Here is a 57,671-nt window from a genome sequence, read left to right as displayed (position 1 = left end):
TCGGCGTTAAGGATTGTATCCTCAATATCTACACGGTCTATTGAAATCATCTCTATTGCTTGTTGATAAGTTTGCGCCAATGACTACTATAACTGCGGTCGACTAATTCTCTCTCTCTTTGTTCCAATGTAACCCCCACAAGGACTACGCTGGCATCGTCGGGGAAATACTTGGCATGAATAAACACGCCTTTCTCCCTGCCCATAGTTCGATTGTACTGAGTCAGTTGGACTGATATGGAATCAAAGACACTGCAACTCTTAAATGATCCCTCCGATACATCTCCTGGCTTAATGGAACGAAACCACTTTGCTCTATTCCTGATTCTCATTGCACTATACATATCTTATATATATAGGAGGGTTTGACATCAGGAATACAATTCACGGATGGAAGACTGTTCTTTCCATTAGTAAGTGATACTCTTTTACTCTTCATACATTTCAGTTTTCAATTATCTAATAATCACATAGCTACATGATTGGGTCCATTCTGAACCGTGGTGCAAAAATATAGTAAAAAGTTTCCACGAAATGAACACTTTTGAAAAATGAATCAGCTGCTACTAAGTTATTAACTCAATCTCCTAAGTTTTTAAACACTTGAATACAAAAATTAACTTCAAATCCTAACAAACAAACTTAGTTTACGTCAAAATTCACACAAAAAAGGTCAAAAATGTAAGTATTTCAAAAAAAATAGTCGAAAAAACGCAAAAAGTGGGTTCATAATTTGGTAGTAACACAGAAAATGTGTACTTTTGCACCCGTCTAAGAGACTAACTAAGTTAGTTAAGTGGACAAAGGGCATAGAGATGCCCACTGAGGCAAGACTTTTTGAAGGAAATTGGCTAATGTGTACACTTGGATAATAAGTAACACATTTCTTTATAACCAGTTGATTTACAAGGTAGGTTTGAATACCGCCGGAATCACATTCAATGGTTTGCGACAAAGGAACGGAGGTTCCGTAGCTCAACTGAATAGAGCATCTGACTACGGATCAGAAGGTTGTGGGTTTGAATCCCGCCGGAATCACAAAAAGCAAGGAATAGCGAGCAAAGTTTTACTTTAGCTCGTTATTTTTTGCTTTTTGTAACCATTAGCCCGTGGCAGGGCTAAGGGTTCGACAAAGATTATCAGAGAAGATAAACTCTGCGAAATGGCATTATAATATGGACTTTCATCTATGCTTAGAGACTTCATCGCAATCGACTTTGAAACGGCCAATCAGGAGCCGTCGAGTGTCTGCTCAGTAGGAGTAATCATGGTGCGTGAAGGGCAGATAGTTGACTCGTTCTACAGTCTGATTCAGCCTGAGCCAAACTACTATAATTATTGGTGTCAGCGGGTGCATGGTATTTCACAAGACGACACAGACGATGCGCCAGTATTTTCCAAAGTATGGCAGCAGTTGGAGGAGCGTATTGTCGAAGTGTATTATTCTGATCAAGAAATTGACGACATAAGATACCAGATTGCCACCATTCCTTTCGTGGCTCACAATGCCCGCTTCGATGAAGGTTGTCTGAAGGCTGTGTTCAAGGTGTACCAGATGGACTATCCTGATTATCGTTTCTACGATACTCTGACTGCTTCCCGTAGACAATTTGGCCAATCACTGCCCAATCACCAGCTTCAAACCGTAGCATCTGCCTGTGGTTATGACCTACAGAACCATCACCATGCCTTGGCCGATGCAGAAGCCTGTGCCGCAATAGCATTATATCTATTGTAAATTTCCTACCTTTGCATCGTTCAGTCCTGGTAGTCCCTGAAGCCATTCAAACTATCATCAGTTCTTTCCCTTATTAATAATATAGATGCCCAGCGCAGCCAGTCCGCCCGCCAGGGCATATTTCGCGTGAAACGTCTCGCCCAGACAGAGACACGACGTGACAGCCCCCACCACCGGAATCAGCGAGTTATAGATGGCCACACGCCCCACAGGATTCACGCTCAGCAGTTTGTTATAGAGTGCGAAGCCAATGGCCGATATGGCGATGAGCAGCAGCAGACACACAATGCCCAGCACGTTGACCTGAGGCAACGAGCCCCCCAGCATCAGCCCAGGCACGATGAGCAGCAATCCGCCAATGGTCAGGCTATAGCCCGTTCCCACAAACACATCCACCCTCCTACTCAGTCCGCGCGTCATCAGGTTCGACAGCGCCCCGCAGATGGCATTCAGGATAATCATGCCGTCGCCAATCCACGTAAACCGTCCACTGTCCGCCCCGCCGATGTTCAGTGCCATGATGCCACCAAAGCCCACGGCACAGCCCACCATCTTTCGCGTGGTCAACTTGTCGCTCTTAAAACAGGCACACGCCAGCAGCACCACCAAGAACGTGCTCAGCGAGTTGAGGATAGCAGCCCTCGACCCCTCGCTGTGCGACATGCCCACATAAAAGAAGAAATAGTGCAGCGTGGTGTTCATCAGCGCAAAGGCCAGCACAAACCACCAGTCGCCCTTCTTGCCCGCACTCATCGGGCGCCCACCAGTGCGCGCCACCGACAGCACAATCAAGCCCGCCATGGCAAACCTGATGCCGGCAAACAGCATCTTGCTGCCCGTCATGTCGGCCGTGATGCCAAAAGCACCGAAGCCCAACTTAATCAGTGGGAAAGCCCATCCCCACGCCATGGCCGCCGTCAGGGCCAGCACCACCACCCATGCGGGTCGCTGAAAGATGCTGCCCTGCCCCGTTTTCGTCTCCAGGCCGTCCTTGTTGCCTTGTATCATTGTCTCTTTTGTTCCGTCAGTCGTTAATAAAGCTCTTTGTCGTCATGTCATAATAGAGCGCCTCCAGTTCCTGCAGTGTCAGTTTCTCCACCGAGTGCTCTATGATGCGAATCAGCTCGTCGCGCCTGTGCTCGTCCGTCTGGTTAAACCTGTTCATGTATGCCATAATCGAAAAATTTCTGCAAAGGTACGAAAATTCCCACTCATTGAGGCATGAGTGGGAAGAAATTAAATGATTTCATTATTATACCGAAATTTGGTATCGTGACTACCAACACTTGGTAGGCAGGCTACCAATGCTTGGTAGTGTGGCTACCAACGCTTGGTAGTATGGCTACCAAGCCTTGGTACTGTGCGTACCAACGCTTGGTACGAGATATGGCATTATCATCTTAAATCATGAAAAAAAATACTTTATCTTTAACAATTGGCTGCGAAGCTACGAAAAATCGAAGAAAATATAGTACCTTTGCAGTCATGAATCAGTATGTAAAGATCTTGCGTTCTGCTTTTGTGGCAGGACTTTGTATTTCTGTGGGCTGTGTGGTGAACCTCCGCGTGGGGGGTGTGGCCGGCGCCTGTCTCTTCTCTTTCGGCTTGTTGGCCGTTCTTCACTATCGGTTGAAACTCTATACGGGCACGGCGGGATTCATTCGCGCCAAGGGCGACTGGACAATGCTCGCGGCGGTGCTGCTGGGCAACATCCTGGGATGCGGCGTGTGCGCCATGGCGTTGAGTTATGCGCAGCCTGACATCCTGCCGCCCGACATGGCTATTGTGGCTTCGCGACTGGAGAAAGGGCCCCTGCCCTGCTTCCTGCTGGCCATTGGCTGCGGCTTTATTATGACCACGGCCGTGCAGTTTGGCCGCGAGGGGCGATTCCTGCCCTTGCTGTTTGGCGTGCCGGTGTTCATCCTGTGTGGCTTTACGCACTCGGTGGCCGACGCCTTTTATTTCATGGCGGTGCCCGAGATGATGGGCCCGGAACTGTTGGCTATCTATGTGGCCGAGGTGGTGGGCAACTTCGTGGGCTGCAATGCTTACAGGTTGCTGGTGGAAAAATCTGTCCCGTTCGTGCATTAATGAACGGGATTTTTTGTATCTTTGCAGGCAAAACATTAATCAATGAAGAAAGCACTCTGTACGATATTCCTGCTGCTGGCCACGATGGTGGCCTGGGCTCAGGCGCCAAAGCACGAGGTGAGGGCTGTGTGGCTGACGACCATCGGCGGCATTGACTGGCCGCACTCGTATCAGCCCGAGGCCCAGAAACGCGAAATGATACGCACGCTGGACCTACTGCAGGCGGCGGGCATCAACACGGTGATTGTGCAGACGCGCGTGAGGGCCACGACAATCTATCCCTCGGACATGGAGCCGTGGGACGGATGCATCACGGGCACGCCGGGCAGGAAGGCACAATACGACCCGCTGCAGCTGTGGATTGACGAGTGTCACCGCAGGGGCATGGAGTGCCACGCATGGGTGGTGACCATCCCGGTGGGCAAATGGAACAAGCTGGGATGCAAGCAGCTGCGACAGAAATATCCGAAGCTGATTAAGAGGATTGGCGAGGATGGCTATATGGACCCTGAACAGAAGGAGACTGGCGACTACTTGGCGCGCATCTGTACGGAGATTGTGAGGGGCTACGACGTGGACGGCATCCACCTGGACTATATCCGCTATCCGGAGACGTGGAAGATCAAGGTTTCGCGGGCGCAGGGACGGGCCTATATCACGGACATTGTGCGCAAGGTGAACCGTGCGGTGAAGAGTCTGAAGCCGTGGGTGAAGCTGACGTGCTCGCCCATTGGCAAGCACGACGACCTGCGACGCTACCGTGCGGGGGGATGGAACGCCCGCACCACGGTGTGTCAGGATGCGCAGGCATGGCTCAGGGAGGGACTGATGGACGGACTCTTCCCGATGATGTATTTCCAGGATAATAACTTCTTTCCCTTTGCCATCGACTGGCAGGAGCAGAGCAACGGGCGCACGGTGGTGCCCGGACTGGGCATTTATTTCCTGGACCCGAAGGAGGGCAAATGGACGATGGACCAGGTGACGCGACAGATGAATGTGGGGCGCGACCTGGGCATGGGGCACTGCTTCTTTCGCACGAAGTTCCTGCTGGACAACGTGAAGGGCATCTACGACTTTACTTGCCGCTTTAACAGCACTGCGGCGCTGGTGCCACCAATGACGTGGGCCGGACAGCAGGCGCCCACGGAGCCCGGGGAACTGACGCTGAAGGGCAACACCCTGGCGTGGCAGGCAGCACGGGACAAGAGCGACGCGCCCTACCTATTATATAATATATATGCGAGCGAGGATTTTCCGGTGGACGTGACGAAGGCGGAAAACCTGATGGCCATGAGGGTGACGAGGACGAGCCTCCTGGTGCCGAACAACGGGCGCATGAACTATGCGGTGACGGCGATGAACCGCTATGGGCAAGAGAGCGCGCCGGCGCAACTGCTGATGAACGCGGGCAGGCGCTATGCCGCTCCCACCATCAGCCGCACGGACGGACGACCCGTGGCGCTGCCCGAGAAGGGGGCAACGCTCGACGCGGAATACGTGATCATCGAGACGATGGACGGACGACAGCTGGAGGTGCAGCCCTACTCCACCCTGCTGAAGGTGGACCACCTGCCCAACGGCATCTATCAACTGCGCTCGCTGGGCCGCAAGGGGCGCAACCACCGCATCGGCTTCTTTAGCATCAAACGCTGACCATACAACATCAAACAATGACATAAAACCCTAAGAAAACAAAATGAACACAATGAATCTTAAGAAGGTGCTCGTACTCGGTTCGGGCGCGCTGAAAATCGGACAGGCTGGCGAATTTGACTACTCTGGCTCGCAGGCCCTGAAAGCCCTGCGCGAAGAGGGTATCAAGAGTGTGTTGGTGAATCCTAACATTGCCACCATCCAGACCTCGGAAGGCATTGCCGACCAAGTGTATTTCCAACCAGTTAACGCGCATTTCGTCACGGAAATCATCAAGAAGGAACGCCCCGACGGCATCCTACTGGCTTTCGGCGGACAAACGGCCTTGAACTGCGGCACGGAGCTCTATCTTAACGGCACGCTGAAGGAGTATGGCGTGAAGGTGCTGGGCACCAGCGTGGAGGCTATCATGGACACCGAGGACCGCGACCGCTTTGTGAAGAAGCTGGACGAGATTAGTCTGAAGACACCGGTGAGCCATGCCGTGGAGAATATGGACGACGCACTGAAGGCTGCCCGCGAGATTGGCTTCCCCATCATGATTCGCTCGGCTTATGCGCTGGGTGGACTGGGTTCGGGCATCTGTCCCGACGAGAAGGCCTTTGTGGAACTGGCCGAGAGCGCCTTCACCTTTGCACCGCAGATTCTGGTGGAAGAGAGTTTGAAGGGCTGGAAGGAGATTGAGTTTGAGTGCATACGCGACGCCAACGACCGTTGCTTCACCGTGGCCTCGATGGAGAACTTCGACCCGCTGGGCATCCACACGGGCGAGAGTATCGTGGTGGCGCCTACGTGTTCGCTGACCGACGAGCAGGTGAAGATGCTGCAGGAGATTACCATCAAGTGTGTGCGCCACCTGGGCATCGTGGGCGAGTGTAACATCCAGTTTGCCTTTAACGCCCAGACCAACGACTATCGCATCATCGAGATCAACGCACGCCTCTCGCGCTCGTCGGCGCTGGCTTCGAAGGCTACGGGCTATCCCCTGGCTTTTGTGGCTGCCAAGATTGCGCTGGGCTACACGCTCGACCAGATTGGCGAGATGGGCACCACGTCGAGTGCGTATGTGGCTCCCTCGCTGGACTATATGATTTGTAAGATTCCTCGCTGGGACCTGACGAAGTTCGCGGGTGTGAGCAGACAGATTGGCTCGTCGATGAAGTCGGTGGGCGAGATTATGTCGATTGGTCGCTCGTTCGAGGAGATGATACAGAAGGGACTGCGCATGATTGGTCAGGGCATGCATGGCTTTGTGGGCAACGACCACACGAAGTTTGACGACCTGGACAACGAACTGGCCAACCCCACCGACCTGCGCATCTTTGCCATCGCCCAGGCCTTGGAGGAGGGCTACACCATTGAGCGCATCGAGGAACTGACGAAGATTGACGTGTGGTTTCTGGAGCGATTGAAGCATATTGTGGACTTGAAGCACGAGTTGCAGAAGTTTGACAAGTTGGAGGACCTCTCGGACGAGCTGCTGCTGGAGGTGAAGCGCTGTGGCTTCTCGGACTTCCAGATTGCGCGCTTTGTGCTGAAGACGAAGTCGACCAACATGGAGAAGGAGAACCTGGAGGTGCGCAAACTGCGCAAGCAGCGCGGCATTGTGCCTTCGGTGAAGCGCATCCCCACGGTGGCATCGGAGCATCCGGAGCTGACAAACTATCTGTACTTTACCTACACGCACGTGCCTGCCTTCGGCGATACGAAGGGCGAGCAGTATAAGGTTGCTCACGACATCACCTATTATAATAACGAGAAGTCGGTGGTGGTACTGGGCTCGGGTGCCTATCGCATTGGCTCGAGCGTGGAGTTCGACTGGTGTTCGGTGAATGCCATCAACACGGCACGCAAGTTGGGCTACAAGAGTATCATGATTAACTATAACCCCGAGACCGTCTCTACCGACTATGACATGTGCGACCGCCTGTACTTCGACGAGCTGAGCCTGGAGCGCGTGCTCGACGTGATGGACCTGGAGCAGCCGCGTGGCGTGATTGTGAGCGTGGGTGGACAGATTCCTAACAACCTGGCTATGAAGCTGCATCGACAGGGTGTGCCCGTGCTGGGCACTTCGCCCGTGGACATCGACCGTGCGGAGAACCGCGACAAGTTCTCGGCCATGCTCGACAAACTGGGTATTGACCAGCCTGCATGGCGCGCGCTGACGAGTTTCGACGACGTGAAGGAGTTTGTTGACAAGGTGGGCTATCCCGTGCTGGTGCGTCCGTCGTACGTGCTCTCGGGTGCTGCGATGAACGTGTGCTACGACGAGGAGGAGCTGCATCGCTTCCTGAACATGGCCACCGAGGTGTCGAAGGAGTTCCCTGTGGTGGTGTCGAAGTTTATGACGGAGACCAAAGAGATTGAGTTTGACGCCGTGGCCGACAAGGGCGAGGTGATTGAATATGCCATCTCGGAGCATGTGGAGTATGCGGGTGTGCACTCGGGCGACGCCACGATGGTGTTCCCTGCCCAGCACATCTATTTCTCGACCATCCGTCAGATTAAGAAAATTGCGCATAAGATTGCTGCCGAGCTGAACATCAGCGGACCATTCAACATCCAGTTCCTGGCGAAGAACCGCGAGGTGAAGGTGATTGAGTGTAACCTGCGTGCCAGTCGTTCGTTCCCCTTCGTGTCGAAGATCCTGAAGCGCAACTTCATCGAGACGGCCACGAAGATTATGCTGGATGCACCCTATCAGAAGCCTGAGAAGAGTGAGTTCGACATCGACCGCATTGGCGTGAAGGCCTCGCAGTTCTCGTTTGCCCGCTTGCAGAATGCCGACCCCGTGTTGGGTGTCGACATGAGCTCAACGGGCGAGGTGGGCTGTCTGGGCGACGACCTGAACGAGGCGCTGCTGAACAGCCTGATTGCCACGGGCTACTCGATTCCGAAGGATGCGGTGCTCATCTCGTCGGGTGGCGCCAAGGGCAAGGTGAGCTTGTTGGAGCCCGCCCAGCAGTTGGCCAAGAAGGGCTACACCATCTATGCCACCGCTGGCACGGCGAAGTTCTTCAACGACAACGGTGTGAAGGCCACTGCCGTGGCATGGCCCGACGAGCCTGGCAAGAACAACGTGATGGACTTGATTTCGCAGCATAAGGTGGGACTGGTGATTAACGTGCCGAAGAACCACACCAGTCGCGAGTTGACCAATGGCTATAAGATTCGTCGCGGTGCCATCGACCACAACATCCCCCTGATGACCAACGTGCGTCTGGCCAAGGCCTTTATCGAGGCCTTCACGGCAATGAGTCTCAACGACATCAAGATTAAGTCTTGGCAGGAGTATAACAACTAATTTCTCCTTGCCACATCATAACGATGGGTGCATCAGCCAATGATGCGCCCATTTTTTGTGTTTGTTAATGATGGTTAATTATTTGCTTAATTCCATTGCGGAACGGAAAAAAGTCCATATCTTTGCGATATCAAAATGATATCAATTTAAACTAACATTAAAATTATTGATTATGGAAACAAAAGAATTAGAGTTCAAAGGAATGGTGTTCAACGGATTCCTGATGTTGTTTGTCAACCTGCTGCTGACAGTTTTTACTATCTTAGGTATCGTGTTCAGCATCATGCTGCTCGACAGTCATAATGGTGGTGGCTGGTCGCTGGGCTTTTTCATCCTGATGGTGTTTTTCACCATCGTGATGTGGTGCGGCCATCTGCAGTTGGAACCCAACGAGGCTCGCGTGGCCACGTGGTTTGGTAAGTATGCCGGCACCTTCTCGCAGACGGGCTTCTACTGGATTAACCCTCTCTATGGCACCAAGAAGGTGAGTCTGCGTGCTCGCAACCTGGACGCCGAGCCTATCAAGGTGAACGACAAGACGGGTAACCCCGTGATGATCGGATTGGTGCTGGTGTGGAAACTCAAGGATACTTATAAGGCGCTGTTCGAGGTGGACACCCAGACCATGGCCAGCATACAGGGTCAGGTGGGCACCGACATGCGCTCGGTGATGAACGCCCTGGAGCGCTTCGTACGTGTGCAGAGTGATGCTGCCTTGCGTCAGGTGGCTGGTCAGTATGCCTACGACGACGAGGATAACAAGAGTCATGAGCTGACCCTGCGTGGTGGTGGCGACGAGATCAACGACCAACTCGAAGAGAAACTGAACGAGCGCCTGGCCCTGGCTGGCATCGAGGTGGTAGAGGCTCGCATCAACTATCTGGCCTATGCGCCCGAGATTGCTGCCGTGATGCTGCGTCGTCAGCAGGCTTCGGCCATCATCACCGCTCGTGAGAAGATTGTGGAGGGTGCTGTGTCGATGGTGAAGATGGCGCTGGACAAGCTGTCGAGCGAGGAGATCGTGGAACTCGACGACGACAAGAAGGCTGCCATGGTTTCTAACCTGCTGGTGGTACTCTGTGGCGACGACTCGGCTCAGCCCGTGGTCAATACTGGTACGCTGAATCACTAAAGAATGAAGAATTGACAATTGAGAATTGATAATTTATGGCTGAAAAGAAATCCACTAAGAGTTTTATCCTACGTGTTGACAGCGACACGATGGACGCGATAGAGGCTTGGGCTGCGGACGAGTTCCGCAGCACCAACGGCCAGCTGCAGTGGATCATTACTGAGGCCCTGCGCAAAGCCAAACGATTACCCAAAAAGAAGAAAAATGAAACTGACGTTAAGAACGAACAACAAGGAGAAGATTAAGGTGTGCAGAACAACCGAGGGCACCATCTTTGAGATAGTGCTGGTGGTGATGCTGGTGGGCATCGGCGCACTCACCGCCATGATGTATGCGGATGCGCCCGAGGTGGTGCCCACGCATTTCGGAGCAACAGGAGAGCCCAACGGATGGGGCTCGAAGTCGAGTGTGCTGATTCCTTGTCTGATCATATCGATAGCCAGCATCTTCCTCATGGTCAGCGCCTATTTCCCCCACAAGATAAACATCCCCGTGGAGGTATCAACGCCGCGTCAATGGGCGCTGGTGGTGCGTCTCGTCAGGGTGATGGCACTCGAGATGGCGCTACTCACGCTGCCCATCGCAACCAGCAGTCTACTGGTGGATCATCACACGTCATGGCCGGAAATGGCTATCATAGGCTTGATGTTCATCACCGTCATCGTCTTCTGCGTATTGATTCACAAGGCGAGATAGTCCGCAAGACAAGCATAAAACAAAAGAGGGCAGCAAGTAGTTTTGCTGCCCTCTTTGTTTGTCTATTAGCTTGATTATGCCTCGCAATTATGCCTCGCAATTATGCCTCGCAATTATGCCTCGCAATTATGCTTCGCTCGCAGGCGTCTCTTTCAACTGCTCGAGCGCACGGCAAAGCTGGTCGGGACATGAGGTGCCCTTGGTGCCGCAACGGATGCCATTGAGGCGGGCAATCACGTCGTCAATCTTCTGGCCTCTCACCAGCTGACTGATGCCCTGTAGGTTGCCATTGCAGCCACCCAGGAAGAACACCTGCTGGATAACGTCATTCTCGTCGGCAGTCACATCAATCATCTGTGAACACGTGCCGTGAGTCTGGTACATAAGATGTTTCGTCTTCATAATTCCTGTGTTTTTTCTTATTGTGAAGGTAAGAAAACGGGTACATCAATCATGATGCACCCGTTTGTAGAATGATATGTCTTCTATGGTTTAGAAGAAGATATAGCGATTATCCTTAATCTCAACCTTGTCGCGGAGTTCCTGCATAGCCATACCAACAGTCTGCTGGAGAGCTGACTGACGGAGAGCAGCCTCAGAAACCTTCTCGTTGAAGGTAACACCCTCGCGCTGAGTACGGTTGATAACCTGGAACACATAAGCACCAGCCTGTCCCTTGACAACGTGCTTGCTGAAAGCACCCTTCTCGGTACCTGCTACGGCACCACTAAGAGCGGGCTCGGGCATCACGATAGAAGGAACATATACAGGAGCGCGGAATGTGATGTGAGAGATGCTGTCAAGGCGGGCACCCTTGGCCTGAGCCTCGGCAACGCTCTTAACACCTGCAAGCTGCTCAGAGAGCTTAGCAAACTTCTTGTCGCGCAGAACCTCCTGCTTCAGCGTTGCCTCAACAGTGCTCTGGGCTAAATATCCCTTAGGAGTGAGCTTGCTGAGACCAACGACCATCAGGCGGTCGTTATCACCACAACGATCGAACACCTTAGAGATGTGGCCTTCCTCGGCCTCGGTGAACAACCACTTAATAGCGTCGTGTGAAGAACGGATGTTGGCAATTGTGTGGTCGGCATTGGTTACCTGACCATCCATCACCACATAACCATAGTCGGCACACTTAGCCTGGAGTCCTTCGATGTTCTGACTCTCGCTTACGAACTGGCTGAACTTATTGTAGGTCTCGTTGTAGGTCTCGTTAGAGAAGTCGATAGCGCGCTTCACGATAGCTACGTTAAACTTCTCAACATTACCCTTGCGCTGAGTGATCTGAAGAATGATGTGACCCTGAGAGAGCTCGAGGTCTTTAACCTCGTTAACGGGAGCCTTGAGCAAAGCAGTATAGATAGCCTTGTTGTCGGCAGTAAGTGTGGGAGCAGATTCGTACTCGTTTGAGGTCATCCAAGTCTTCTCGCCACGCTGGTTGTACTTCTTGGCAATTGAGTCGAAAGCAACACCGGCGCTGATTGACTTCATAATGCTGTCGGCAGTAGCCTTGGCACTCTGCATGCCCATCAATGAAATCATACGGAACTCGATTGAGTCGGCAACATTCTCCTTAGAGAACAGCTTCACAACGTTGAAGGTGTTGTCACGGCTCTCGAAAGGAGCAGTAACCTGACCAGCACCCATCTTGCTGATGCTATCGGCAAGGTCTGAAGGAAGGGCGTTCTTTGACAGGGGCAGACCAAGGTAAGCCACCTGAGACTGAGCCTCGCGAACAACGTCGCTAACAGAAGCGCTATCGCTCTTCAGGGCCTTAGAAGCCTTCTGCATAACTTCCATCAGAGCATCACGGTCCTTCTTAGAAGCAGTAACCTGACATACAACGTACTTGATCTCGGCCAGGTCGGCACGAGTCTTGAACTGCTCTTTCATCTCGTCGTACTTAGCCTTGAGGTCGGCATCGGTCACTTCAATCTCGTTGTCGTTAATGCTAGCGTAAGGCATAGAAGCCATAATCACTTCGCTCTCGATATTCTGGTTGTCGAAAGCAGCCTTTGCAGAAACAGGGTTTGACATAACACAACCTGCCAGCAAAGTCTGATACTTCATCTCAAGAATCTTCTGAGCCAGGATTCTCTCGGCTACAGGCCAGCAACGCTCGAACAGAACAGCCTGCTCAGCAGCCTGAGCATTGGTCTGTGACTGCTGCTTAAGGTACTCGCGATATGCGGACACCTGATTAGCATCGAAAGCACGGGTCTGAGGATTAACGAACTGAGACAACAGAGGTGTCTCGCTGATAGCGGGGTGAGTACCTTCCTTCAGGACGTTAACCACCTCTTCGTCTGTTACAGTAAGACCCAACTTTGCGGCCTGTTCCTCAACGAGCTTATTGTTCACGCATTCGTTCCAAACATAGTCGCGCAGGCTATTCAGCTGATCTTCGTTCAGATTGTCCTGTCCTTGGAGTTTGGCTAACTCCTGATACTCGCCCACGAGACTCTGGAACTCCTGAATCTCAATTTTCTCACCATCGATCACGCCGGCGGTACTGCTGTCCACCTGAGCCTGACCTTTACAAGTGCTAAAGCCATCTTGTGCAATGAAGCCTACAAGACCCAGACCCAGAATAACGACAAGTCCAGGGCCCCAGCTTCTAATTTTTCCAATTGCTGCCATTTTTTAATGATTTTATTGTTTTAATTATTTTTTCGTTAGTTTCAATTTACAGCCCGCAAAGTTACTAAGTTTTCTTGAATTATCGGCATTTTTTCACGAAAAATTGGTGTTTGTATTGACTTTTAGTCTGACCAATTCTATTTTTGTTGCGGTATTTTTTATGATTTTAAACTCCCAACGGTTTATTTTCACAACTTCGTTGAGTTTCGGGAAGCTCTGATACTCGTGAAGGATTAGACCTCCCACCGTCATATACTCATCACTTTCAGGGAGTTCCAAGTCGAATAGTTCATTCACTTTTTCAATCTCCAGACGGGCCGAAAGGAGATACTCGCCATTGTCAAGTTGTTTGGCAATATAGTTGGTTGAGTCATGCTCATCCTCGATATCTCCAAAGATCTCCTCAACAATGTCCTCGAGCGCGATGAGTCCACTGGTGCCACCAAACTCATCCACGACGACACCAAGCGACTTCTTCTGCGCCAAGAACGTCTGCATCATCTTACTGGCAGACATCGTCTCGGGCACGAAGGTCATCGTCTGTAATTTCTCTGTCCAATCCTTTGGATTCTGGAACATCTCAGAGGAATGAATATACCCGACAATATGGTCGATGTCTTCGTGGTAGACAACGATTTTGGAATGGCCACTCTCAATAAACTTCTGCTTGAGTTGCTCGATGCTGCAGGTGTCCTCGATAGCATCGATTTCTGTTCTTGGCACCATACAGTCGCGCACCTTTGTCTCAGAGAAGTCAAGGGCATTCTGAAAGAAGCGCACCTCCTCCTCAATGTCGTCCTCATCCTGAGCATTGTCGATGCTACTTTGTACTAAATAGTCCAGATCCACCTTCGAAAACTCCTTGTCGTCCATGTGTTTGGGAATCTTAACACCAACGACACGAAGTAGTCCCTTAGACAATAGCGTAGCGAAACGGGATATGGGATAAAGAACCACATAACACAACAAGGCCGGAATCGAGAAGATTGAGAGCATGGTGTTGGGGTTGCTCTTGAAGATTGTCTTGGGCAGGAACTCGCCTGTAAAGAGTACTACTGCTGTTGACAACAAAGTGTCGGCAGCCACACGAGCAGCATCGTTGAAAAGCTGATTAAACAAGAGTTGGTCAAAGATCTGAGCAAAGAGAATGCCATAGATGACCAACGCGATGTTGTTACCCACCAGCATCGTGGAAACGAAATTGTTTGGATGCCGGTAGAACAAGGCGATGGCCCGATGAGGAAGATTATTTTTCTCGCGCGACATCTCGGCCAACATACGATTGCTGGCAACGAAGGCTATTTCCATGCCAGAAAAGAAGGCGGAGAAAACCATCGACACAATAAGACCTATAATCTGTGCAGTCATCATGGTGCTGAAATAGTAGTTGTATCTGCGGGTTCAACATCGTCTTCGAAATCCTCAGCGAGGAACGAACCCACGGAATTACTAATACGGTAATGAGTCATCTGCTCGTCACTACGGAAATAGGTACCTTCTATCGTACGCTCTGGCGTCACAAGCTTGGAATAGCAATGAGAATAGAACTCGTGCTTCATGCCATCCCAATATAACTCGTCACTGGTAAACACAAGACCGTCGACATTACGCAGACTGACCCTGCCCCTGAGTTTCCACAGGCGCTCCTGATCATAATACCAAGCCGTGTCTGCCTGAATGTAGGCCTGCACATGAAACTGTTCGTCAAACTGCTCAAAGAAGATGCCTTTCATGAATTCCCATCGCGATGGCTGACGCACGGTATTGACATCCCATTGCTCGGTAACAATACGATATTTGATGACACCCGAGTCACTTATCAAAGTATTAACGCCATAGGTTGTCATCATTGAAACAGAATCCTCGGGATTCACAGCAGGAGCTGTGTGCTCATGGGCTTCACTACAGCCCATAAACAGCAATAGGGCGAACACTACATTCGTCCCTAATAGCCATTTTATATTTTTATTTATTCCCAATGAACTAAGTGATTAGTCGACTTTCCACTTGGCGAACCAACGTTCGTTGAATGTCAAGCCAATATTGATGCGGAAGGTGTTTTCTGTAACCATATTAGTGGCAGAAGAACGAGCCCATTGCACGCCGATATTCAAAGTAGGACGCATGTGTCCCTGACGATTCCAATAGACCGAACCCAGAGGAATGCCAAAGCCTCCACTAAGACTGAACTCTTTGGGGCCTTCCTTTCCATTAATATTATAATAAGGTGTAGCATAACCAGCACCCAAACGATAATGTACACGCTGATACAAGCGACGTCCGGTGGTATTAGGCTGATAGTCGGCACCAATGTTTACCTTGTAACGGTCTCTAAGAAGGCCGCTTCGCAGAGCATAGTTCATTTTACCATCATCTCCCTGGAAATAATCAGGGAAATCGATTTTTCCCCATTGCTGCATCTGGAAATCGGCCCCAACATACAACTTAGAACCATGATTCCAGCCCAAGCCGACACCATAAGTCATGGGCAAGCTCAAACCGTTCTGGATGGTCATTGAGGTTGTATCATTAGTATTTGAAGTGGAGTTATTATTTATCGTATAGCAAGTGGGATTGGCCTTAAGCTCGTGGCCTATGCCCACAATAGCGCCCAAGGTCAGATAATCCTGTTTAGCGATTTTCTGCTTCCATTGAGCACCAAATGTTACATCATAAGTGTTAATCGTGCAGCTATACTCTCTGGACAGCTTGTTTATATTAGAAGTATTGGCACTAGATGAAACAGAACGATTATAGGTGCCCCAAATATACGACACATTAACACCCAAAGACAGGGGTTTTACGATATTCCATCCCAAACCGAAGAAAGCCTGATGCAATCCACCGGAACCTGTATAGGTCTCGGTGATAATGGTTCCTTCCTCTATGTTCAGATTATTGGTTGCGGAATAGTTATAGCCAATGTTCGAGAAAGGCATTAAGCCAAACGCCGCACCTACCTTCGGCAAAAGGCGGAAGGAGCCAACGGCATATTCCACATCGGCATTCTTTGCATTACGCTTGACATTACCCTCCTTAAAACTAGTAATCTGACCGGAAAGACCGACATCAAAAACCATTGTCAACGAGTCAATGGCCGAATAGGAGGCAGGGTTCAAGGTGTTAACCACATCACCGCCTCGATACGACAGTCCAACGCCGTTCATACCACTGTTAAAACCATGCGACTGGTCAGAAAGAACACCTAAACCATATTGGCTATAAGGTGAATTTGTGCCACTCTGGGCATAACCAGAAATGGAAAAGGCAATTGCCAAAGCAACGCTTATGATTTGCTTGTTCATATATTCTTTTTCTTTCAGGGTGCAAAATTATTAAAAAAATTCGAACTAAATGCACTGAAAGTGGAAAATATAGATTAATTTTGCATCGTGAAACAATTTAAAAACATTTTTAGGACTTTTTTTGTTGCTTTTTCTATTCTTTTAACGAGCAACAACGCTATAGCTCAAGACATAGACTTGAGTGAAATGGACAGTGTGGAGATTGGACTCATCACCTGTTCACCTCACGAGGAGATATATAGTCTTTACGGACATACCGCCCTGCGTTATCATGATTTGAAGCGCGGCATTGACGGCATATACAACTGGGGCGTGTTCGATTATACAAAGCCTCACTTCGCCCTACGCTTTGTTTTCGGCTTAACTGACTACGAACTGGGCGTGGCTCCCACCCTGCCCTTTTGCGAGTATTATGAGAATTGGGGCAGCATGGTGACAGAACACATATTGAATCTGACTCGCCAAGAGAAGTTGAACATCAGGAATGCGTTGATTGAAAACTGCAAACCCGAGAACAGGGTTTATCGTTATAACTTCTTTTATGACAACTGCTCTACGCGTCCTCGCAATATCATTGAGCAGAGCATAGAGGGAGAATTGTTTTACCAGCCAAGAGAGGATTATAGTCCCACATACCGCGAAATGCTGCATCAACACAATTCGCACCATGTTTGGACAGCGTTTGGCATCGACTTATTACTGGGCATCAAGGCTGATGCAAAGACCAGTCGCGAGGAACAGGAATTCCTGCCTGACAACCTTCGTTACGATTTCGACCGTGCCTATGTGATGCACGATGGAAAGCGAGAGCCTTTTGTTAAAGAGCGCCGCCTACTTGTGCCTGCAGGAATACAGACAACGGAATCAGATTTTCCCTTGAGACCTTTCGACATCTTCCTGGCTTTAATGGTTCTCACGGCATTTGTTTCGTTCTATGAGATATACAAGAAAACAAAGTTATGGTGGTACGATGCTCTATTAATGGTTCTGACGGGACTACCCGGTCTTGTTTTGCTGTTGATGATCTTCTCAGAGCATCCCACAACAAGTATTAATCTGCAGATTCTACTTCTAAATCCTATTGCCCTACTCTTCGTATGGCCCATTTGGAAGAAACGTAAGACAAAGTGGTTTCTCATCAACTTTATATGCCTGATTATATTCCTTCTTGGCAGTTTCTGGCAAGACTATGCAGAGGGCATGGTATTTTTGGCATTATCTTTGCTATTTAGATGTTTAGATCATTACAATGACAAATAGATACATTTATATCACGCTATTAGCCGTGCTGGGCTTTAACTCAGAAGTCATAGCACAGGAAGAAACCAACGGCGCGCCGCGACTGGTGGTCAGCATCACTATTGACCAACTGAGAAGTGACTTCCTGGAAGCTTTCCAACCGCTTTATACGGACCAAGGATTCCTTCGCCTAATGGCCGATGGTAAAGTTTATACAAATGTATCTTATCCTTTTATTCCTATAGATAGAGCTTCGGCAAGTGCAGCCATCACATCGGGTGTTGCACCTTATTATAATAATATTGCCGGACAGCAATGGCTGAATCGCGAGACACTCAGACCTGTTGGTTGTGTGGACGATGCAAAATATCCTGGCATCAACACCAACGAGACCGCCTCACCCAACAAATTGAGTACATCAACAATTGGCGACGAACTGAAAGTATGTACTGGCGGAAAAGCCATTGTATATGCCATTGCGCCCTTCCGCGACGCAGCTGTACTTTCTGCAGGACATGCGGCAAATGGTGCCTTTTGGATTGACGATGCCAGTGGCAACTGGTGTTCGTCACGCTTTTATTTTAATGCTCTGCCTTCGTGGGCCCAGGCATACAACAGGCTAAATGCGCCAGCAGCAAAGATTGGTCAAACAACATGGGAACCCTACTCGATACTGGCTAGCAATTTCAGCTATTTCATGCAGACGGGTGAGACAAAACCATTTAAGCACCAGTTTGAAGGCACACAACGATACAAGAAATATAAGACTAGCGCCCTAGTCAATAGAGACGTTACAGACATGGCGCTGCAATGCGTAGCCAGCACAGGCATGGGTAATGACAAGATTACGGACTTACTCTGTCTGACATATTATGCGGGCACATACGATCACAAGGCTGTGACAGATTGTCAGTTGGAAGTACAAGACACGTATATCCGACTGAACAAAGAGTTGAGTCGACTCATCGATAAACTGGAAGAAAAACTGAAGCGCAAGGACCTGCTTGTCGTCATCACAAGCACTGGATACAGCAACGAAGAAATGTCTGATTATCAGGCATATAAGATTCCATCAGGTACTTTCTACATGAACAGATCGACAAACCTGATGAACATGTATCTGGGTGCCACCTGGGGACAAGGCGATTACGTGGAGACGGTATATAAAAACCAAATCTTCCTGAACCGCAAGTTGCTGGAGTCGAAGAAAATCAGTATGACTGAGGCCCTAAACCGCAGTCAGGAATTCATGGCTATGATGTCGGGCGTAAGAAACGTCTATACGTCACTACAGCTACTGACCAGCCAGAACGAAATGATTCAGAAGGTGCGCAACGGCTTTAGTCCCGACAACTGCGGCGACATATTCATCGAAACAGCTCCCGGTTGGCGCATTCTGCATGAGGACACACAAGAAAGCGATTTCTCAAAAGCATCATATATACAATTCCCGATAATTTTCTATGGTGCAGGCACAAGTCCTGAACGCATACAAGTGCCCGTTACCATTGATCAGATTGCGCCCACTCTGGCGCGATGCATCCGCATCAGGGCTCCAAATGCGTGCTCGTCGAAACCATTATTCTAACCTAATTGGTAATTATTGGTTGTTTTTTGCTGTTTATTGGCAGAAAATCGTTAACTTTGCACACAATTTTAAAATTTAGAACCCATTCATTAAAAACATATTATGAATTTCAATAGTATATTGAAGGCTCTCTTCGGCGACAAATCATCGCGTGATATGAAGAAGATTCAGCCTTTCGTGGAGATGGTGAAAGCCGTTTCACCCAAAGTAGAAGCACTGGATAATGACGCACTTCGTGCTCGCACTCAAGAGATCCGTCAACAGGTACAAACCGCTGCTAAAGAACAAAAAGAGGAGATTGAGCGCCTGAAGGCTACCATCGAAGAAACGCCATTGGACGAACGAGCCGACATCTTTGCCAAGATTGATAAAAAGGAGAAAGAGGCACTTGAGATTTATGAGAAGGCTCTCGACGAGGTAATGCCTGAGGTATATGCTATCGTCAAGGAGACGGCTCGCCGTTTCGCTCAGAACGAGGAGACCATCGTTACAGCCAACGACTTTGATCGTGAGTTGGCTGCCGATCCTAGAAAAGACTTTATCACGATTGATGGCGACAAAGCTATCTATCACAACCATTGGACAGCAGGTGGTAATGACCTGAAATGGGAAATGGTACACTATGATGTACAGCTTTTCGGTGGCGTTGTTCTTCATCAGGGTAAGATTGCCGAGATGGCCACTGGTGAAGGTAAGACGCTTGTTGCCACACTGCCAGTATTCCTAAACGCTCTTACTGGCAATGGTGTTCATGTGGTGACGGTAAACGACTATTTGGCTAAGCGTGACTCAGAATGGATGGGTCCACTTTATATGTTCCATGGCCTGAGCGTCGACTGTATCGACAAGCATCAGCCTAACTCAGCAGAACGTCGTAAGGCTTATCAAGCAGATATCACTTTTGGTACAAACAATGAGTTTGGTTTTGACTATCTGCGTGATAACATGGCTATCTCGCCTGCCGACTTGGTGCAGCGCGCACACAACTATGCCATCGTCGATGAGGTTGACTCTGTGTTAATTGATGATGCCCGAACACCTCTGATTATCAGCGGACCCGTTCCCAAAGGCGAGGTTCAGATGTTCGAAGAATACCAGCCATTGGTAGAAAAGCTCTATGGCGTTCAGAAGCAATTGGCTACGCAATATCTTGCAGATGCCAAGGTATTGATTACCGAAGGAAACAAGTTGATGGAAGAAGGAAACAAGAAAGACGGTCAGGAGAAACTTGACGCAGGTTTCCTCTCATTGTTCCGCTCGCACAAAGCACTTCCTAAAAACAAGCCACTCATCAAATATCTTTCAGAAGAAGGTATCAAGGCTGGCATGCTCAAGACCGAAGAGCACTATATGGAAAACAACAACCGCAGAATGCCTGAGGCTGTAGAGCCTTTGTATTTTGTCGTTGACGAGAAACTCAACTCATGCGACCTGACTGATAAAGGAACAGCATGGTTGGCAAAACAAGTAAACGACGCTGCCTTGTTTGTCCTTCCCGACATCGCCGGCCAGCTCTCAGCATTGGAAGCAGAGACAGGCCTCACGGACGAAGAACGTCTGAACAAGAAGGACGAGATGATGAACTACTACGCCGTACAGAGCGAGCGCGTGCACACGCTGCAGCAGTTGCTTAAAGCATACACCATGTTCAACAAGGATGATGAATATGTAGTTATTGATGGCGAGGTTAAGATTGTCGATGAACAGACAGGCCGTATCATGGAAGGACGCCGATGGAGCGACGGTCTGCATCAGGCAGTAGAGGCTAAGGAGCATGTAAAGGTGGAGGCCGCCACACAGACCTTTGCTACCATCACCTTGCAGAACTATTTCCGCATGTATCACAAACTGGCAGGTATGACAGGTACCGCTTCGACGGAGGCCGGAGAGTTCTGGGATATCTACAAACTTGATGTGGTGGAGATTCCCACCAACAAGCCTATTGCGCGCAACGACATGGACGACCGTGTGTATAAAACAGCACGCGAGAAATACAAAGCCGTCATCGAGGAAATCGTTAAAATGCGAAAAGCAGGCCGTCCCACGCTGATTGGTACGACAAGCGTCGAGATTTCCGAGTTGCTGAGCCGTATGCTGGATATGTACGTAGATCCCGAAACGGGTAAGCGTGAGGGCATCCCCCATCAGGTCCTGAACGCCAAGTTACACCAGAAAGAGGCCGATATCGTGGCTCTGGCTGGTCAGCAGGACAAGAACGGCATGGGTGCAGTGACCATTGCCACTAACATGGCAGGTCGTGGTACCGATATTAAGCTGTCTCCTGAGGTTAAGGCTGCTGGTGGTCTGGCCATCATTGGTACAGAACGTCATGAAAGCCGTCGTGTAGACCGTCAGCTGCGTGGTCGTGCCGGACGTCAAGGAGACCCAGGTTCTTCTGTATTCTATGTATCACTGGAAGACAAACTGATGCGTCTGTTTGCATCAGAGCGCATTGCCTCTGTGATGGACCGCTTAGGCTTCAAGGAAGGCGAGATGATTGAGAGTCCCATGATTTCTCGAAGCATTGAGCGTGCACAGAAGAAAGTTGAGGAGAACAACTTCGGTATCCGTAAACGTCTGCTGGAGTATGATGATGTTATGAACAAGCAGCGTACTGTTATCTACGAGAAACGTCGTCACGCCTTGATGGGTGAACGTATAGGCATGGATATCGCCAACACCATCTGGGACCGTGTAAGTACCATCATCGAGCGCAATGACTATGAAGGATGCAAGGAAGAGTTTCTGCACCTCTTCGCGATGGAGGTACCTTTCACCGAGAATGAATTCACGACGATGAAGCCCGATGACCTAGCTGAGAAGGCTTTCCAGGCAGCATTAGCCAACTTCAATCGCAAAACGGAGCACATCCGCGAAGTGGCTTGGCCCGTTATCCAGCGTGTATATGAGGAGCAAGGTCAGATGTACGAGCGTATCATGGTTCCCATCACCGATGGTCGCCGTGTTTACAACATTGCATGTAACCTGAAGGAAGCTTACGACACAGAATGTAAGGCTGTCGTTAAGGAGTTCGAGAAGCAGATGTTGCTCCACATCATTGATGAGTCATGGAAGGAAAACCTGCGAGAGCTCGACGATTTGCGTCACTCTGTACAGAATGCCAGCTACGAGCAAAAAGATCCTCTGCTTATCTTTAAGTTGGAGAGTGCCAAGGTATGGGACAACATGATTAACGAGATGAACAACCGTACTATGGCTGTGCTGAACAGAGGACAGATTCCCGAGATGCAGCAAGAGGTTCGTGAAGCAGCTCCAGAGGAGCATACCAACCGTCAGCAATACACAGAAAACAAGCAGAACCTGCAGGATGAACAGCTGGTTGATAATGGACAGCGTGCTGCCGCTCACAACGACACCCGTCCCCAGCAACCTCGCACACCTATCATGAAGGATAAGATGCCTGGACGTAACGATCTCTGTCCCTGTGGTAGTGGAAAGAAATTCAAGAATTGCCACGGAAAAGGATTAGTTTAACTAGGAGGATCTGGCATATATAGTATTCTAGAGTCTTATCTCCCCAAAAAAATCCAGCATTATGATTAAGATTAATAATCTGAAGAAAACATTCGGAGAGACCACAGCCTGTAATATCCCGTCGTTCACAATTAACGACGGTGATATTTTGGGGTTGGTGGGAAACAACGGTGCCGGTAAGACGACACTCTTCCGCATGATACTCGACCTTCTTAAACCAGACGAAGGAAGCGTAGAGATTAATGGCATCAACCCTGCCCAATCTGAGGAATGGAAACATCTAACTGGAGCATTTATCGACGAGGGCTTCCTTATTGATTACCTGACGCCAGAAGAATATTTCTCGTTTATCGGTAAGATTAGCGGTATACCTCAGAAAGAGATGGAAGGGAAGTTCGCACTCTACGAAGCATTGGCTGGCGGAGAGGTCTTTGGACAGAAAAAACTAATTCGCAACTTATCGGCTGGCAACAAGCAGAAGGTTGGCATTATCTCGGCACTTATCAGAGAACCACAGTTGGTTATTCTTGACGAGCCATTCAACTTTCTGGACCCAACGACTCAGAATGTGCTAAAGCGCACCCTGACTCAATATGCAGAAAGAACTCATGCCACCATTATTATAAGTAGTCATAACCTGCAGCACACAATAGACATTTCCAACCGAATTGCTTTGTTAGAGAAAGGCGTTATCATTCGTGACATGACAAACGAAGATGGTAGTGCAAGACAGGAGCTAACTGACTATTTTGGCGAATAAGATTGGTCCATTTTGCAGGTTTTTTCTAAAAAACAGCAAAAAAATTTTCATATCTGATTGAAAATGAGTATCTTTGCAGTCCAAAAAACAAGTACATCAATAAAATCACAAAGAAAAACAACATGACCAAGGCAGAAATAGTCAAGTCAATAGCCATGGAAACTGGCATGAATCCAAAGGAAGTCGCAATCGTTGTAGAGGCTTTCATGGAGGAGGTCCGTATGAGCCTGGCGAACAATAAGGAGAATGTATATTTGCGCGGATTCGGTAGCTTCATCGTTAAGCATCGTGCCCAAAAGACAGCTCGCAACATTTCGAAGAACACCACGCTCGTCATCGAGGAGCACGATATTCCCGCATTCAAGCCCTGCAAGAGTTTTATTGACCGCATGGCTCAGAATCCCAACCCCGCAGCAGCTATTGATGAAGCCGAGATGGTGGATTAATATAGAATCATTAATTTAAGTATTAAATAAACATTTAACAACTATGCCAAACGGAAAGAAAAAGAAGGGTCACAAGATGGCCACACACAAGCGTAAGAAGAGACTGCGCAAGAATCGTCATAAGAGCAAGTAAATTACTGACGAAAGAAAGATGAAAGGAGTGTACCAAACAAAAGAAACAAGTTGTTTGGTGCACCCTTTTAGTAAAAAGCAAAATCAAGTCAACAACATCTATCAAAAACATGACAAGCGAAGTAATCATCGATGTCCAACCAAAGGAGATTTCCATTGCCCTCTTGGAAGACAAGAGTCTAGTGGAATATCAAAATGAGCCTCGAGAGGCCTCTTTTGCTGTGGGCAACATCTATGTGGGCAAGGTGCGCAAGCTCATGCCTGGATTAAACGCTTGCTTCGTAGATGTTGGCTCGGAGAAGGATGCATTTTTGCATTATCTTGACTTAGGACTTCAATTTAGCTCTTTTGAGAAATACCTCAAACAGGTAGCAAGCGATCGCAAGAAACTCTATCCAATCCAGAAAGCTACTTGCCAGCCTATTCTTCCTAAAGAAGGCAGCATTCAGAACGTTCTGAAAGTTGGCCAGGAGATTATGGTGCAAGTTGTCAAAGAGCCAATTAACACAAAAGGCCCTCGCCTAACATGTGAACTTAGTTTCGCGGGCCGATTCATGGTGTTGATTCCCTTTGGCGAAAAGGTTTCTGTATCAAGTAAAATCAAACGAGGCGAAGAGCGCAGTCGTTTAAAACAACTAGTTCAAAGCATGAAGCCAAAGAATTTTGGCGTCATTGTCCGTACTGTAGCTGAAGGCAAGAAAGCAGCAGAACTCGACCAAGAGTTGAAAGTACTGCTAAAGCGATGGGAAGACACCATTACCAAGGTGCAAAAGACTACAGAACGTCCGCAACTAGTATTTGAAGAACAGACACGCGCCGTAGCCCTTCTTCGCGATTTATTCAATCCCACCTACGATGGTATCCACGTCAACGACGCCGAAATCTACAATCAGATTCACGATTACGTCTCACTCATTGCCCCTGAGAAGGCAGACATTGTCAAGTTGTATAAAGGCAATGTTCCTATTTTCGACAATTTCGACGTAACCAAACAAATAAAATCGGGTTTCGGACGTACTGTAAACTACAAACGAGGTGCTTATCTTATTATTGAGCACACGGAAGCAATGCACGTGGTTGATGTCAACAGTGGAACACGAATTAAGAAAGAAAACGGCCAGGAAGCTAATGCCCTAGAGACCAATCTTGGTGCTGCAGATGAGCTAGCACGTCAATTGCGCCTCAGGGATATGGGCGGAATCATTGTTGTTGATTTCATCGACATGAACCTGGCAGAGGATCGCCAGCTACTGTATGAACGTATGTGCGAGAACATGAAGAAGGACCGTGCTCGTCACAACATCTTGCCGTTATCAAAATTCGGACTCATGCAGATTACACGTCAGCGTGTTCGTCCTGCCATGGATGTTGCTGTAGAGGAGAGCTGTCCCACGTGTCATGGCACTGGTAAGATAAAATCAAGCATACTGTTCACAGATCAGTTAGAGAGCAAAATTGATAATCTCGTCAACAAGATTGGCATTAAGCGTTTCTCACTCCATGTTCATCCCTATGTGGCTGCCTTTATTAATCAAGGCGTATTCTCATTAAAACGCCGATGGCAGCTAAAGTACGGGTTAGGCATTCGAGTCATTCCGAGCCAAAAGATGGCATTCTTGCAATACGAGTTTTACGATGTCAATCAACAGTATATTGACATGCAAGAAGAAAACGAAGTAAGCAAATAACCTTTTAAATTGCACAGGATACTGAAATCTAATGTATTCTGTGCATTTTTTATTAGCAACACTTTGTCATTTAGAAAAAAAAATGTATTTTTGCATTAAATACCAAAAAACGAATAAATGAAAAAACTAGTCAAACGAGGAATCACAACTACCCTACTATCTGCTATCGCACTCATCTCGGCTCATGCCCAGGAGCCTCAAGTCGTTACCGACACCCGATATGCACGCGGTGCTACAATGGCTTTCGGTCGAATCAAGTCGTCTTTAGCAAATGGTGGATCCGCCATCACTAAACGCGGTTTCTGCATTGCGGAAAACCCCAATCCAATGATTAGTGATAGCATTAGTACAAAAAATATTACCAACAATGGCGTTATCTATTATTTTGAGAATCTAAAGCCCTCTACCAAATACTACATGCGTGCCTATGCCACTAACAAGGACGGTATCACGGGCTATGGTGACGTCATCAAATTCTACACCCTTCCAAAAGGAAACGTCACCTATTCATATAACAATGGAGGCAGTGCTGCCGAAAACACTCGCATCAACAATGCCCTTACTCAAGCATGCAACCTATTCTGCAACCTGACAAGCATCAAGAAACATTTTGAAGTGGGTTATGGCTCAGGCACCCCTACTGCTGATTGCAATTACAAGGACACACCATGGATGAACGTTGGTTCAAATCAGAGTTACCAGAAGACAGGTACTATCATGCACGAAATGCAGCATGGTCTTGGCGTCATCAGCTACTCCACCCAATGGTGTGGCAGTATTCTTCGTTCCGGCAACGGCACAGGCCAATGGTTAGGCGACCGTGTATCCGCATTTCTTGATTTCTGGGACAACGCAACAGGCTCACGCCTTAATGGCGATACACAACACATGTGGCCTTATGGCATTAATGGTGCCCACGAGGACGATGGTTCATTAAAAACTTACTATGCCAATGCCATGATAGGTCAGGCCTTGGGCGAGGATGGCTTGGAACACCGTTCTGCAACTTTTGCCGATCCCTGCTACACCTTTAATCAGGAGGATACCATCAAGTATTACCTGAAGAGCGAGTCAACAGAGCGTGGCTTCTACGACTCTTATCTTATTCCCACATCCAACGGCATGCTTAAATGGCGAGCCATGACTCCAGAAGCAGCGCTGAACAACGACAGTGTAGCATGGTATATCACCTTTACTCCCGAAAACCAGTACTATCAGTTGCGCAATGCAGCCACAGGCCAATATCTAACCTATTCAAGTGGTTTCAAGACATTGGCACGCACAACCCTCACAGCCAACGAAAATTTCCATCTTATGAAAGGCCGTGTTGACATAGGTACTGGCGAGAATAGCAAGCGCGGTTACTGGATTATCCATCCTACAGGCAATTGGACCCCTTCTTGTTTGCAAGCCAACATTAATGGTAATACAGGAGGAAGCACTTTCAATTTGGCAAACTCTGCCACTAACCAACGATGGCTTATACTCGATGCGCAAGAACTCAAGCAGGTTGAGGAATCATCCATTTCTCTGATTAAAAATCAGTTATCCACATACATCGCCACTGTCAAATCCCTTATTGACGTGCCACATAGCGAAGAAATGGAAGGCACAGATGCAACTTTTAGCAATGCCATCAGTAGCATTGAGCAACGTATGGATCAATCCATCACTACCATGGAACTTGTTGCGCTGTCAACCGAGGCAACCCAAGCAGTTTTCAATTTCCTCTGCCATGTGGCAGCCACAGATATCAATCACCCCTTCGACTTGACATACCTGATTCAGAACGCTGGAATGGATGCAACTGACGGCTGGTCTGTAGCTGCAACTATCAACTTCTCATGCGCAGAGTTCTATGAGAAGACCTTCGATTTCAACCAGACCATCAAGTCACTTCCTGCAGGCCATTATCTTATGCGCGTACAGGGTTATCAGCGTCCTGGCAAATCGGCTGATGCTTACACTGCCTACACCACATCAGGCAATACCAAAGTCACGGCCTACCTCTATGCAGGCACCAGTCAAACGAAATTGAAGCACATCTGTGCCGATGCTCAAAGCAAGAAATTAGGTGGAACAGAAGTTGAAGTAGCAACCAACCTTTACATCCCCAACAACATGGAGGCCGCCAGCAAATATTTCAAGAAAGGTCTCTACGAGAATGAGGTTGCAGGAAAAGTAGCTACCGATGGTGGAAGTTTAAAGATTGGCATCCGCTCTACATCCATGCCCAGCAACTATTGGGCTATATTCGACAACTTCCGTCTGCATTTCTTTGGCAGTACTGATATAACTGCTATCCGGGATATCAATGTTCCCTCAGCAAAAAGTCATCACATCTACAGTCTGGACGGCCGTATTGTCCGCAGCAATGCCACCACGACAGAAGGATTGAGACAAGGAATCTATATTATTGGAGGAAAGAAAGTCATTGTAAAATAACTAATTATGGTTACTCTTAAGATAGTTTTTTGGTGTTGTGTGGCGCTTGTCATTTATACCTATCTAGGTTATGGGGTACTTCTCTATCTCATTCTTAAGGTCAAGCATCTGTTCATACACAAGGAGTTAACTCCTATCCTCCCCCTTAACGAGGAGCTTTTCCCACAAGTTACTTTGATGATTTGTGCCTATAATGAAGCTGACATCATTGAGGAGAAGATGAGGAACATACAGCAGCTAAACTATCCTAAGAGCAAACTATGTGTTATGTGGGTAACCGATGGAAGTAACGACAACTCCAACGAACTCCTTCAAACATATTCCGACATAACCCTTGTATATAGTCCAGAACGCAAGGGTAAGGCAGCAGCCATGCAACATGGTCTGCGTGAGAACAAAGCAGAATACGTGGTATTCACTGATGCTAACACGATGCTCAACGCCGATGCCATCCGCGAGATAGTGCGCCAATTCATGAAGACCAATGTCAGTTGTGTTTCTGGCGAGAAACGTGTTCAGGCACGCCACAAAGGACAAGCCGCTGCCGAGGGAGAAGGCATCTACTGGAAATATGAGAGTACCTTGAAACAGTGGGACAGCGATCTCTATTCCGCCATGGGTGCTGCCGGCGAGCTGTTTGCTGTGCGCATGAGTCACTATCGTGAAGCCCCCAGCAACGCCCTGCTTGATGATTTCATGATGTCTATGCTCATCCTCAAAGACGGACATCGCATTGCTTATACTAGAGACGCTTATGCGATGGAATACGGCTCGGCTAACATTGATGAAGAGTCGAAACGAAAACGCCGCATAGCTGCAGGTGGACTGCAGAGTATTTGGTGGCTTCGTGGTCTGATGAACCCATTTAAGCATCCCAAGGTTGCCTTCCAGTTCGTATCCCATCGTGTACTCCGTTGGAGCATTACCCCCATAGCTCTTGTTGCCCTTGTCCCCCTCAACATCATACTGATGTTCACTTGTTGGCATTGGGGCTATACCCTTGCAGCCATTCTTCAGTTACTGTTCTATTTGGCTGCCTTCCTCGGATATACTTTGGAGCGCGTCGGCCATAGGATAATATTGCTCTACGTGCCTTATTACTTCCTGTTCATGAATCTCAACGTATTCAAAGGAATAAGCTATCTGATGACTCATCATAGCAGTGGAACGTGGGAAAAAGCCCGTCGTGCATAACTTTTTTGTAAAATTCCCGGGAAAATATTCGCCTGTCACATTTTTTTTTATTACTTTTGCAAGCGAAAGTCATTGTTTATCAAGAATGAGTTTGGACGAAAAGAAGATATTAGAACAAAAGTATTCTGAGACAGTTCAAAAACTGGAAATCGCCAATGCACAGTTGAAACAGGCGAACCAGAAATTGAAAGAATACGAGGAGAAGGCGGCTAAAGCAGAAAAAGCCAGCCAGATGAAGTCGTTGTTCTTGGCAAACATGTCCCATGAGATTCGTACTCCCCTCAATGCCATTGAGGGATTTTCTCGTGTGATGGCCGAAACTGACTCTCAGGAAGAGCGTCTAAACTACATGGAGATTATTGAGAGCAATAATAGCCGCCTGCTTAGTTTGGTCAACGAAATCCTTGACCTCTCACGTGTGGAGTCTGGCGAAATTGTCATCAAGAAGAATCCAACCGATCTAAACATGCTGATGAACAGTATCAAACAGCTGTTTAAGTTCCGTTGTCCCGAAACAGTTATTCTCAACTGGAAGAAACCAGAGCTTCCCGCTGTGATGAATACCGATGAGAATCGCCTAACACAGGTTTTCTCAAATCTCATTTCCAATGCATTGAAACACACTCCACGCGGAACTATCTCTTACGGCTATCGACTTATTAACAACACCGAGGAGATTGAATTCTACGTGGCAGACACCGGTTCGGGCATTGATCCAAAGTTTATTGACCACATCTTCGACACATATGCATCGAAGGATGCCGAGCAACAACGTGGATTTGGTCTCGGCTTAGCCCTCTGCCGCATCATTGTCGAAAAGATGGGAGGACATATTGAAGTCAAGTCTACCCTGGGCGAAGGTTCTGTCTTTACCTTTACCATGCCATTCACCGGCAATGTGGGAGGCATGTCTATCAGCAATCGTTCGGCAAACAACATGCGTACCTTGCGTGTTAGCAATCACCCTGACCAAAAAGCCATGAAGACCATTCTCGTGGCCGAAGACGAGGAAAGCAACTTTGAATTGGTACGCATTGTGCTTCAAAAGCGCTACAATTTGCTTCGAGCCCACAATGGTATCGAAGCAGTTACCATGTACGAGGAAGATAAGCCCGACTTGATTCTGATGGATATCCGCATGCCTGAGATGGACGGACTTGATGCTACACGTATTATCAAAGAGGTCAACCAAGATGTACCCATCATTGCCCTCAGTGCCTTTGCATTCCCTGAGAACATTCGCGAAGCCAAAGCTGCCGGTTGCAATGATTTCATGGCAAAGCCCTTCAAGGTCGAGGACCTCATTGAACTCATCAAGCATTACATTGGTTCATAATCATCTATCCTAATGGCAAAAAAAGGCGTCATTAAGTACATTTCATTCATGTTCTTGCTCATCACAACGCTGATAGCAATCTTCACTCTTTTTGGTCTTTTCGGTGGCACGGCCGACCCCGCTAAGGGTACAGCCATGGCAATGCTCGTATACATACTGCCATTTCTTATTGCTGGCAATATCATTACAGCCGTCTGTTGGGCCATTCGTCGTCGCTGGCATTGGATGGCCATCCCCGTGGTCACCCTTCTATGTTGCATTCCCTATCTTGGTACAGTATATCAGTTGGGGGTCTTCCACAACGGCGAGACCGAACGCTCAGGCATCAAGGTTGCCACCTATAACGTAGCACTCTTCGGCCGAGAGACATCTGGCTTCAAAGCCTTGGATATTCTTGCCGAGATGAAGCGCGACAACATCGACATTCTCTGCATGCAAGAATACCTTGACACCAGTGGTGATAAGATAAACTCTAACAGCTACAAGGAGTATTTCCCATATTTCTGCTTCGGTCGAAGCGACATGATTATTTACAGTCGATACCCCATTGCGCGCCACGACGTTATCGACTTCGGGGCTACGAACAATAGTGGTATGTGGGCCGACATTGATATCAATGGCCGAATCGTTCGCGTGTTCAACGTACATTTGGAGACCACAGGTTTCAACGGCGTGCTTCATCGCGCAGCAAAAATGGAGATGAAAGGCCAGTCGGTTGAGGATAATGCCTTGATAAGTGCCATCTATGGCAACTACACACGAGGAATGGCTATCCGTGCACGCCAAGCCGACCTTGTTGCGGAGGAGATACGCCAGTCACAGTATCCGGCTATTGTCTGTGGTGATTTTAACGATGTGCCTTATTCCTATGTCTACAACACCATGCTTGGCGACCTTATTGATGGTTTCAAGGAATGCGGAAAAGGTCTGATGTATACCTATACAGGCAAAAAGATTGTCCGTATAGACTACATCTTCCATGACCAACAGTTTGAAGGCGAGACTTACTATAAGACCGACCTCACCTACTCAGACCACTATCCTGTGTTTATGAAAATACTCTTTTAAATAATAAACATTATCAAGCGAAAAGCGGCATCTGTCATTGACAAATGCCGCTTTTCGCCTTTATTACTGTACTATCTTGAACCTAACCCTAAAAGAACGATTCTGTTCATCCCAATTCGTTCCAAGCATCTCGAAACGTCCTATCTGACTCGTTGAACGCACATGCTTACCAATACACGGACATACATCATAGTCACCAATGCGAACCAATCTGATGGTCTCACTGGCATCCGCAGGCAAACGATCCAGCGCAACACCATCGGGCAGATTGTCACGTGTAACAAACTCATACGTCACTGGTAAATCGTCAGCAATCAACTCGTTCATCCGTCGCTCAATTTCCTTCTCTTCTTGTCTCGACGGCTTATGGTCCAAAATAAAACTCATCTTGCTTTTCTTCCTTTCCACATGGGCGTTACAACTCCTGCCACATCCAAACAGCCTTATCATCGTCTGGTTTAACAAGTGTTCAGCCGTATGTGCTGGTGGAAACTCCTCCTTATTGTGTTCATTAAAAACGTACTCCTCCATCGTATTATGCAGTTTTTATCACGTTCAACAAATCTGGCTGAATCACGCCATTCGTAGCCACGACATTATTACCCTGCGTAAAGTCGTCACTCCCCTCATAGTTTGTCACCATGCCGCCGGCCTCTTTCACAATCAGTGCACCTGCCATGAAGTCCCATTGACCAATATACTTCTCTGCATAACCATCATAGCGACCTGAAGCCACATAACATAATGCCATGGCTGCCGAACCACACATGCGAATACTACCCACCTGACCATAGAAATGGCTTATCAAATGATTAATTATGGGTTTGTAGGCATCACTGTTATAAGGTAACTGCAAACAGAGTAATGCATCCTGAATCTTCTGGTCACTAACTTGCAAGGGTGTTCCATCCATATAGGCTCCACCACCCTTCCAAGCATAATAGCACTCATCGTGGCACACCTCATAAACCACACCTACTAGCACCTCTTTTCCATGTAACAGAGCGATACTAACGGCATAAGGTGCATACTGGTGAATAAAGTTCGTAGTGCCATCCAAAGGATCCACTACCCATATAAAATCTGAGGATTGACGCTCAACAGACGAACTATCGTTTACCTTCGTTGTCCCCTCTTCCGTTATGAATCCCGCCTCGGGCAAAAGTTTTCGAAGAGCGCACACGATTTTCTCCTCCGAGCCTTTGTCAACATACGACACATAGTCGTGTGCATGCTTACGTTCCACATTCTGCAACGAGAATTTTCGCCTTTCTTCTCTGATATAGGCTCCTGCCTGCTTTGCTATCTCACATACTTTTCTCGTCAGCTCTTCCAATTTTATTCGTTCATTCATATTCTCCCCTATTTAAACTTATATACTACAGACCCACGCGCTTCAAGAGGTATGGCTACCTGACAATCACGCATGAAAGCAAGCGAGACGTGCTGACCAGAAAGGAGATCTATAGCTTGATAGCACTTTTCTTGAAGTCCCAGATAATCAAAAGCATGAGACGGAACGGTAAGATTCATCGTCATGGGTACATCGTCGAAGTTGACCACTACAAGCAATACGTCCTTGTCAGCCTTACGCAAGAAGGCATATTGACGATGATACTGACGATTAACATACATCACGTCAAAGGTAAGACCTTGTGAGATAGCTTTCTCATGAAGGGCGATGTCAAGCACCTTATTATAAACTAGTGTTAAGGGCGTAAAACGCATATCCAACGACCAATAATCAAAAATCGTGGTGCGACCATCCCGCCCACTGAATCCCTCAGCATCCATACCACGCTCACCCCATTCCTGACCGAAATAAATCATCAAAGGATTCTGCTGTAGCAAAGCTGAGACCACAAAAGCGGGAATAGCTTTCTCGCCAGCTCCAGCAAAGAAGTCACTAGCAACACGTTGCTCATCGTGATTCTCCAGGAAATAGAGCATATGGTCACGTATATCATCGGTCTGCTGCCAAGCCCATGTGATGGCATCGGTATTACGACGATGACAGATTACATCACGCATGGCATCATACATTCCTACTTTGTCGTAGAGATAATCAAATCCAGAGCTGATATAACGACGATACAACGCAGGATTATACACCTCGCCAATAAAACGGATATCGGGATACTTCTCGCGAACCTTAGCTGTTGCCCAGGCCCAAAACTCCGCTGGTACCATCTCAGCCATATCGCAACGAAATGCATCAACACCCTTAGAAGCCCAGAAAAGCAGAATATGAAGCATTTTCTCCCAAGTATTGGGAACAGGATCAAAGTACCCTATGCCGCCAGCATAATAATCCACGCCATAGTTCAATTTCACGGTCTCATACCAATCATTGCAACCGGGAGCATTGCTAAAACAATCATTGCCTGTAGCCTTGGCTGGCATTTCCGAATAGGGTTCAACCTCTCCATGATAGAGGTCAAAATATGGCATAAACGACTGACCTACACAATAATAAAAATTATTCGTTACAGGATTAAATCCTTCGTCTGTATGATCGTCTTCACCTAGATCACGTACACTTTGTGGCTTACAAATGCTCTTATACTGTCGAGCCACATGATTTGGCACGAAGTCAATAATCATCTTCAAGCCGGCACGATGGGTTCGACTAACAAGTTTCTCGAATTCCTCCATGCGCTTGTCTACATCAACAGCCAAATCTGGATCAATGTCGTAATAGTCTGTAATGGCATAAGGCGAACCTGCCCTACCCTTCACAACTGCAGGATGCTGACGGGGAATGCCGTAACGGGTATAATCGGTCATCGTGGCGTGACGAATGATACCAGTATACCAAATATGAGTCACGCCCAACTCCCTGATTTTCTTCAGGACGCTGGGCGTGAAGTCGTTCAGTTTTCCACATCCGTTTTCCTCTATCGTACCATTAACTTTGGGGTTATTGTTACGATGACCATAAAGACGGGTAAAAATCTGATAGATGATTATTTTATTCAATGCCATGAGCACTTACTTCCTTGTTAATCTTGGCAATCATGCCCTGAAGTGCCTTACCAGGGCCACACTCTGTGAAGTCGTCGGCACCATCAGCAATCATGTTCTGAACACACTGCGTCCAACGTACAGAAGAGGTGAGCTGAGCAATGAGGTTCTTCTTAATCTCAGCAGGTTCGGTATGAGGCTTGCCATCCACGTTCTGATAAACGGGGCACTTAGGAGTCTGGAACTCTGTCTTCTCGATAGCAGCCTGAAGTTCATCCTTAGCGGGCTGCATCAAAGGACTATGGAAAGCGCCGCCCACCTTCAGGGGAAGAGCACGCTTTGCACCTGCTGCCTTCAACTGTTCACAAGCCTCGTTAATGGCATCCACATTGCCAGAAATAACCAACTGGCCTGGGTTGTTGTAGTTTGCGCAAACCACAATATTACCCTCACGATTGATGCCTGCACACACCTCCTCAACCTTCTCATCAGGCAAACCGATGATAGCGGCCATCGTTGAAGGTGCAGCCTCACATGCCTTCTGCATAGCCATGGCACGTGCGTAAACCAATTTCAGGCCATCCTCAAAACTGAGAGCACCAGCAGCCACAAGAGCAGAGAACTCTCCAAGAGAGTGACCTGCGGTCATAGCGGGCTGGAAAGCATCACCCATGCAGATTGCAGAGATAACACTGTGAAGGAATACGGCAGGCTGAGTAACCTTAGTCTGCTTCAAGTCGTCGTCAGTACCGGCGAACATAATATCTGTGATTCTGTAACCGAGAATCTCGTTTGCTTTCTCAAAAAGTTCTTTAGCTGTTGCGTTGTTGTCGTAGAGGTCCTTACCCATTCCTACGAACTGTGCTCCCTGTCCTGGGAATACGAATGCTTTCATTTTTTTCTACTTAATTTATTGATGAATAAATGTTTGCGGGTGCAAAGGTATATAAAAATGAGCGAAGAACCAAATTTTCTTCGCTCATTTCTTGTGTTAGCTCCGTTTTCAGTCTTTTGTGAACACGAAATCATGAAGTGTACACAACGACCTATCCTTGATGTTCGACTTAAAAACGAAGAAGATGGCACGCTTATACTCCAATTTAGACAAATCAGGCAGCACCACACTCATTTCCGTCGGCTCCTGCTTCATGTCGGCCTTCAACTCAATCTTGCCCAAGAGCATACCCTGCGATGCCCAAGGTCTATCGACCATGATCTCTATGGTGCCATCGATGCCCTGTGGTGTCAGGTTCAGCAGAAGTTTTCCGTCCTGGCCAAACAGATGAGTACCATAATCAACATCGCTGAAGTTGAAGTATTTATAACCAACAATCGAGCCGTCTGTATTGTTCACCACATCGTTGGTGTTATTTTTCAGGTCATAGGGTGCGTCGAAATTGCTCTCTGTGCCATAGCCCGAAGCCACATACGAGCCATAGAACGTATTGTTAGGCCATTCGTGGGTGGCAGGCTTCGGGCCCGTATACCAGCAAGCAATGCCAGCCGAGTGACGCTCTAGCGGATTCAATCCATTAGTGGCAAATCCTTCTGAGTTATACTCACCCTCGCTAATTTCCACCTTACCACCGACACCCTCTTCAACCTTCACCTCGATAGGTGCTACCATGGCCTGACGTGCATACTCATCCGTACCTGTCTGACGATGATAGAACACCCACCACTTTCCATTGATTTCGCAGATAGAGCCGTGGGTGTTGCCATCAGGCGTGGCCGATGCAATTACGTTACCTTGTTCGTCCTTCTCACGACCGCGGCCGTCGATAATGGTGCCGCCATAAGTCCAAGGTCCTAAGGGGTGATCACTATAAGCATAGGCCAGCGTGTAATTAGAAGTGGGCAGTCCGAACTCACCTTCCTCCGTAAAGCGACTGTAGATAAACACATACTTATCCTTTATTTTGCGGATGCTTGAAGCCTCAAAGAACTTAAAGCGTCCCTCCTGGTTGCGACCACTGATCATATCCTCCACTATCATGGTGCCAGGCTTAACAGTGGCCATTGTCGTAGGATCAAACTCGGCAGCATAACTGCGTTCGAAACCCCAATAGCCATACACACGGCCATCGTCGTCTACAAACACAGCAGGATCAAACTGCAGTACACCATCCACCAGATTAGGATTCTCCTTGTTCCAGTTACACACCTTGAAAGGTCCGTCTGGTCTGTCACTCTTGGCAATAAGTCCGTTACGAAAACCCGTCTGATCGTTTGGAAAGAGGTAATAGGTCTTCTTGCCGGTCGAATCGGTGACCAACGTCACATCGGGGGCATAAAGGACATCGGCCGTTCCTGCACTATCAAACTTCTCACCGTCGCGATTCTTGTCAACTACAAGAATCACACCATCATAGCGCCACTGCGTCAAATCTTCCACAGGGGCCGACCATACTACCTGGTCACGACCGCAATATTCTGTAATCAAATCGTCGTGCGAACCATATATATATACGCGCTGTTTACCTGGGTTATCAGGGTCATCAAACACATAGGGCTCGCCATCGGGAATATGCTCCCACAGGGGCAAATAAGGATTGCCCACTGTGGTCAACTTTTCTGTGGCATAGTCAGCCATTTTCGTTGCACACGATGTCACCAGCGACAGACACAATGCCGTTGCTGTAGACAAAGAAAGAATTGTTCCTTTTTTCATCTCTTTAATTCTTAGGTTTATCTTGCTTGGCAATTTTTTTTGCAAAGTAACGAAAAAAATTATATTTATCCAACTGTTTTCAATTTTATTTCGTACTTTTGCACATGAATTACACAAAACCTCTTATGGACAAACATAATTTCGTCACCATTGCCGACCTCACTCGTGAGAAGATACTCTACATGATTGAGATGGCACAGGAGTTTGAAAAGCATCCTAACCGCGAACTGCTCAAAGGCAAAGTGGTTGCAACACTGTTCTTTGAGCCTAGTACTAGAACCCGTCTTTCTTTCGAAACAGCAGCCAACAGACTTGGTGCACGTGTCATAGGCTTTGCCGATCCAAAAGTGACCAGTGGCACTAAAGGCGAAACGCTGAAAGATACTATTCTCATGGTATCAAACTACGCCGACGTCATCGTGATGCGTCACTATATCGAGGGCGCTGCACAATACGCATCAGAGGTTGCTCCTGTGCCTATTGTCAATGCTGGCGATGGTGCCCATCAGCATCCCTCACAATGCATGCTCGACCTCTACTCAATTTATAAGACACAGGGGACACTCGAGAATCTAAACATTTATCTGGTAGGCGACTTAAAATATGGCCGTACGGTTCATTCGTTACTCATGGCCATGCGACATTTTAATCCCACATTCCACTTCGTAGCGCCAAAAGAACTAGCCATGCCCAAAGAGTATAAACTATACTGCGACGAGCACGGCATCAAATATCAGGAGCACACGGCCTTCAACGAGAAGGTAATTGCTGATGCCGATATCCTATACATGACACGCGTACAGAAAGAACGCTTCTCTGACCTGATGGAATACGAACGTGTAAAGAACGTATATGTGCTGAACAACGACTTGCTTCGCTCGGCAAAGCCCAACATGAAGATTCTCCATCCATTACCTCGCGTCAACGAAATTGCCTATGAAGTTGACGATAACCCACACGCCTATTATATCCAACAGGCAGGCAATGGCCTCTTTGCCCGTGAAGCAATCTTCTGCGACGTTTTGGGCATCACGCTGGAACAAGTGAAGAACGATAAAACAATCATTGAATAAGAACCACGATATCTACGTATTATGACAATGAATAAGAAGGAAAGATTAGTGGCTGCCATTCAGCATGGCACCGTTATCGACCACATACCCACTGACAAGACTTATCAAGTGGCCTCAATTCTTGGACTGTTCAGTCTGCAAACACCTGTCACCATAGGTTTTAACTACCCATCAAAGAAAGTGGGATGCAAGGGTATTATCAAGGTGTCGGACAAGTTCTTTACCGACGACGAAATCTCTCGCCTGTCAGTGGTGGCTCCCAACGTTATTCTGAGCATCATCCGCGACTATGAAGTGGTTGAGAAGAAAGCTGTGGTGACACCCAATGAGATTCGTGGTATCGTAAAGTGCAACAACCCCAAATGCATCACAAACAACGAGCCAATGCCCACACATTTCCATGTTCAGGATGGCATTCTTACTTGCCACTACTGTGAAAAAGAACAGGAAATCAGTAAGGTAGAATTGGTATAGCCGAGAAGATATATTTAAGAGATGACGACGAAGGTGTCGGCATCCTTCAACACAGGAAACTTTTGACGAAATCGCTGTAATGTCTCCATATCAATGGACGCTACAGCGATTTCTTCTTTCTCTGGCTCACATTGAGCTATTATGTGACCATAGGCATTCAATATCTGTGAATCACCAGAATAAGTACAATTCTTGTCATTCCCTACACAGTTAACACCGACCACATAACACTGATTCTCAAACGCACGCGCCTTTAACAACGTTTTCCAAACATCTCTACGACTCTCAGGCCAATTGGCCACGAAAATCATCGCATCATAATCGTTTTTGTTACGCGAAAAAACAGGAAAACGTAAATCATAACACACTTGCAACAGAAATCGTACGCCTCGCCATTCTATCACCACACGTCTGTCCCCAGGCACATAGTCGTTTGTCTCGCCTGCATAGCTGAATAAATGTCGCTTGTCGTAGTAATCATATGTACCATCAGGCTTCACAAAGAAGAGTCGATTACGAAGCTGTCCATCATCATCGGTTATGGCCACACTGCCCGCTATTGCTGCATCCAGGCAACTAGCTGTGTGTATCATCCACTCAAGGACGTCATAACCGACTGTATTTAAAGTTGTTTTAGGCATGAATCCTGTTGAGAACGTCTCAGCCAGCACATAAAGATCTGCCTTGGGAGCTTTTGCAAGCAAGGCATCTAAATGTTGGAGGTTCCACTGGGACTCGTTCCAACGAATAGCATGTTGTACGATAGCTGTCTTCATCATGGTTGCAAAGATAACATTTTTTATCTGAAAAAACGCTATTTTCTTTTGCATTCCGCGCATTTTACACTATCTTTGCACACAAATTTAATAAATAAGGTGGAACACACCAAAAGAATGAGGTAAAAAGAGTATAGAAATGAATAAGATTGAAACACCTGTTTTGCTACTTACAGGTTATTTGGGCAGCGGCAAAACTACATTACTGAACCGCATACTGAAAAACGAGAAAGGAATAAAATTTGCCGTTATCGTCAATGATATTGGCGAGGTTAACATTGATGCCACTCTGATTCAGCAAGGCGGTGTAGTTAACCAACAAGATGATTCACTGGTAGCTCTGCAGAACGGATGCATCTGCTGTACATTAAAGATGGACTTGGTTAAGCAACTTCAGGACATCATCCAGATGCAACGCTTTGACTATATAGTTATCGAGGCTAGCGGCATCTGTGAACCGGGACCTATCGCGCAGACCATCTGCTCTATTCCCTCAATGGATCCAGAATTAACAAAGAACGGATATCCTAAACTAGATTGCATCACAACAGTGGTCGATGCCCTGCGCATGCGTGATGAATTTGAAGGAGGTGCTTTGCTCACACGCCCTGACATCGGTGAAGAGGATATCGAAAATCTGGTCATCCAACAGATTGAATTCTGCAACATCGTACTGCTGAACAAAGTTGCAGAAGTGAATAAAGAGGAATTGGGACGCATCCGTGCCATTATCCGTACTCTGCAGCCCAAGGCTGAGATTATCGAATGTAATTATGGTGATGTCAACTTCGACAAGATTCTGAACACCAACATGTTCGATTTTGACAGCGTTGCCACTTCTGCCGCCTGGATTCAGGAAGTTGAACGTCATCACGAAGAGGAAGACGACGTTGAAGAGGAAGAACATCATCATCATGACGAACATGAACACCACGACCATGATGACGACGAACATGAGCATCATCACCACCATCACCACCATCATCATCACGACGATGAGGGTGAAGCCGAGGAATATGGCATCAGCACGTTTGTATACTATCGTCGCGGTCCTATGAAGTTAGGTTTGTTTGACGACTTTGTGGCTCGCAAATGGCCTAAAGGAGTAATCCGCGCTAAAGGAATATGCTACTTTGATGATGAGATGGACATGTGCTATCTCTTTGAACAGGCAGGAAAACAAGTAAGCATCCGCCAAGCCGGACAATGGTTTGCCACAATGCCAGAAGATGAATTAGCGCAGATGATGGAACGTGATGCAGCCCTGCGAGCTGACTGGGATGAGAAATATGGTGATCGCATGCAGAAAATCGTTTTCATCGGGCAGCACATGGACAAGGAAGCTATTACCAAGGCACTTGATGACTGCAAAGCTTAAAAGATGAAAGATTGAAAGGTAAAAAGGTAAAATGGTTAAAAATTAAAACCGTACTTACTTTTTTACCTTTTTACTTTTATACTTTTATTTTTTTTAGTAACTTTGCACCCACAAAGTGTAAAAAATACCCGCATTATTTTTATACCAACCAATAAAGACAACAAAAAATGAAAAGAGACAACACCGTTTTTGAGTTGATCGAGAAAGAGCATCAGCGCCAATTAAAAGGCATCGAGCTGATTGCCAGTGAGAACTTTGTGAGCGACCAGGTAATGGAAGCTATGGGCTCGTACCTTACCAACAAGTATGCTGAAGGTTATCCTGGTAAGCGCTACTATGGCGGTTGCCAAGTGGTAGACGAAGTAGAGCAGCTGGCCATCGACCGCGTATGCAAACTCTTTGGTGCCGAGTATGCCAACGTGCAGCCTCACTCTGGCGCACAGGCTAATGCCGCTGTACTGCTGGCAGTACTGCAGCCAGGTGACACCTTCATGGGTCTGAACTTGGCACATGGCGGACACTTGAGCCATGGTTCATTGGTCAACACAAGCGGTATTCTCTATAAGCCCGTAGGTTACAACCTCGACGAAAAGACTGGTCGAGTGGACTACGACGAAATGGAACGTCTGGCATTGGAGCACAAGCCAAAGCTGATTATCGGAGGTGGCTCTGCATATAGTCGCGAATGGGACTACAAGCGCATGCGCGAGATTGCCGACAAAGTTGGTGCATTGCTTATGATTGACATGGCCCACCCCGCAGGCCTCATCGCAGCAGGTTTGCTGGAGAACCCTGTAAAGTATGCCCACATTGTAACCTCTACAACTCACAAGACCCTGCGTGGTCCTCGTGGTGGTATCATTCTGCTGGGTAAAGACTTTGATAATCCTTGGGGGTTGAAAACTCCTAAGGGTGAAATCAAGAAGATGTCCGCATTGCTGAACAGTGCAGTATTCCCTGGACAACAGGGCGGTCCTCTAGAGCACGTTATTGCAGCTAAAGCAGTAGCATTTGGTGAGGCTTTGCAGCCCGAGTTCAAAGAGTGGGCCAAGCAGGTACAGAAGAACGCAAAAGTGCTGGCCGACGAACTTATCAAGCGCGGCTTCACCATTGTTTCAGGCGGAACAGATAACCATTCTATGCTGGTTGACCTTCGCTCTAAGTATCCTGAGCTGACTGGTAAAGTTGCCGAGAACGCACTGGTTGCTGCCGACATCACCGTGAACAAGAACATGGTACCCTTTGACAGCCGTTCAGCTTTCCAGACTTCAGGCATTCGCCTAGGTACTCCCGCTATCACCACCCGTGGTGCTAAGGAAGATCTGATGGTTCAGATTGCGGCATGGATTGAGGAAGTATTGAACGACCCCACCAACGAGGAGGTTATTGCCAGCGTTCGCGCTCGTGTTAACGAAAAGATGAAGGATTATCCTCTCTTTGCATATTAAGAATCACTACTACTGATACTGCACTGGTTGACTCCTGTAGCTCAGGAGCACCAGCGCAGTTTTTTATCGACTAGCCAATAACTCTTACGATGAATCTAAAACGAATTATCTGCGCTACATCATGGTTCATGGCCATGACTGTTATGGTCACTGCACAAACATGGAGCGATGTTACTAACAGATTTATAACTAACCCTGCCTTCAACGACAACAGTAATGCCGGCTGGACATGGGAAAGCAATGCCAGTACGCAGGAAGTCAGAGTAAACTGCATTAGTTTTTATAATGGTGCCTTTGACCTTCATCAGCAACTTAAAGGATTGCCACGAGGCACCTATCGCATCAGCGTACAGGGCTTTTATCGCACTACCGACAACAACAGTGCGTATAATGCATACAAAAACGGAACAGAAGATATTACGGCTTACCTCTATGCCGGCCAGAATACTCAGAAGTTGACGAGTCTTTATAGTGCATCACTTGACTATAATGCAGCAAGTCGCTGCTACACCCCCGACAACATACATTACTATCCCGATGGTAAAGAGGCCTCGCTTGCAGCATTTGCCGAAGGACTGTACGTCAACACGTTGGAGTTTGAAGCCAATGGTGACGTACTAATCGGCGTAAAAACATCCGAGAACAAGAGCAACAACTACTGCGTACTTGACAACTTCAAACTGGAGTACAAGAGTCCTATAGGCCCCGATGGAAAAGCATGGATAGATATTACCAGTGAAGTACTTCAAAATCCCACCTTCGACAATAACAGCCAGGCTGGTTGGCAATGGGAAAGCCAAGCATCTTCACAGGCCGCCAGCGAAGAGTGTATGGAATTTTGGAATGGCACATTCAATATCCATCAAGATGTGAATTATGGTCAGAATGGTAAATATCGACTTTCTGTACAAGCCTTTTATCGTGTTGGCGACAATGATAATGGATATCAAAATTATCAGAACGGCACAGAGGATATTCCTGCCGTGATGTATGCAGGCGATACCCAACAGAAATTAGTAAGTGTTTTCTCGGAGCCATCAGACGAATGGATTGACGGTTCATGGAATGCCAGCTGGAATGGTCCATATTTCCCAGACAGGATGTGGGCTGCACGTGTGTGGTTTGACAATGGGAAATACTGGAATAGCATGGAGTTCGAATCGGATGGAAACTTCCGTATTGGGCTTAAGACGGACAGCTATCAAGGGAATAACTGGTGTATCTTCGATAATTTCAAATTAGAGTATTATGGTGATTGCACAAGAGTTTCCGATATCAGTGTCAATGCAAAAAACACCTCACTGGTAGTTGGAGAGACAACACAGGCCGTAGCAATCGTATCGCCAGCAGATGCCACAATAATCGATGTAGAATGGTTATCGAGTGACGAGAACGTAGCAACAGTAAGCGCAAACGGCCTCATCACGGCTCACAAAGAAGGAACAGCCAAGATTACGGCCAGAGCCATGGACGGATCGGACACTGAAGGCTCTATCGTCATTACTGTGATTCATAATCCTGCCAAGGCAGGTTCATTAATAATCAATGAAGTGATGGCATCCAACATTGACGAAATGATAAGTCCTGCCTTCAACTTTGATGGATGGATGGAACTTTATAATCCAACCGACAAGCCGGTAGAACTTGGTGGCATCAAGTTGAGTAATGGTGAGGGCGAATCATGGACCGTATCCAACGATATGGGTGCCGTTCCTGCCAAGGGCTATTTTACCGTATGGTTTGACAGCAATGACTTGAACCAACATCATGTTCCTTTTAAACTTGATGTAGACGGTGGAACCATTTCACTGAACACATCTACTGGCGCCGTTATTGACCAGTTAACCTACCCCACTTCTTTGGAACGCATTAGCTATGCTCGAAGTTCCGATGGAGCTGGCCAATGGGGATATACAGACACTCCTACGCAAGGCGCCTCAAATAATGGCATCAAGATAATGACGCAGCAGATTTCTGCGCCTGTTGTAGACCAGCCTTCACAACTATTCATGGGTTCAATCAACGTCAACGTGACCATCCCCAGTGGATGTACACTTCGCTATACCACAGACGGAACCCTACCCACACTAAATAATGGCATGACAAGTTACTCTGGACAGTTTCAAGTGAACTACACCAGTGTATTCCGTTTCCGTCTTTATGCCGACGATATGCTGCCATCACGTGTGACTACCCGCTCATATATTGAGCGCGACCGCGACTACTATCTTCCCGTTGTTTCAGTCGTTACCGACCCCACTTTCCTCTATAGCAAAGAGATTGGAGTCATGGAGAAAGGTCCCAATGGACGTCCTGGCAACGGACAAAGCGCGAATTGTAACTGGAACATGAATTGGGAACGCCCTGTGAATTTCTCTTATCTTGACGAAAACGGTGACATGGTTCTCAATCAAGACGTGAACCTTGAGATGTGTGGCGGATGGAGCCGCGCCTTTACCCCACATTCTTTCAAGCTGAAAGGCGACAAAGAGATGGGAGGCGACAAGAACCTACCCTACCCGTTCTTCACACAGAAGCCCTATATCCGTAACCGCACCCTGCAGATTCGTAATGGCGGCAACGACACCAGCTGCCGCTTTAAAGATGCCTCACTAGCCTATCTTGTTCAGACCTCAGGCATCGATGTTGATGTTCAGTCATATCAACCCGTCCATGAATTCATCAATGGCCAGTATATCGGTGTGCTCAACATGCGCGAGCCAAACAACAAACACTATGTCTATGCTAACTATGGCTGGGACGATGATGAGATTGACCAGTGGGAAATGTCGCCAGACTCAGGTTATGTACAGAAATGCGGTACGCCGGAGGCATATGAAGAGTTAGTAGACGAACTCTCGCCCAATGCTGCCGATGCTAACACTTATAAGGAAATATGCAACCTACTCGACATCGACGAGTTTACCAACTATATGGCCATCCAATTCTACTATGGCGGTAGTGACTGGCCTCGTAACAATGTCAAGTGCTTCCGCAATCGCGATAATGGAAAGTTCCGCTTCGTGATGTTCGATGTCGATGCGGCCTTCGACTATGGAACGGATGCTTTCCAGCAGTTCATGTGGAAGGAATGGTGGACATTTGATGAACTCTATCCACGTGGCACAGGTCGCATCCGCGACCATATTCGCCTGGTTACATTGTTCAAGAATCTCATTCAAAACGAGTCCTATCGCCGCAAGTTCATCGACACCTACTGCATCGTGGCCGGTAGTGTCTTTGAATGGGATCGAGTCAATCAGATTCTTCAGAACCTATACAACCGCGTGGAACCCGCAATGAATCTCAATGGAGGTTCTGCCTATAGTTCATATAATAACGTAAGAAACAACCTGAGCGGTCGACTAAACAATGCCATCACAGCCATCAAGAATTATGGTGATTTCGGTCTAAATAATGCTACTCCACGCAGTGTAGCTTTGAAATCTCAGTTGGAAGGGGCTGTCATCACCATCAATGGCATTGAACTGCCCACAGGTTCGTTTAACGGAAAACTCTTCAACACGCCTGTCATCAATGCAACAGCTCCTGCAGGTTATTCGTTCAAGGCGTGGGTAAAAGATGATGGCACCAGCTATTCTAGTCGTGCGGACATTCCCTTGCCCGATAGTGACATCAAACTCACAGCCACCTTCAATCAGTTGAGTGCAACTAGCAAACAAAAACAAGGGATTACTCCCGTTCGCATCAATGAGGTAAGCGGCTCAAACAACAGTCTTGTAGACGAATATTTCAAGAAAGGCGACTGGATTGAGCTTTATAATACCACAGACGAAGCCATCGATGTAGAAGGCATGTATCTCACAGACAACCTTGAGAAGCCCACGAAGTATCAGATTTCGAAAAATGGCACCAACGTTCAGACCATCATTCCTGCTCATGGTTATCTCATTGTATGGTGCGACAATAAACGAGCCACCACAGACCAAGGCCTCCATGCCACGTTCAAGATTGATGGCGACGGAGGTCAGTTGGCCCTCATGGCTGCAGACAAGAGTTGGACAGATACGTTTGTATATCCCGCTCACGATGCTAATACAACCGTTGGTCGCTATCCCGATGGAACGTCTAAGGTTTACACCATGAATGTAGCCACAATAGCACATGCCAATCGCCTGTCGTCGTACATGACAAAGGTAGACCAAACCATTATTAATGGTATTGAGAAACCAGTCATCGCCTCGGCCAATGGTTTGCGAGCTATCTATGGCAACAAACAAGTTATTGTCAAGAGCGAGGAAGACGGACCTGTAATGGTCAGCATATACAATGCTAGTGGCATGCTGGTTGAACAGACCTCTGCCATCATCAAGGGCGGACGTGCCCGTATTGATGTCAGCCACTTGGATACAGGTCTCTACGTGGCTCGTGCCATTAACGAAAGTGGCACCAGCGTTAGTTGCAAGTTTAGAAAATAATATAAAGGAATGAAAAAGATTGTTTTAATGTGTTTCGCTGTCATGATGCTGACAGCATGCTCATCTACAGAAGAAAAGCCCGCAGGCAATGGCAAGGCCGACGGTAAACGTTTTGCCCGCGAGATTCTTGCTGCTTATCAGGAGAACGATGTCGACCGCATGGAAGATGCAGTAGACGAGTTCTATGAATTCTATAAAGACCAGGACCCGAAAGTCACGCGTGACTTCTTTAATTCTTGGTTAGAGGAATTTCATGACATGGCCGCCGACCCCAAGAAAGTGGATGACTTTGAACGGTTTCAGAAGATGACACGCGAAGCGGACAAGGATGAGAAACTCAACGATCTATATGACAAAGTTATGGATTAACAAAGAAAGCGGTCAACAATAATGTTGACCGCTTCTTTGTTTCCTTATCCTTAAAACCTGATGAGTTGCCGCACCTCACTTTCGTCTACCAGCATTATCACTTTGCCAAATACACCTATTGTTATGGGCAACGTTCTGCCATTGATGTCTATCCACCCCACATTTGCCACGGTATAGTCGTTTACCGTCATATGGCTCCGCAGATACATCTGCGCCGTACCAACAGCCACCGCCTCTCCAGTTTCTTTTATCCCATTTAGATTTACTGCTTCTCCCAATTCGGCCAATCCTTCAGCACCTAAGTCCGCCAACATCTTCTCATCAACGCCTTCAATGCCCAAGTCAGCCAGTTTCTCTGCGCCAGCCTTAGCCAATCTCTCCGTCAGGTTGTCTTCACTCATTTCTTGTTCCACCACGGTCTGTACCAATCCTGTCACAGCCTCATAGTGTTTCTGCTCGTCTGGTTTGGTGAATATCATCACCACCAGCACAACACCCAGTAACAGAGTTACAATAATAAAAGCATGCTTCATTTTCTTCAGTTCTTTAGTTATTCTGTGCGCAAAGATACTACTTTTATTCGAGAAACGACATACTTACATAAGAAAAGTATATCATTCAGAACAGCTAAACAATATGAATAATCATTCCTCGACAATCATTTTAAAGTCGCACCATCCATAAGAGGCTGCATAAGCATCGCGCGAGCCATGAGGCACATAGAGCGTAGCCGTTGTATTGAAAAAGGCAATATAACCACACTGTGGCGGTGTGATGCTCTGAACATGAACAGCCTGAAGACGAGGACAATGAAGAAAAGCGCCATCCCCTACAGAGGTAAGTCCCTGAGGCAAGGTAACCTCTGCGAGGTCAGGGCAGTCGGCAAAAGCCAATGTACTGATGTGCGACATGCCAGCAGATAGTGTCACACTGGTAAGTCCACTGCATTCAGAGAAGGCTCCAGTGCCTATCTGCTCTATATTGTCCGGAAGAACAAGCTCTGCCAATCCTTCGCATCCACAGAAAGCATAGTCGGCAATAGAACTGACAGTGGATGGAATCACAGTAGCCACACAGCCATAAACCAGTTTATCGTCGCAAGAACGGATTATTGCATTGCAATTGTTACGTGAATCGAATACGGAGTTGCTCTCGTCTATCTGGATAGTTGTTAGATTTGTACAGAAATTGAAAGCATTTGTACCTATATATCCCACCTGAGAAGGAATGCTCAGCGATGTGATGCTAGAGCCAAAGAAAGCTAAATCTCCAATGGAACGTACCTCTTGAGGCAGGCAGACCACTGTGAGTGAGTCGCAACGATAATAATAGCGATCAGCAATCTCTGTAACATCCGTAGTGGTGGAAACATGTTCTTCATAGCTATCATCGTAGGCACATGCGGAAAATAATGCCAAAGGCATTGAAAGTATCGGGTATAGTAGTTTATTCATGTTCATAAGCATCAGTATTTAGATTATGTATCAGGTTAGATTAATTAGTAGTATTATCATTTGCAAATATATGAAAAGAAATGTTATTTTGCAAATAAAAGGACATAAAAAAATAGCTTTATTGCACATTGTATGCTTGTTGTGCAATAAAGCTATTAAAATATGAAGGATATGACTACTTTATCTCAACCTTAAGAGGCTGACGGATATTACGCATAGTCCAGTCAATGCGTTGCTGCCATTCTGCTTGTGTACGAACATCAAATTTTGACCATGCAGAACCAAAATAATAGGTATATGGCTCGCCAGAGTAATTATCCACAATACCTAAGGCATGGCCTACAGCACCGCTATCCACTTTCTTAAACTGTTTGACGACAGTTTCGCTGACACCATTGGGGAAAAGCGCTCCCACAAAAAGCTGGCAGTTATTCACAGGAATATTATCGGTGGGATCAGCATAGTGTACATAGTCCTTTGCCAACACCACGTTATTGCGATCTTCCTGATGCACCACAACACCAGCCGCCAACTCCACAGTAGTTGTGAAGCCATCGTAATTCACAGTGGTCTTATTGAAATTAGATCCTTTATCAAGAGTAATAACGCGATGTTCCGTAATGGTATCCTCGCCTATCACAGTGGGGTTGTAGTCAAGTCGCACAGAAAAGCGCAGTGGACCCATATCGAGCACCTTATAACTCTTAAAGCAATAAGGATAGACCAATTCATCATCAACAACCAAAGCCGGAGTGCCACATCCAAGCGTAGCCCCTACTCTATAAAGGTCGGAACCACGTCCGTGATCATTATGATAAGAGTTTAGTCGATAAAGCGAATCACCACGCTGACGATTCTCCTTACGCAACTTCTCAACAGCAGGCATCATCACAACATCCTCTATCCAATAGCGTTGATCGAGCACCAACTCAGGTGTATTCTTTGTCCACACATCCACACCATAACTTTTCTCGCCTGTTTTCTGCAGGGCCGGTCCATACACGCGATAAGCACCGCGATCGTTCTCCCAGGCAAAGTCATCCTTTCGTTCAGGAAAGATGCGACCATAGCAAACGGTCTTATATACTTTTGGTGTGCCACGACGAATGGTGAAAGTCTGAGTGCCCTTGGGACGAACGCCGGCTTCTATGAGTATTGTTTTATCAGATGACAACTGATATGGCACCTCTAGCCCACCAGCATCATAAACTATAAATTGACGACCTCCCAATATGTTCAGGCGATTATAAATCGTATCGGCAGGAAGTTCTACAATCTGTTCACGATACTCGTTAGAGGGATTATTGATGGTGACTTTCACCGTCGCACGATTACCTTTCATGAGATTCTCATAGCGCAGATGCTCGCAAGCAGCCAACAGGAAAGCACCTGTCCCAAAGTTAGCCTGCGAACGGGCATTAACCGTCTTTGTTGGGTCTGGTTTCTCACCGATAGGCTGAACATAACCGACACTCCAATCAGGCTGAAGAGCAGTAGTGACCAGATACTGCCATGCTTTGGCAACAACGGGTTCAAAGGTAGAACGATTAAGAATACCATTGTTCATTCCCCACAGTAAGCCATAGGTAAAAAAGGCCGTACCTGAGGTCTCTGGGCCAGGAGCATCCTCTTCGCAAAGCATCGAACGGCTCCAATAACCGCCAGGACGTTGCACACGCGCCACGCCTTCAGCCAGTTGTCGGAAACGCAACTCAAAGAAATCACGGTGTTTGTAGTCCTTTGGCATATCACTCAGCACCTTAGCCAATCCGGCCAATACCCATCCATCACCGCGAGCCCAAAAACTCTTACCGCCATTGCAGGCAGTCTTGACCTTAGGCCATATATATTTTGCGTCGCGATAATAGAGTTGCTCGTCTTTATCGAACATCAGGTCATCGCTCCACTTGAAGTTATCATAGAGCTTATCCAAGTATTTCACGTCGCCTGTAGTCTTATAGAGTTTCGTCATGACAGGCATCACCATATAAAGTGCGTCGGCCCACCACCAGAAATCATTCTGGGGCTGACGCACCTCATAGTCCATCACTTCCAATGCACGGGCAATTTTATAGTCATCTGGCTGCATCTCATAAATATCAAGATAGGTCTGAAAACAGATTTGCCAGTCACCAAAGAGAACATAATCCTGACCTTCGCCATAATTAGCATATTTCCACTTCGAAGGATCCTTCTCGCGAGCACCCTGCCAAAGATTATGACGAGCCCAAGCATCACTATAACTCAGCCAGCGAGCATTGCCCAGAAGCTTATAAGCCTCCATGTTACCAGTATGATAAGCGGCCTCGTCCCAGAACGAGCGCACTTCAGGCCGGTGGGTCGCTTGCCACTGATCGTTGACTTTCGTGATAATCTCGATGGTTGAGGGTGGTTTTGGCACCACTTTCTTTTTTCGTTTGGCATCGGCCGTGCAGCACAATGTCAAGACAAGGAATAGTAGGGTTAGTTTTTTCATATACTGTAGTTTATTTCATATTCTCATTGAAGAAGTTAACACACTGACGGTACAGGTGATTACGAGTGTTGCCACCAAAGATACTGTGGTTACGATTGGTATACACCAACTGACGGAAGTCCTTGTCTGCCTGCACCAGAGCCTCAACATACTCAGCCGTGTTCTGATAGTGCACATTGTCGTCTGCAAGTCCGTGACATATCAGCAATGCTCCATGTAACTTATCTACACGTGCCATAGGATTCACCTCATCATAACCAGAAGCATTCTCTTTTGGTGTACGCATAAAGCGTTCCGTATAAACTGTATCATAGTAGCGCCAACTTGTAGGGGGCGCAATGGCAATACCACAACAGAACACAGGACGTCCTTCTGACATAGACATCAAAGTGTTCCATCCACCGTAAGACCATCCCCAGATAGCGATATGGTCTTTATCGACATACGACTGACGTCCTAGCCAGAGGGCTGTTTCTACCTGATCAAAGGCCTCCTTCTCGCCCAAACGCAGATAAGTACATTTCTCGAAATCAACACCACGTCCGCCTGTGCCACGATTATCCACACATACACAAACATAGCCCTGCTGACAGAGATACTGCTCCATGATGGCGCCATTGCCACTCATGCCTATTCCCCAGGCATTCTTCACTTGCTGTGAACCAGGACCACCATATTGGAACATCACCACAGGGTACTTCTTGTTTGCGTCAAAGTTCTTGGGTTTCACCATATAGCCATAAAGCGTGGTTCCCTCACTCGTCTGGAAAGTAAAGAACTCCTTAGTGCCCATATCGAAAGAGGCATATTTCTCTGCAGCTTTCTTGTTGTCAATAAATGTAGTAACAGTCTTGCCTTGATTATTACAAAGCGAATAGACTGGCGGTGTATTCGCGTCACTCCACGTATGAACGAAGTTTTTCAAATCGTTCGAAAAGATTGCCGAGTTCCATCCACTCTTTGGTGTCAGGCAGTCTGTCTTTCCGTTCTTATGACTCACGAAAACCTTTTTGTCGGTAGGGCCGTTATTAAGGGCCGCATAATAAATATCGCCTGTTGCCTCGTCATAACCATAAACGTCGGTTATCACTCCCTGCTGTACTGTGCGCTGCAATTGCCCATTTAATCCATAAACATAGATACTATTGAAACCTGAACGCTCGCTGGTTAAAACAATATGCTTATCGGTGAATACGAGGTTGGCAAAAACATTCTCGTTAATATACTTATCAACCTTATCATCGATGACCTGCTGGCAAACAGTTGACATGGGGTTAGCCATAAACACTTTCAGATTATCCTGATGACGATTGAGGGTAAACACAGCAATTTTAGTGGGATCACTAGTTGCTTTGATGCGTGGGATATAGCCATCGGCATCAAGAGGAAGTTGCATGGTACGTGTCTGATGACTCTTAATATCATAGCTCATCACCTTTACCTTCGCATTATCCTCACCAGCCTTGGGGTATTTATAAGTATAGAAGCCAGGATATGTTGAATACTCCTCACGAACAGGTTTCATTCCCTTAAAAAGGGGCATGCTATATTGTTTAACGCTGCTCTCATCATAACGAACCCAAACAATCTGTTTGGAATCGGCACTAAAAACTAATGAGGAGTTAAACGAGAATTCTTCTTCATTGACCCAATCTGGCAAACCATTAATAACTTCATTAAATTTACCGTCCTTTGTCACCTGACTTTCAGAATTGTTATAAAGTAACTTAACAAGAAAGATATTATTGTCACGTACAAATGCTATCTGCGTACCATCGGGACTCCATACGGGAATCTGTTGAGGCCCCCCATCACTCAAGGGCTCCAATTTATTGTTCGCAATGGTGAAGATATAGTAAACGGCTGTGAACGAATGGCGATAGATGCTCTTTGTTTGCGTTTGAATAAGCATCGTACGACCATCCGGACTCATCGAATAGCCGTCCACACGCTCTATTTTAGCACCTCTTGCCTTGCTCGCATCAAAAAGTACGCCCGTTTGCTTACCCGTTTTAAACGAGAACTTTACGATCTGCTTTCCATCGGCAGATATCTGCGTATAACTCTCTCCATCACTCAAGGGTTCCACACCAATCATTGATTCAGTGCGAAATGTTCCATCCGTGAGATTCTTTAAACTCAGTTGCTGGCCTGCCAGTACCGTTGTAGCAGTCATAAAAAGGACTGCACCAAGATAAATTATTCTTTTCATACGGTGCAAAGATAAAAAAAAATCCCCACATGACGTAGGGATTTACATTTTTTATCCTAAAATGCAACTATATCAATGATCCGAAAGGAGTTGCTCGATAGTCAGCTCCGGATGACGAGCCATCTTATCGGCCACACGTTTCACTCCAGGATGAGTAAAGACATTACGTCCCATCGCTTTGTTTACCACATACTGGATACGTGACATATGAACATCTCGCAGATTTGCGGAATCACGTTCTTCAGCTGTCAAGGGGAAATGGCCTAGGAGGTAAAAACCTAAGCAGTCAGGAACGATATACTGACGGGTCATCATTCGCCTTTGCTGTTCACTATAACCGTATTTCAAATAGATGGGATAATCACGTCCTAAATATTTATCGAGTGAGATGCCCAACATTGAATCACCCACCACAACACTCTGATCCAACGAACTAATCTGGGTATAAATATGAGGGACGGTCAACCCTGGCACCATCTTCACCAAACGCTTAAAGGCTTGAGTAAGGTCTTTATTAAGATCACTTACATCGTGGTACTGATCTTCCACATCAAGCATCAATGTTTGTAGAGTGCTGTCCTGAAAGAAATATAAAAAGCGCGTATTGATATCCGGTTCATCTACAAGTCCCAATTGCAACACGTCTTCTATCAGCGTGCGAGTTTCAATTGGATAGACAGTCTTCATCTGCTGTAATGCTGCAAAATCGCCTGTCGTCAAAAACAAACGTTCTGCCCTATCAAAACGTGCCAAAACAACCTCTTCTGAGTTTGAATGCTCAACAGTAGGCTGCAATTGCCACTGACAACCAATACAAGCCATCAGGATAAAGAAAACTATAATATATATGTTTCGCACGTGGGCAGAAATGTTTTACTTATGTTAAATTTGAATGCAAAAATACTAAAATATCTTGAATTAACCAAATTTTAACCAAATTTTCTTTAATAAATATGTTATTTTGAAATCTATTTCTGTATTTTTGCAAAAATGAAAACAGAAAGAATGAAACAAATATTATTGCCTCTTATGCTATGCGCAGCACTAGCAACGCAAGCTCAGAAAACAATCACCATCAAAGTAACCAACCCCATAAATAAAGAACGCACAGACATTCCCGTTGTCATCAACCTGGCATCGTATGGCGAAGTATGTTCTGCCTCAGTGAAGGCTAACAACCAAGAGATTCCTTATCAATTGGACGATTTAAACAATGACCACACTTTTGACGAACTATGCTTTCTAGTAGACCTAAAAGGCAAGGAAACAAGAGACTATGAGGTAATACTACTAAATGAAGGGAAACCGCATACCTATCCCCCACGCGTTTATGCCGAAATGGTGGTGCGCAACGAGAAAGTGAAACAGAAGAACAAACACGATAACTATATCAATGCCATCACCGCTAATGGCAACGTCAACTCTTACAACATGCTACATCATCATGGAGTAGCTTTTGAAAGTGAACTCAATGGCATTCGTATCTATTTCGACAAACGACAAACACTAGATCTATATGGCAAACGCTACAAACGCCTTGAAATAAAGGACACACAGTTCTACACCCAACCCGATCAAAAGACTGCTGGTTATGGTGATGATGTATTATGGGTAGGCAATTCATTTGGATTGGGCGCCCTGAGAGGATGGAATGGCCAAGAACCCACCATGATAGAACCAGTAAAAACACGTTCTCAACGCATACTCGCAAATGGTCCATTGCGTACTATTATCGAAATCAATGATTACGATTGGACACTACCCGTTTCGAAGAAAGATGCCGAGATAACCATTCGCTATACCCAATATGCCGGTCATCGCGACACCGATGTTGACGTATCTATTATCAACACTTCCGATCATACAACAGACATTGAGCCATTCTCTACTGGCATCATTAATATTAAAGGATCTGTAGAATACAGCGACCATCATGGACTTCGTGGTTGCTGGGGTACAGACTATCCTGCTAGCGACACCATTAACTGGAAACGCGAGACGGTAGGACTAGGAATTTTCATACCAAAAGATTACTTAGACAGTGAGATACCCGCCAACAAAGACAACTATACTTTTGTCATAAAGTCGAAGTGTAACAAGCTATCATACAAGATTGCATATACGTCTGACAACGAGGACTTTGGACTACACAGCGCAAAGGATTGGTTCGCATGGCTTAAAACTTGGCGTCGCGAGATAGAAAACCCCATCAAAATCGCCATACAATAAGCACAAGAACAGAAAACTTCACAGTCTTTTATTCTACATGCATTAAAGCTGTCATTACCATATCACTCACGAAGAGTCCCTCACGTGAGAGACAGAGACGTGTCCCATCTTTCACCAACAAGCCATTCTTAACAAAAGTTTGAGCTTGCGCTAAACAGTAGCTTCGATAATCTTCGGAAAGCTTGCTCACATCAATACCTTCACATGTACGGAGAGCTGTCATCACCATCTCATTATAAAGATTATCAGGTGTCAGTACCTCCTGTTCCGCCACACATTTATCCTGCTCAACTCCTTCAATGTATTGGCGAATGTCCGCAACATTCCACTGACGGGTACTTCCATCAAAAGAATGCGCAGCCGCTCCTAGTCCCAAGTAAGGAACCTGGCGCCAATAGCTACTATTATGGCGCGAACGATAACCAGAACGAGCAAAATTACTAATTTCATAGTGCTCGTAACCCGCACTATTGAGACGGTCTTTTAACGTATAATACATCTGCCGTTCCAATTCCTCGTCAACCTTACTCACATCACCATTTTCCAGCATTCGAGACAGCGATGTTCCTTCCTCGTACTGTAAAGAATAAGCCGAAACATGTTCCACATCGAGAGCCAGGACAGCATCGATATCACGCACCCATTCTTCCATTGTCTCATTGGGGAAACCATACATCAAGTCGACACTGATATTTCCAATACCAATCTCCCTAAGTAAACGAACTGCCTGAGACACCTGGCCAGCACTATGACGACGCCGTAAGAAACGAAGTCGTTCGTCACTAAAAGTCTGTGCGCCCATAGACACACGATTCACAGGCAGTTCCGATAAAGCTTCAGCAAAGGATGGAGTCACATCATCAGGATTCACCTCGATTGTCACCTCCTCGGCAGAACCTAACACATGAAAAATTTGTGCCAATTGTCTGGGTTCAAGTTGGGAGGGTGTCCCTCCACCTATATATATAGTGCGCACGCGTTCCTTTATATAAGACGAGCGTGCATCTGCTTCCTTACAAACAGCATCAACATAGCGCTGCCTAAGAGTCAATGATGTCTGTGAATAGAAGTCGCAATATATACAACGACTCTTACAAAATGGTATATGAACGTATATTCCTGCCATAACGGGCACAAAATTACTAATTTTGTTTAATTTCCAAGAAAAATCTTTGGTATTTTCGTGGAAAATGCTTAATTTCGAACCCACAAAACAATTTAAACCGATAACACCTAAAATTATAGAAGTTATGAAGATCTATCAAACCAACGAAATCAAAAACATTGCATTGCTTGGCAGTGCGGGTAGCGGCAAGACTACTCTTGCCGAAGCAATGGTCTACGAAGCTGGCATCATTAAGCGCCGCGGTAGCGTAGAAGGTAAGAACACCATGAGCGATTACTTCCCCGTTGAGCAGGAATATGGCTACTCGGTGTTCTCTACTGTTTTTCATGTAGAATGGAATAATAAGAAACTGAATATCATTGACTGCCCAGGTTCTGACGACTTTGTAGGTGGCGCCATCACCGCCCTCAACGTTACCGACCAGGCTGTTATTCTGATTAATGGTCAGTATGGTCCTGAGGTTGGCACACAGAATGCCTTCCGCTATACCGACAAACTACAAAAGCCCGTTATCTTCTTGGTGAACCAACTGGATAAAGAGAATTGCGACTTCGATTCTATCCTCACCAACATGAAGGAAATTTACGGTGAGAAGTGTGTTCCCGTGCAGTATCCTATTGCCACAGG

At 46.9% G+C, this 57,671-nt stretch carries 45 protein-coding genes, 1 tRNA gene and 1 pseudogene (2 of these 47 cut by a window edge); 26 read left to right on the top strand and 21 right to left on the bottom strand.

What is annotated here, in order from left to right:
* Both M1D30_RS13730 and M1D30_RS05040 read right to left on the bottom strand, forming a co-directional pair.
* Window positions 1-50: the beginning of a helix-turn-helix domain-containing protein gene (locus M1D30_RS13730; RefSeq protein WP_256466177.1), read on the bottom strand. Its footprint begins 139 nt before the window's first position; only the first 50 of its 189 coding nucleotides appear in the window; it begins with the start codon at window positions 48-50; its stop codon lies beyond the left edge, outside the window.
* A 2-nt stretch (window positions 51-52) separates the two neighbouring features.
* On the bottom strand, window positions 53-205 hold the full coding sequence (locus M1D30_RS05040; protein ID WP_248506928.1) for a hypothetical protein: 153 nt from the start codon (window positions 203-205) through the stop codon (window positions 53-55).
* Between the two features lie 758 nt (window positions 206-963).
* Here M1D30_RS05040 and M1D30_RS05035 point away from each other — a divergent pair.
* A tRNA-Arg gene (locus M1D30_RS05035) sits at window positions 964-1,037 on the top strand.
* Window positions 1,038-1,188: 151 nt separating this feature from the next.
* Window positions 1,189-1,737, top strand: coding sequence for an exonuclease domain-containing protein (locus M1D30_RS05030; RefSeq protein WP_044110662.1), 549 nt, complete (start codon window positions 1,189-1,191; stop codon window positions 1,735-1,737).
* Window positions 1,738-1,794: 57 nt separating this feature from the next.
* On the opposite strand, the gene M1D30_RS05025 is transcribed toward M1D30_RS05030, so the two are convergent.
* Window positions 1,795-2,745: a DMT family transporter gene (locus tag M1D30_RS05025; RefSeq protein ID WP_248506926.1), complete on the bottom strand. Its 951-nt coding sequence runs from the start codon at window positions 2,743-2,745 to the stop codon at window positions 1,795-1,797.
* Between the two features lie 16 nt (window positions 2,746-2,761).
* The gene (locus M1D30_RS05020) at window positions 2,762-2,911 is read right to left on the bottom strand and encodes a hypothetical protein (RefSeq protein ID WP_248506924.1); all 150 of its coding nucleotides are present in this window, start codon (window positions 2,909-2,911) and stop codon (window positions 2,762-2,764) included.
* Window positions 2,912-3,222: 311 nt separating this feature from the next.
* Between M1D30_RS05020 and M1D30_RS05015 the strand changes: the two genes are divergently transcribed.
* From M1D30_RS05015 to M1D30_RS04990, 6 genes are all read left to right on the top strand, one after another.
* Complete coding sequence (locus M1D30_RS05015; RefSeq protein ID WP_248506923.1) at window positions 3,223-3,828, top strand: formate/nitrite transporter family protein; 606 nt, start codon at window positions 3,223-3,225, stop codon at window positions 3,826-3,828.
* Window positions 3,829-3,870: 42 nt separating this feature from the next.
* Window positions 3,871-5,484 (top strand): glycoside hydrolase family 10 protein, encoded by a 1,614-nt coding sequence (locus M1D30_RS05010; protein ID WP_248506921.1) that lies wholly within the window; start codon window positions 3,871-3,873, stop codon window positions 5,482-5,484.
* Window positions 5,485-5,527: 43 nt separating this feature from the next.
* Window positions 5,528-8,791: a carbamoyl-phosphate synthase (glutamine-hydrolyzing) large subunit gene (gene carB / locus M1D30_RS05005; RefSeq protein WP_371874173.1), complete on the top strand. Its 3,264-nt coding sequence runs from the start codon at window positions 5,528-5,530 to the stop codon at window positions 8,789-8,791.
* Between the two features lie 172 nt (window positions 8,792-8,963).
* Entirely contained in the window at window positions 8,964-9,923 is a 960-nt protein-coding gene (locus tag M1D30_RS05000) for an SPFH domain-containing protein (protein ID WP_248506919.1), read from the top strand.
* Between the two features lie 35 nt (window positions 9,924-9,958).
* The gene (locus M1D30_RS04995; RefSeq protein WP_248506918.1) at window positions 9,959-10,168 is read left to right on the top strand and encodes a hypothetical protein; all 210 of its coding nucleotides are present in this window, start codon (window positions 9,959-9,961) and stop codon (window positions 10,166-10,168) included.
* Window positions 10,128-10,619 carry a DUF1648 domain-containing protein gene (locus tag M1D30_RS04990; protein WP_248506916.1) on the top strand — a complete coding sequence of 164 codons (492 nt, stop codon included), beginning with the start codon at window positions 10,128-10,130 and terminating at the stop codon, window positions 10,617-10,619. Before M1D30_RS04995 ends, M1D30_RS04990 begins: the two co-directional genes overlap by 41 nt.
* Before the next feature lie 126 nt (window positions 10,620-10,745).
* On the opposite strand, the gene M1D30_RS04985 is transcribed toward M1D30_RS04990, so the two are convergent.
* From M1D30_RS04985 to M1D30_RS04965, 5 genes are all read right to left on the bottom strand, one after another.
* Window positions 10,746-11,021, bottom strand: coding sequence for a TIGR03905 family TSCPD domain-containing protein (locus M1D30_RS04985; protein ID WP_248506914.1), 276 nt, complete (start codon window positions 11,019-11,021; stop codon window positions 10,746-10,748).
* Window positions 11,022-11,111: 90 nt separating this feature from the next.
* Entirely contained in the window at window positions 11,112-13,259 is a 2,148-nt protein-coding gene (locus tag M1D30_RS04980) for a peptidylprolyl isomerase (RefSeq protein WP_248506912.1), read from the bottom strand.
* 93 nt (window positions 13,260-13,352) lie between these two features.
* The gene (locus M1D30_RS04975) at window positions 13,353-14,630 is read right to left on the bottom strand and encodes a hemolysin family protein (RefSeq protein ID WP_248506910.1); all 1,278 of its coding nucleotides are present in this window, start codon (window positions 14,628-14,630) and stop codon (window positions 13,353-13,355) included.
* Window positions 14,627-15,193, bottom strand: a complete 567-nt coding sequence (gene lptC / locus M1D30_RS04970; protein ID WP_256466181.1) for an LPS export ABC transporter periplasmic protein LptC — start codon at window positions 15,191-15,193, stop codon at window positions 14,627-14,629. The genes M1D30_RS04975 and lptC overlap by 4 nt, the downstream gene beginning before the upstream one ends.
* A 57-nt stretch (window positions 15,194-15,250) precedes the next feature.
* Window positions 15,251-16,564 carry a hypothetical protein gene (locus M1D30_RS04965; RefSeq protein ID WP_248506906.1) on the bottom strand — a complete coding sequence of 438 codons (1,314 nt, stop codon included), beginning with the start codon at window positions 16,562-16,564 and terminating at the stop codon, window positions 15,251-15,253.
* 186 nt (window positions 16,565-16,750) lie between these two features.
* Here M1D30_RS04965 and M1D30_RS04960 point away from each other — a divergent pair, with 186 nt between their 5' ends.
* From M1D30_RS04960 to M1D30_RS04915, 10 genes are all read left to right on the top strand, one after another.
* The gene (locus M1D30_RS04960) at window positions 16,751-17,824 is read left to right on the top strand and encodes a DUF4105 domain-containing protein (RefSeq protein ID WP_248506904.1); all 1,074 of its coding nucleotides are present in this window, start codon (window positions 16,751-16,753) and stop codon (window positions 17,822-17,824) included.
* A complete protein-coding gene (locus M1D30_RS04955; RefSeq protein WP_248506896.1) occupies window positions 17,814-19,391 on the top strand; it encodes an alkaline phosphatase family protein in 1,578 nt (525 codons plus the stop codon). The genes M1D30_RS04960 and M1D30_RS04955 overlap by 11 nt, the downstream gene beginning before the upstream one ends.
* A gap of 102 nt (window positions 19,392-19,493) precedes the next feature.
* Window positions 19,494-22,886: a preprotein translocase subunit SecA gene (gene secA, locus M1D30_RS04950; protein WP_248506895.1), complete on the top strand. Its 3,393-nt coding sequence runs from the start codon at window positions 19,494-19,496 to the stop codon at window positions 22,884-22,886.
* A gap of 61 nt (window positions 22,887-22,947) precedes the next feature.
* Window positions 22,948-23,646: an ABC transporter ATP-binding protein gene (locus tag M1D30_RS04945; protein ID WP_248506893.1), complete on the top strand. Its 699-nt coding sequence runs from the start codon at window positions 22,948-22,950 to the stop codon at window positions 23,644-23,646.
* Window positions 23,647-23,741: 95 nt separating this feature from the next.
* Window positions 23,742-24,092, top strand: a complete 351-nt coding sequence (locus M1D30_RS04940) for an HU family DNA-binding protein (protein ID WP_256466180.1) — start codon at window positions 23,742-23,744, stop codon at window positions 24,090-24,092.
* Window positions 24,093-24,334: 242 nt separating this feature from the next.
* Window positions 24,335-25,912, top strand: a complete 1,578-nt coding sequence (locus tag M1D30_RS04935; protein ID WP_248506889.1) for an Rne/Rng family ribonuclease — start codon at window positions 24,335-24,337, stop codon at window positions 25,910-25,912.
* Window positions 25,913-26,029: 117 nt separating this feature from the next.
* A complete protein-coding gene (locus M1D30_RS04930) occupies window positions 26,030-28,357 on the top strand; it encodes a hypothetical protein (protein WP_248506886.1) in 2,328 nt (775 codons plus the stop codon).
* A gap of 6 nt (window positions 28,358-28,363) precedes the next feature.
* A complete protein-coding gene (locus M1D30_RS04925) occupies window positions 28,364-29,551 on the top strand; it encodes a glycosyltransferase family 2 protein (RefSeq protein WP_248506884.1) in 1,188 nt (395 codons plus the stop codon).
* Between the two features lie 85 nt (window positions 29,552-29,636).
* Complete coding sequence (locus M1D30_RS04920) at window positions 29,637-30,887, top strand: ATP-binding protein (RefSeq protein ID WP_248506882.1); 1,251 nt, start codon at window positions 29,637-29,639, stop codon at window positions 30,885-30,887.
* Between the two features lie 12 nt (window positions 30,888-30,899).
* Window positions 30,900-31,955: an endonuclease/exonuclease/phosphatase family protein gene (locus M1D30_RS04915; RefSeq protein WP_248506879.1), complete on the top strand. Its 1,056-nt coding sequence runs from the start codon at window positions 30,900-30,902 to the stop codon at window positions 31,953-31,955.
* Between the two features lie 63 nt (window positions 31,956-32,018).
* Here M1D30_RS04915 and M1D30_RS04910 read toward each other — a convergent pair.
* The 5 genes and pseudogenes from M1D30_RS04910 to M1D30_RS04890 all read right to left on the bottom strand — a co-directional run.
* A pseudogene (locus tag M1D30_RS04910) lies at window positions 32,019-32,480 on the bottom strand (hypothetical protein); the annotation flags it as partial.
* Between the two features lie 10 nt (window positions 32,481-32,490).
* Window positions 32,491-33,309 carry an inositol monophosphatase family protein gene (locus tag M1D30_RS04905; RefSeq protein ID WP_248506875.1) on the bottom strand — a complete coding sequence of 273 codons (819 nt, stop codon included), beginning with the start codon at window positions 33,307-33,309 and terminating at the stop codon, window positions 32,491-32,493.
* 8 nt (window positions 33,310-33,317) lie between these two features.
* Window positions 33,318-34,940, bottom strand: coding sequence for an alpha-amylase family glycosyl hydrolase (locus tag M1D30_RS04900; RefSeq protein WP_371874172.1), 1,623 nt, complete (start codon window positions 34,938-34,940; stop codon window positions 33,318-33,320).
* On the bottom strand, window positions 34,927-35,814 hold the full coding sequence (fabD, locus tag M1D30_RS04895) for an ACP S-malonyltransferase (RefSeq protein WP_248506873.1): 888 nt from the start codon (window positions 35,812-35,814) through the stop codon (window positions 34,927-34,929). The genes M1D30_RS04900 and fabD overlap by 14 nt, the downstream gene beginning before the upstream one ends.
* A gap of 108 nt (window positions 35,815-35,922) precedes the next feature.
* Window positions 35,923-37,590 carry a family 43 glycosylhydrolase gene (locus M1D30_RS04890; protein ID WP_248506865.1) on the bottom strand — a complete coding sequence of 556 codons (1,668 nt, stop codon included), beginning with the start codon at window positions 37,588-37,590 and terminating at the stop codon, window positions 35,923-35,925.
* Between the two features lie 125 nt (window positions 37,591-37,715).
* Between M1D30_RS04890 and pyrB the strand changes: the two genes are divergently transcribed.
* Both pyrB and M1D30_RS04880 read left to right on the top strand, forming a co-directional pair.
* A complete protein-coding gene (gene pyrB / locus M1D30_RS04885) occupies window positions 37,716-38,663 on the top strand; it encodes an aspartate carbamoyltransferase (protein WP_248506862.1) in 948 nt (315 codons plus the stop codon).
* 27 nt (window positions 38,664-38,690) lie between these two features.
* A complete protein-coding gene (locus tag M1D30_RS04880) occupies window positions 38,691-39,137 on the top strand; it encodes an aspartate carbamoyltransferase regulatory subunit (RefSeq protein ID WP_248506860.1) in 447 nt (148 codons plus the stop codon).
* 14 nt (window positions 39,138-39,151) lie between these two features.
* Here M1D30_RS04880 and M1D30_RS04875 read toward each other — a convergent pair whose 3' ends face one another.
* Entirely contained in the window at window positions 39,152-39,967 is an 816-nt protein-coding gene (locus M1D30_RS04875; protein WP_248506857.1) for an amidohydrolase, read from the bottom strand.
* 85 nt (window positions 39,968-40,052) lie between these two features.
* Here M1D30_RS04875 and M1D30_RS04870 point away from each other — a divergent pair, with 85 nt between their 5' ends.
* The 4 genes from M1D30_RS04870 (at window position 40,053) to M1D30_RS04855 (ending at window position 47,547) form a co-directional block, all read left to right on the top strand.
* Window positions 40,053-41,291 (top strand): GTP-binding protein, encoded by a 1,239-nt coding sequence (locus M1D30_RS04870; protein WP_248506855.1) that lies wholly within the window; start codon window positions 40,053-40,055, stop codon window positions 41,289-41,291.
* Between the two features lie 167 nt (window positions 41,292-41,458).
* Window positions 41,459-42,739, top strand: coding sequence for a serine hydroxymethyltransferase (glyA, locus tag M1D30_RS04865; RefSeq protein ID WP_248506853.1), 1,281 nt, complete (start codon window positions 41,459-41,461; stop codon window positions 42,737-42,739).
* 89 nt (window positions 42,740-42,828) lie between these two features.
* Window positions 42,829-47,178: a lamin tail domain-containing protein gene (locus M1D30_RS04860; RefSeq protein WP_248506851.1), complete on the top strand. Its 4,350-nt coding sequence runs from the start codon at window positions 42,829-42,831 to the stop codon at window positions 47,176-47,178.
* A 9-nt stretch (window positions 47,179-47,187) separates the two neighbouring features.
* The gene (locus tag M1D30_RS04855; RefSeq protein WP_248506849.1) at window positions 47,188-47,547 is read left to right on the top strand and encodes a hypothetical protein; all 360 of its coding nucleotides are present in this window, start codon (window positions 47,188-47,190) and stop codon (window positions 47,545-47,547) included.
* A gap of 50 nt (window positions 47,548-47,597) precedes the next feature.
* Here the strand turns inward: M1D30_RS04855 and M1D30_RS04850 are convergent, their stop codons facing one another.
* From M1D30_RS04850 to M1D30_RS04830, 5 genes are all read right to left on the bottom strand, one after another.
* Window positions 47,598-48,080 (bottom strand): hypothetical protein, encoded by a 483-nt coding sequence (locus M1D30_RS04850; protein WP_248506847.1) that lies wholly within the window; start codon window positions 48,078-48,080, stop codon window positions 47,598-47,600.
* Between the two features lie 111 nt (window positions 48,081-48,191).
* Window positions 48,192-49,001 carry a leucine-rich repeat domain-containing protein gene (locus M1D30_RS04845; RefSeq protein WP_248506845.1) on the bottom strand — a complete coding sequence of 270 codons (810 nt, stop codon included), beginning with the start codon at window positions 48,999-49,001 and terminating at the stop codon, window positions 48,192-48,194.
* 175 nt (window positions 49,002-49,176) lie between these two features.
* Entirely contained in the window at window positions 49,177-51,477 is a 2,301-nt protein-coding gene (locus tag M1D30_RS04840) for a DUF4861 family protein (protein WP_248506843.1), read from the bottom strand.
* 10 nt (window positions 51,478-51,487) lie between these two features.
* Window positions 51,488-53,689, bottom strand: a complete 2,202-nt coding sequence (locus M1D30_RS04835) for a S9 family peptidase (RefSeq protein ID WP_248506841.1) — start codon at window positions 53,687-53,689, stop codon at window positions 51,488-51,490.
* A gap of 72 nt (window positions 53,690-53,761) precedes the next feature.
* The gene (locus tag M1D30_RS04830) at window positions 53,762-54,511 is read right to left on the bottom strand and encodes a gliding motility protein GldB (RefSeq protein ID WP_248506839.1); all 750 of its coding nucleotides are present in this window, start codon (window positions 54,509-54,511) and stop codon (window positions 53,762-53,764) included.
* Window positions 54,512-54,694: 183 nt separating this feature from the next.
* Between M1D30_RS04830 and M1D30_RS04825 the strand changes: the two genes are divergently transcribed.
* A complete protein-coding gene (locus M1D30_RS04825) occupies window positions 54,695-55,918 on the top strand; it encodes a DUF4861 domain-containing protein (RefSeq protein WP_248506838.1) in 1,224 nt (407 codons plus the stop codon).
* A gap of 28 nt (window positions 55,919-55,946) precedes the next feature.
* On the opposite strand, the gene hemW is transcribed toward M1D30_RS04825, so the two are convergent.
* Entirely contained in the window at window positions 55,947-57,044 is a 1,098-nt protein-coding gene (gene hemW, locus M1D30_RS04820) for a radical SAM family heme chaperone HemW (RefSeq protein ID WP_248506836.1), read from the bottom strand.
* Window positions 57,045-57,168: 124 nt separating this feature from the next.
* On the opposite strand from hemW, the gene M1D30_RS04815 reads away from it, so the two are divergent.
* Window positions 57,169-57,671, top strand: partial view of a translation factor GTPase family protein gene (locus M1D30_RS04815; RefSeq protein ID WP_248506826.1) — the beginning only. Its footprint extends 1,657 nt past the window's final position; 503 of the gene's 2,160 nt are visible here — the first part of the coding sequence; its start codon is at window positions 57,169-57,171; the stop codon falls past the right edge of the window.

Source organism: Prevotella sp. E15-22 (genome assembly GCF_023204875.1).
Lineage (GTDB): Bacteria > Bacteroidota > Bacteroidia > Bacteroidales > Bacteroidaceae > Prevotella.
Note: the sequence above shows the minus strand (reverse complement) of the source record. Positions and strands in the feature narration are given on the sequence as shown.

Bases quoted from the DNA above. Each gene is read 5' to 3' on its own strand.
- M1D30_RS05040 (WP_248506928.1), bottom strand. From the start codon at position 205: ATGGGCAGGGAGAAAGGCGTGTTTATTCATGCCAAGTATTTCCCCGAC.
- M1D30_RS05030 (WP_044110662.1), top strand. From the start codon at position 1,189: ATGCTTAGAGACTTCATCGCAATCGACTTTGAAACGGCCAATCAGGAG.
- M1D30_RS05025 (WP_248506926.1), bottom strand. From the start codon at position 2,745: ATGATACAAGGCAACAAGGACGGCCTGGAGACGAAAACGGGGCAGGGC.
- M1D30_RS05020 (WP_248506924.1), bottom strand. From the start codon at position 2,911: ATGGCATACATGAACAGGTTTAACCAGACGGACGAGCACAGGCGCGAC.
- M1D30_RS05015 (WP_248506923.1), top strand. From the start codon at position 3,223: ATGAATCAGTATGTAAAGATCTTGCGTTCTGCTTTTGTGGCAGGACTT.
- M1D30_RS05010 (WP_248506921.1), top strand. From the start codon at position 3,871: ATGAAGAAAGCACTCTGTACGATATTCCTGCTGCTGGCCACGATGGTG.
- carB (WP_371874173.1), top strand. From the start codon at position 5,528: ATGAACACAATGAATCTTAAGAAGGTGCTCGTACTCGGTTCGGGCGCG.
- M1D30_RS05000 (WP_248506919.1), top strand. From the start codon at position 8,964: ATGGAAACAAAAGAATTAGAGTTCAAAGGAATGGTGTTCAACGGATTC.
- M1D30_RS04995 (WP_248506918.1), top strand. From the start codon at position 9,959: ATGGCTGAAAAGAAATCCACTAAGAGTTTTATCCTACGTGTTGACAGC.
- M1D30_RS04990 (WP_248506916.1), top strand. From the start codon at position 10,128: ATGAAACTGACGTTAAGAACGAACAACAAGGAGAAGATTAAGGTGTGC.
- M1D30_RS04985 (WP_248506914.1), bottom strand. From the start codon at position 11,021: ATGAAGACGAAACATCTTATGTACCAGACTCACGGCACGTGTTCACAG.
- M1D30_RS04980 (WP_248506912.1), bottom strand. From the start codon at position 13,259: ATGGCAGCAATTGGAAAAATTAGAAGCTGGGGCCCTGGACTTGTCGTT.
- M1D30_RS04975 (WP_248506910.1), bottom strand. From the start codon at position 14,630: ATGATGACTGCACAGATTATAGGTCTTATTGTGTCGATGGTTTTCTCC.
- M1D30_RS04965 (WP_248506906.1), bottom strand. From the start codon at position 16,564: ATGAACAAGCAAATCATAAGCGTTGCTTTGGCAATTGCCTTTTCCATT.
- M1D30_RS04960 (WP_248506904.1), top strand. From the start codon at position 16,751: ATGGACAGTGTGGAGATTGGACTCATCACCTGTTCACCTCACGAGGAG.
- M1D30_RS04955 (WP_248506896.1), top strand. From the start codon at position 17,814: ATGACAAATAGATACATTTATATCACGCTATTAGCCGTGCTGGGCTTT.
- secA (WP_248506895.1), top strand. From the start codon at position 19,494: ATGAATTTCAATAGTATATTGAAGGCTCTCTTCGGCGACAAATCATCG.
- M1D30_RS04945 (WP_248506893.1), top strand. From the start codon at position 22,948: ATGATTAAGATTAATAATCTGAAGAAAACATTCGGAGAGACCACAGCC.
- M1D30_RS04935 (WP_248506889.1), top strand. From the start codon at position 24,335: ATGACAAGCGAAGTAATCATCGATGTCCAACCAAAGGAGATTTCCATT.
- M1D30_RS04930 (WP_248506886.1), top strand. From the start codon at position 26,030: ATGAAAAAACTAGTCAAACGAGGAATCACAACTACCCTACTATCTGCT.
- M1D30_RS04925 (WP_248506884.1), top strand. From the start codon at position 28,364: ATGGTTACTCTTAAGATAGTTTTTTGGTGTTGTGTGGCGCTTGTCATT.
- M1D30_RS04920 (WP_248506882.1), top strand. From the start codon at position 29,637: ATGAGTTTGGACGAAAAGAAGATATTAGAACAAAAGTATTCTGAGACA.
- M1D30_RS04915 (WP_248506879.1), top strand. From the start codon at position 30,900: ATGGCAAAAAAAGGCGTCATTAAGTACATTTCATTCATGTTCTTGCTC.
- M1D30_RS04905 (WP_248506875.1), bottom strand. From the start codon at position 33,309: ATGAATGAACGAATAAAATTGGAAGAGCTGACGAGAAAAGTATGTGAG.
- M1D30_RS04900 (WP_371874172.1), bottom strand. From the start codon at position 34,940: ATGGCATTGAATAAAATAATCATCTATCAGATTTTTACCCGTCTTTAT.
- fabD (WP_248506873.1), bottom strand. From the start codon at position 35,814: ATGAAAGCATTCGTATTCCCAGGACAGGGAGCACAGTTCGTAGGAATG.
- M1D30_RS04890 (WP_248506865.1), bottom strand. From the start codon at position 37,590: ATGAAAAAAGGAACAATTCTTTCTTTGTCTACAGCAACGGCATTGTGT.
- pyrB (WP_248506862.1), top strand. From the start codon at position 37,716: ATGGACAAACATAATTTCGTCACCATTGCCGACCTCACTCGTGAGAAG.
- M1D30_RS04880 (WP_248506860.1), top strand. From the start codon at position 38,691: ATGAATAAGAAGGAAAGATTAGTGGCTGCCATTCAGCATGGCACCGTT.
- M1D30_RS04875 (WP_248506857.1), bottom strand. From the start codon at position 39,967: ATGCAAAAGAAAATAGCGTTTTTTCAGATAAAAAATGTTATCTTTGCA.
- M1D30_RS04870 (WP_248506855.1), top strand. From the start codon at position 40,053: ATGAATAAGATTGAAACACCTGTTTTGCTACTTACAGGTTATTTGGGC.
- glyA (WP_248506853.1), top strand. From the start codon at position 41,459: ATGAAAAGAGACAACACCGTTTTTGAGTTGATCGAGAAAGAGCATCAG.
- M1D30_RS04860 (WP_248506851.1), top strand. From the start codon at position 42,829: ATGAATCTAAAACGAATTATCTGCGCTACATCATGGTTCATGGCCATG.
- M1D30_RS04855 (WP_248506849.1), top strand. From the start codon at position 47,188: ATGAAAAAGATTGTTTTAATGTGTTTCGCTGTCATGATGCTGACAGCA.
- M1D30_RS04850 (WP_248506847.1), bottom strand. From the start codon at position 48,080: ATGAAGCATGCTTTTATTATTGTAACTCTGTTACTGGGTGTTGTGCTG.
- M1D30_RS04845 (WP_248506845.1), bottom strand. From the start codon at position 49,001: ATGAATAAACTACTATACCCGATACTTTCAATGCCTTTGGCATTATTT.
- M1D30_RS04840 (WP_248506843.1), bottom strand. From the start codon at position 51,477: ATGAAAAAACTAACCCTACTATTCCTTGTCTTGACATTGTGCTGCACG.
- M1D30_RS04835 (WP_248506841.1), bottom strand. From the start codon at position 53,689: ATGAAAAGAATAATTTATCTTGGTGCAGTCCTTTTTATGACTGCTACA.
- M1D30_RS04830 (WP_248506839.1), bottom strand. From the start codon at position 54,511: ATGGCTTGTATTGGTTGTCAGTGGCAATTGCAGCCTACTGTTGAGCAT.
- M1D30_RS04825 (WP_248506838.1), top strand. From the start codon at position 54,695: ATGAAACAAATATTATTGCCTCTTATGCTATGCGCAGCACTAGCAACG.
- hemW (WP_248506836.1), bottom strand. From the start codon at position 57,044: ATGGCAGGAATATACGTTCATATACCATTTTGTAAGAGTCGTTGTATA.